General features: G+C 28.7%; 55 protein-coding genes, 1 tRNA gene, 1 other RNA gene and 2 pseudogenes (1 of these 59 running past the window's edge). 5 read left to right on the top strand and 54 right to left on the bottom strand.

What is annotated here, in order from left to right:
* From M4I33_RS09565 to glsA, 7 genes are all read right to left on the bottom strand, one after another.
* On the bottom strand, positions 1 to 1931 hold the 5' portion of the coding sequence (locus M4I33_RS09565) for a HAMP domain-containing sensor histidine kinase (protein ID WP_257916570.1). It extends 1 nt beyond the left edge of the window; 1931 of the gene's 1932 nt are visible here — the first part of the coding sequence; the start codon lies at positions 1929 to 1931; only part of the stop codon is in view: it crosses the left edge, with 2 bases visible at positions 1 to 2.
* A 142-nt stretch (positions 1932 to 2073) separates the two neighbouring features.
* Entirely contained in the window at positions 2074 to 2994 is a 921-nt protein-coding gene (locus M4I33_RS09560; protein ID WP_257916569.1) for an alpha/beta hydrolase, read from the bottom strand.
* 129 nt (positions 2995 to 3123) lie between these two features.
* Positions 3124 to 4242 (bottom strand): glycosyl hydrolase, encoded by a 1119-nt coding sequence (locus M4I33_RS09555; protein WP_257916568.1) that lies wholly within the window; start codon positions 4240 to 4242, stop codon positions 3124 to 3126.
* 25 nt (positions 4243 to 4267) lie between these two features.
* Complete coding sequence (locus M4I33_RS09550; RefSeq protein WP_257916567.1) at positions 4268 to 4810, bottom strand: lytic transglycosylase domain-containing protein; 543 nt, start codon at positions 4808 to 4810, stop codon at positions 4268 to 4270.
* A 25-nt stretch (positions 4811 to 4835) separates the two neighbouring features.
* On the bottom strand, positions 4836 to 5435 hold the full coding sequence (gene coaE, locus M4I33_RS09545; RefSeq protein ID WP_257916566.1) for a dephospho-CoA kinase: 600 nt from the start codon (positions 5433 to 5435) through the stop codon (positions 4836 to 4838).
* A gap of 15 nt (positions 5436 to 5450) precedes the next feature.
* Positions 5451 to 8042, bottom strand: coding sequence for a DNA polymerase I (polA, locus tag M4I33_RS09540; RefSeq protein WP_257916565.1), 2592 nt, complete (start codon positions 8040 to 8042; stop codon positions 5451 to 5453).
* A gap of 91 nt (positions 8043 to 8133) precedes the next feature.
* A complete protein-coding gene (glsA, locus tag M4I33_RS09535) occupies positions 8134 to 9051 on the bottom strand; it encodes a glutaminase A (RefSeq protein ID WP_257916564.1) in 918 nt (305 codons plus the stop codon).
* A gap of 167 nt (positions 9052 to 9218) precedes the next feature.
* Between glsA and M4I33_RS09530 the strand changes: the two genes are divergently transcribed.
* Positions 9219 to 10460 (top strand): aminopeptidase, encoded by a 1242-nt coding sequence (locus M4I33_RS09530; protein ID WP_257916563.1) that lies wholly within the window; start codon positions 9219 to 9221, stop codon positions 10458 to 10460.
* Positions 10461 to 10493: 33 nt separating this feature from the next.
* On the opposite strand, the gene M4I33_RS09525 is transcribed toward M4I33_RS09530, so the two are convergent.
* The 19 genes from M4I33_RS09525 to M4I33_RS09435 all read right to left on the bottom strand — a co-directional run bounded on the left by M4I33_RS09525 (position 10494) and on the right by M4I33_RS09435 (position 30755).
* On the bottom strand, positions 10494 to 10715 hold the full coding sequence (locus M4I33_RS09525) for a hypothetical protein (RefSeq protein ID WP_194189961.1): 222 nt from the start codon (positions 10713 to 10715) through the stop codon (positions 10494 to 10496).
* A 69-nt stretch (positions 10716 to 10784) separates the two neighbouring features.
* Positions 10785 to 11252 carry a DUF3284 domain-containing protein gene (locus M4I33_RS09520; RefSeq protein WP_257916562.1) on the bottom strand — a complete coding sequence of 156 codons (468 nt, stop codon included), beginning with the start codon at positions 11250 to 11252 and terminating at the stop codon, positions 10785 to 10787.
* 154 nt (positions 11253 to 11406) lie between these two features.
* Positions 11407 to 12867 (bottom strand): PTS sugar transporter subunit IIC, encoded by a 1461-nt coding sequence (locus tag M4I33_RS09515; protein WP_257916561.1) that lies wholly within the window; start codon positions 12865 to 12867, stop codon positions 11407 to 11409.
* Between the two features lie 193 nt (positions 12868 to 13060).
* Positions 13061 to 13372 (bottom strand): hypothetical protein, encoded by a 312-nt coding sequence (locus M4I33_RS09510; RefSeq protein WP_257916560.1) that lies wholly within the window; start codon positions 13370 to 13372, stop codon positions 13061 to 13063.
* Positions 13373 to 13732: 360 nt separating this feature from the next.
* Positions 13733 to 14941: an NADP-dependent isocitrate dehydrogenase gene (locus M4I33_RS09505; RefSeq protein WP_257916559.1), complete on the bottom strand. Its 1209-nt coding sequence runs from the start codon at positions 14939 to 14941 to the stop codon at positions 13733 to 13735.
* Positions 14942 to 15102: 161 nt separating this feature from the next.
* Positions 15103 to 15984, bottom strand: coding sequence for a LysR family transcriptional regulator (locus M4I33_RS09500; RefSeq protein ID WP_257916558.1), 882 nt, complete (start codon positions 15982 to 15984; stop codon positions 15103 to 15105).
* A gap of 72 nt (positions 15985 to 16056) precedes the next feature.
* Complete coding sequence (locus M4I33_RS09495) at positions 16057 to 16353, bottom strand: hypothetical protein (RefSeq protein WP_257916557.1); 297 nt, start codon at positions 16351 to 16353, stop codon at positions 16057 to 16059.
* A 224-nt stretch (positions 16354 to 16577) separates the two neighbouring features.
* Entirely contained in the window at positions 16578 to 17999 is a 1422-nt protein-coding gene (locus M4I33_RS09490) for an APC family permease (RefSeq protein WP_257916556.1), read from the bottom strand.
* Positions 18000 to 18214: 215 nt separating this feature from the next.
* Positions 18215 to 19537 (bottom strand): NCS2 family permease, encoded by a 1323-nt coding sequence (locus M4I33_RS09485; RefSeq protein ID WP_257916555.1) that lies wholly within the window; start codon positions 19535 to 19537, stop codon positions 18215 to 18217.
* Between the two features lie 164 nt (positions 19538 to 19701).
* The gene (locus M4I33_RS09480; protein ID WP_257916554.1) at positions 19702 to 20859 is read right to left on the bottom strand and encodes a MalY/PatB family protein; all 1158 of its coding nucleotides are present in this window, start codon (positions 20857 to 20859) and stop codon (positions 19702 to 19704) included.
* Positions 20860 to 20870: 11 nt separating this feature from the next.
* Positions 20871 to 21902 (bottom strand): M42 family metallopeptidase, encoded by a 1032-nt coding sequence (locus M4I33_RS09475; RefSeq protein WP_257916553.1) that lies wholly within the window; start codon positions 21900 to 21902, stop codon positions 20871 to 20873.
* 12 nt (positions 21903 to 21914) lie between these two features.
* Entirely contained in the window at positions 21915 to 22979 is a 1065-nt protein-coding gene (locus M4I33_RS09470) for an aminopeptidase P family protein (RefSeq protein WP_257916552.1), read from the bottom strand.
* An 88-nt stretch (positions 22980 to 23067) separates the two neighbouring features.
* Positions 23068 to 24417, bottom strand: coding sequence for a PTS sugar transporter subunit IIC (locus M4I33_RS09465; protein ID WP_257916551.1), 1350 nt, complete (start codon positions 24415 to 24417; stop codon positions 23068 to 23070).
* A gap of 33 nt (positions 24418 to 24450) precedes the next feature.
* Positions 24451 to 24780, bottom strand: coding sequence for a PTS sugar transporter subunit IIB (locus tag M4I33_RS09460; protein ID WP_257916550.1), 330 nt, complete (start codon positions 24778 to 24780; stop codon positions 24451 to 24453).
* Between the two features lie 21 nt (positions 24781 to 24801).
* On the bottom strand, positions 24802 to 25113 hold the full coding sequence (locus M4I33_RS09455; protein ID WP_257916549.1) for a PTS lactose/cellobiose transporter subunit IIA: 312 nt from the start codon (positions 25111 to 25113) through the stop codon (positions 24802 to 24804).
* Positions 25114 to 25126: 13 nt separating this feature from the next.
* Complete coding sequence (locus tag M4I33_RS09450) at positions 25127 to 27025, bottom strand: BglG family transcription antiterminator (protein ID WP_257916548.1); 1899 nt, start codon at positions 27023 to 27025, stop codon at positions 25127 to 25129.
* Positions 27026 to 27837: 812 nt separating this feature from the next.
* Positions 27838 to 28734, bottom strand: a complete 897-nt coding sequence (locus tag M4I33_RS09445; protein WP_257916547.1) for a DUF975 family protein — start codon at positions 28732 to 28734, stop codon at positions 27838 to 27840.
* A gap of 291 nt (positions 28735 to 29025) precedes the next feature.
* Entirely contained in the window at positions 29026 to 30030 is a 1005-nt protein-coding gene (locus M4I33_RS09440) for a GGGtGRT protein (protein WP_257916546.1), read from the bottom strand.
* A gap of 32 nt (positions 30031 to 30062) precedes the next feature.
* Positions 30063 to 30755 (bottom strand): iron-sulfur cluster assembly scaffold protein, encoded by a 693-nt coding sequence (locus M4I33_RS09435; RefSeq protein WP_194189950.1) that lies wholly within the window; start codon positions 30753 to 30755, stop codon positions 30063 to 30065.
* Between the two features lie 298 nt (positions 30756 to 31053).
* Here M4I33_RS09435 and M4I33_RS09430 point away from each other — a divergent pair.
* Positions 31054 to 31137: transfer RNA gene (locus tag M4I33_RS09430), tRNA-Leu, on the top strand.
* Positions 31138 to 31264: 127 nt separating this feature from the next.
* On the opposite strand, the pseudogene tnpA reads toward M4I33_RS09430, so the two are convergent.
* From tnpA to M4I33_RS09370, 12 genes and pseudogenes are all read right to left on the bottom strand, one after another.
* A pseudogene (gene tnpA / locus M4I33_RS09425) lies at positions 31265 to 31657 on the bottom strand (IS200/IS605 family transposase).
* A gap of 291 nt (positions 31658 to 31948) precedes the next feature.
* Positions 31949 to 32227, bottom strand: a complete 279-nt coding sequence (locus M4I33_RS09420; protein WP_257916545.1) for a hypothetical protein — start codon at positions 32225 to 32227, stop codon at positions 31949 to 31951.
* Between the two features lie 66 nt (positions 32228 to 32293).
* Complete coding sequence (locus M4I33_RS09415; RefSeq protein ID WP_257916544.1) at positions 32294 to 32959, bottom strand: M15 family metallopeptidase; 666 nt, start codon at positions 32957 to 32959, stop codon at positions 32294 to 32296.
* Positions 32960 to 33112: 153 nt separating this feature from the next.
* Entirely contained in the window at positions 33113 to 33301 is a 189-nt protein-coding gene (locus M4I33_RS09410) for a hypothetical protein (protein ID WP_257916543.1), read from the bottom strand.
* Positions 33302 to 33355: 54 nt separating this feature from the next.
* Entirely contained in the window at positions 33356 to 34060 is a 705-nt protein-coding gene (treR, locus tag M4I33_RS09405; protein WP_257916542.1) for a trehalose operon repressor, read from the bottom strand.
* A gap of 89 nt (positions 34061 to 34149) precedes the next feature.
* Positions 34150 to 35808: an alpha,alpha-phosphotrehalase gene (gene treC / locus M4I33_RS09400; protein ID WP_257916541.1), complete on the bottom strand. Its 1659-nt coding sequence runs from the start codon at positions 35806 to 35808 to the stop codon at positions 34150 to 34152.
* Positions 35809 to 35938: 130 nt separating this feature from the next.
* Positions 35939 to 37360: pseudogene (gene treP / locus M4I33_RS09395) on the bottom strand (PTS system trehalose-specific EIIBC component).
* 138 nt (positions 37361 to 37498) lie between these two features.
* Positions 37499 to 39121, bottom strand: a complete 1623-nt coding sequence (locus M4I33_RS09390) for an alpha-glucosidase (protein ID WP_257916540.1) — start codon at positions 39119 to 39121, stop codon at positions 37499 to 37501.
* Positions 39122 to 39237: 116 nt separating this feature from the next.
* Positions 39238 to 40524 carry a methyl-accepting chemotaxis protein gene (locus M4I33_RS09385; RefSeq protein WP_257916539.1) on the bottom strand — a complete coding sequence of 429 codons (1287 nt, stop codon included), beginning with the start codon at positions 40522 to 40524 and terminating at the stop codon, positions 39238 to 39240.
* A gap of 113 nt (positions 40525 to 40637) precedes the next feature.
* Positions 40638 to 40760, bottom strand: a complete 123-nt coding sequence (locus tag M4I33_RS09380) for a hypothetical protein (RefSeq protein ID WP_257916538.1) — start codon at positions 40758 to 40760, stop codon at positions 40638 to 40640.
* Positions 40747 to 41772 carry a pyruvate kinase gene (locus M4I33_RS09375; RefSeq protein WP_257916537.1) on the bottom strand — a complete coding sequence of 342 codons (1026 nt, stop codon included), beginning with the start codon at positions 41770 to 41772 and terminating at the stop codon, positions 40747 to 40749. The genes M4I33_RS09380 and M4I33_RS09375 overlap by 14 nt, the downstream gene beginning before the upstream one ends.
* 56 nt (positions 41773 to 41828) lie before the next feature.
* A complete protein-coding gene (locus M4I33_RS09370; RefSeq protein ID WP_257916536.1) occupies positions 41829 to 42266 on the bottom strand; it encodes a hypothetical protein in 438 nt (145 codons plus the stop codon).
* 117 nt (positions 42267 to 42383) lie between these two features.
* Here M4I33_RS09370 and M4I33_RS09365 point away from each other — a divergent pair, with 117 nt between their 5' ends.
* Positions 42384 to 42866, top strand: coding sequence for a DUF4883 family protein (locus M4I33_RS09365; protein WP_257916535.1), 483 nt, complete (start codon positions 42384 to 42386; stop codon positions 42864 to 42866).
* A 44-nt stretch (positions 42867 to 42910) separates the two neighbouring features.
* On the opposite strand, the gene folK is transcribed toward M4I33_RS09365, so the two are convergent.
* The 7 genes from folK to M4I33_RS09330 are packed head-to-tail and all read right to left on the bottom strand — an operon-like array spanning position 42911 to position 48282.
* Positions 42911 to 43726: a 2-amino-4-hydroxy-6-hydroxymethyldihydropteridine diphosphokinase gene (gene folK, locus M4I33_RS09360; RefSeq protein WP_257916534.1), complete on the bottom strand. Its 816-nt coding sequence runs from the start codon at positions 43724 to 43726 to the stop codon at positions 42911 to 42913.
* 10 nt (positions 43727 to 43736) lie between these two features.
* Positions 43737 to 44546, bottom strand: coding sequence for a dihydropteroate synthase (folP, locus tag M4I33_RS09355; RefSeq protein ID WP_257916533.1), 810 nt, complete (start codon positions 44544 to 44546; stop codon positions 43737 to 43739).
* A 17-nt stretch (positions 44547 to 44563) separates the two neighbouring features.
* The gene (locus M4I33_RS09350; RefSeq protein WP_257916532.1) at positions 44564 to 45040 is read right to left on the bottom strand and encodes an HD domain-containing protein; all 477 of its coding nucleotides are present in this window, start codon (positions 45038 to 45040) and stop codon (positions 44564 to 44566) included.
* A 14-nt stretch (positions 45041 to 45054) separates the two neighbouring features.
* Positions 45055 to 45612 (bottom strand): GTP cyclohydrolase I FolE, encoded by a 558-nt coding sequence (folE, locus tag M4I33_RS09345; protein ID WP_257916531.1) that lies wholly within the window; start codon positions 45610 to 45612, stop codon positions 45055 to 45057.
* The gene (locus M4I33_RS09340; RefSeq protein WP_257916530.1) at positions 45602 to 46369 is read right to left on the bottom strand and encodes an aminotransferase class IV; all 768 of its coding nucleotides are present in this window, start codon (positions 46367 to 46369) and stop codon (positions 45602 to 45604) included. The genes folE and M4I33_RS09340 overlap by 11 nt, the downstream gene beginning before the upstream one ends.
* A complete protein-coding gene (gene pabB / locus M4I33_RS09335) occupies positions 46366 to 47700 on the bottom strand; it encodes an aminodeoxychorismate synthase component I (RefSeq protein WP_257916529.1) in 1335 nt (444 codons plus the stop codon). The genes M4I33_RS09340 and pabB overlap by 4 nt, the downstream gene beginning before the upstream one ends.
* A 9-nt stretch (positions 47701 to 47709) precedes the next feature.
* The gene (locus tag M4I33_RS09330; RefSeq protein ID WP_257916528.1) at positions 47710 to 48282 is read right to left on the bottom strand and encodes an aminodeoxychorismate/anthranilate synthase component II; all 573 of its coding nucleotides are present in this window, start codon (positions 48280 to 48282) and stop codon (positions 47710 to 47712) included.
* 140 nt (positions 48283 to 48422) lie between these two features.
* Between M4I33_RS09330 and M4I33_RS09325 the strand changes: the two genes are divergently transcribed.
* Complete coding sequence (locus tag M4I33_RS09325) at positions 48423 to 49250, top strand: PHP domain-containing protein (RefSeq protein ID WP_257916527.1); 828 nt, start codon at positions 48423 to 48425, stop codon at positions 49248 to 49250.
* Positions 49251 to 49283: 33 nt separating this feature from the next.
* Here M4I33_RS09325 and M4I33_RS09320 read toward each other — a convergent pair whose 3' ends face one another.
* From M4I33_RS09320 to M4I33_RS09295, 6 genes are all read right to left on the bottom strand, one after another.
* Positions 49284 to 51080 (bottom strand): FUSC family protein, encoded by a 1797-nt coding sequence (locus tag M4I33_RS09320; protein WP_257916526.1) that lies wholly within the window; start codon positions 51078 to 51080, stop codon positions 49284 to 49286.
* A gap of 63 nt (positions 51081 to 51143) precedes the next feature.
* Complete coding sequence (locus tag M4I33_RS09315; RefSeq protein ID WP_257916525.1) at positions 51144 to 52916, bottom strand: oleate hydratase; 1773 nt, start codon at positions 52914 to 52916, stop codon at positions 51144 to 51146.
* 134 nt (positions 52917 to 53050) lie between these two features.
* A complete protein-coding gene (locus M4I33_RS09310) occupies positions 53051 to 53284 on the bottom strand; it encodes a phage holin (protein WP_257916524.1) in 234 nt (77 codons plus the stop codon).
* A gap of 124 nt (positions 53285 to 53408) precedes the next feature.
* Positions 53409 to 54794, bottom strand: a complete 1386-nt coding sequence (locus M4I33_RS09305; RefSeq protein ID WP_257916523.1) for an aminopeptidase — start codon at positions 54792 to 54794, stop codon at positions 53409 to 53411.
* Positions 54795 to 54866: 72 nt separating this feature from the next.
* Positions 54867 to 55784 carry an HPr(Ser) kinase/phosphatase gene (gene hprK / locus M4I33_RS09300; protein ID WP_257916522.1) on the bottom strand — a complete coding sequence of 306 codons (918 nt, stop codon included), beginning with the start codon at positions 55782 to 55784 and terminating at the stop codon, positions 54867 to 54869.
* Positions 55785 to 55803: 19 nt separating this feature from the next.
* Positions 55804 to 56010, bottom strand: coding sequence for a DUF896 domain-containing protein (locus tag M4I33_RS09295; protein ID WP_257916521.1), 207 nt, complete (start codon positions 56008 to 56010; stop codon positions 55804 to 55806).
* A 300-nt stretch (positions 56011 to 56310) separates the two neighbouring features.
* On the opposite strand from M4I33_RS09295, the gene M4I33_RS09290 reads away from it, so the two are divergent.
* Positions 56311 to 56517, top strand: a complete 207-nt coding sequence (locus M4I33_RS09290; RefSeq protein ID WP_257916520.1) for a hypothetical protein — start codon at positions 56311 to 56313, stop codon at positions 56515 to 56517.
* A gap of 137 nt (positions 56518 to 56654) precedes the next feature.
* Here the strand turns inward: M4I33_RS09290 and ssrS are convergent.
* From ssrS to M4I33_RS09275, 3 genes are all read right to left on the bottom strand, one after another.
* Positions 56655 to 56849: non-coding RNA, 6S RNA (ssrS, locus tag M4I33_RS09285), on the bottom strand.
* Between the two features lie 51 nt (positions 56850 to 56900).
* Positions 56901 to 57296, bottom strand: a complete 396-nt coding sequence (locus M4I33_RS09280; protein WP_257916519.1) for a hypothetical protein — start codon at positions 57294 to 57296, stop codon at positions 56901 to 56903.
* Between the two features lie 25 nt (positions 57297 to 57321).
* Complete coding sequence (locus M4I33_RS09275; protein ID WP_194189924.1) at positions 57322 to 57570, bottom strand: DUF1292 domain-containing protein; 249 nt, start codon at positions 57568 to 57570, stop codon at positions 57322 to 57324.
* Positions 57571 to 57671 lie beyond the last annotated feature (101 nt).

Raw genomic sequence — 57671 nt, 5'->3', positions numbered from 1 at the left:
TAATTATTTTTTAGCCCCCCTCTCTTAAAAAACAAACCGACTTTAGTTCCACACAACTTTTTACTTTCGATAGTTACTTCTCCCCCTTGGGCCTCAACTAATCTTTTGACGACATATAGCCCTATACCACTTCCTTTTTCCATAAGGCTTTTCCCCTTGCCTTTTGTGCTATACATATCAAAAATGTTTTTTATAAGATCTTCATCTATTCCTATTCCGTTATCTATTATTTCAATATTTACTCCTAGTAAATTATTTGTTATTTTAACTAATACTTCACCTCCCTGCTCTGTAAATTTAATAGAATTAGAAATTATATTAACTATTATCCTATTAATTGCCTTTTTATCTAAATATAAATATATTATCTCTTCATTTGTATCAAAAATTAAGTCTATATTTTTGCTTTTAGCGTAAAACACTAAGCTTTGAACTATCTCTTCAATAAACTCAACTACTTCTATCTTTTCTAAATTTACATCAATATCGTCTGAATTAATCTTTCCCACATCAATTATATTATCCGCTAAGCTTATAAGTGATGAACAATTACTTTTAGAGATATCAATATACTTTATAAGTGAATTTATGTCATTGTTTTGTACAAAAAATGATTCTAATTGAGTAGCTGAATAAATAACATTTATTGGAGTTTTTAAGTCATGACTTATATTTGATAAAAAGTTCTTTCTGATTTTTTGCCTAAATTCATTTTCTTTTATTTCATCTTTTATTTTATTTAGTTTCTCTTTTGATGTTATATCCGTAAAAGATAATATAATCTCACCATTTTCTATATTAGTATTAACTAATTGCATAGTTAAAAAAGATTCACTATTTCTTATTTTACATTTTGATATCTTTAATTTAGAATCATCATCAAACACATCTCCGTTTTCAATATCAATTATATAATTAATATTAAAATTAACTATTGACCGTAGATTATCCTCTCTTACTAGATTTAGAAAAAGTTTATTTGCATATATAATTCTTTTAGTTTCATTATTAATAATAACTAAAGGTACTGGCATACTTCTAAGTAAATCCTTAACAAGCTTCTCGCTATTTTTAAGCCTTAACCTTGTAAACTCATGTTCTCTTATTTTTTCTAGATAATCTTTATTAATATTTTTTAGTTCTTCACTTTTACTATATACTTTAGCAAACAGTATCTTATATGGGTTATTCAATAAATTATCTACTGTAAAAATTGCTAAAACATTTAATTCAGTAAAAATCAATGCATTTAGAACTCTTGAAAAATCATTTGGTACATAGAAAATTAGCATTATTAACATAAGAATGCTTACAATTAAATTTATAATTGCAAATACATAAAAATAATTTATTTCATCCTCTATAACTAAATCGAATTTACTAATATCATTAATATTAGCTACAGCTGTCTGTATAAAATATAATACCCCAATCACTACAGAAACTCTGTTCATATCTAAATTATATAAAATTAATATTATTCCAAATAGCACTATGATCCTTATTAAATGATTTTCAAGTATTATTCTTTTTGTATTTATAAAAGCAAATACAGCACGGATAGCTTCAGCATAAAGAATTAATAAGTATATCCCATACTCTTTTAAAAATATTATATTATCATTTTTTCTCATTATCTCTGTTAAATCAAGCATATAAACTACTAAATTACTAAATATAACAACAATAAATACATAAGATACTAAATCGAATAATTTACTTCTATCTAATCTTCTAGTTGACCAAGTTACAAGTATTACACAAAGATTTGTGACAAACATTATTATTTGGACTAAATAAATTCCAACTAATACGTTTTTACTAAAGGATAATATTATAAAAGAATACATTGAGAAACAAAAAATCATTGAAAGTATAACCTTTATTTTTGAACTGTATAAAAGATTTTTTAACTCACTATTTTTTGACATTTTTACCCCCTTTATACTAATTTTACTTTATTTATATCTCTCTGTGAAGGATATCGACTAAAATAGTATTAAAATGACAAATTAAATCCAAAATAAAAAAACAACTCCTTTTTAGAGTTGTTTTTTATGAAAAATTTTAATATTAATTATTTTTCTCTAACCAAGCTAATACATCAGATATAACTTCATCTTTATTTTTCTCATTTAACATTTCATGTCTACCATCTTTATAAAGCTTATATTTTACATCCTTTACTCCAAGCTTAATAAAAGAGTTATAAAGATTTAATATACCTTGCCCAGACTTACCTACAGGATCTTTATCTCCTGCAAAGATAAAAATAGGCATATTCTTATTAATACATTTTAAATTATCCTCGTTATGGATACTCCATATACCATCTATTAAATCGTGATAAAATGAAGATGTACAAACAAATCCACAGTACTTATCTTCAATATATTTATCTACTTCTTTTTCATCACCGCATAACCAATCAAAATTAGTTCTAACTGGCTTAAATTTATTATTAAAAGATCCAAATGATAGCTTGTCCATAAGCTTACTAACGTGGTCTCTTCCTTTTAAAGTCATTTCTATCTTCGCAATTAATCTTCCAAGTTTTGTTATCTTATCTGGTTTTCCGTTAGTTCCAGATAGAATAAGCTTATCTATAGTATCACCATAAATTTCAGCATACCTCTGACTTAAAAAAGATCCCATACTATGACCAAATAAAATAATTTCTTTTGATGGGTGGTTTGTTCTTATTATAGAATTTAATTTATTCATACCATCTACCATACTATTAAAGCCATGAATATCACATGCATATCCTAATTTTTCTGCACTTTTACCATGTCCCCTGTGGTCGTTTGCATAAACTACATAACCTTCTTTAACTAATCTTCTAGCAAAGTAATCATATCTTCCTGCCCACTCTGTCATCCCGTGTGCAATTTGAACGACCCCTTTAATATCAGAATCATCTACTTTTTCATCTTTCCAAACATATCCTTGAATATCTTTATTATATCTATCTTTAAAAATAAAGTTTTTCATTATATCCTCCACTCTAACCTTAAAATTACCTTACAATTATATTATATAGTTCTATCTTAAACTATACAAATAAAAAAGTTTTAAGGATTCTTAAAAAAAATAAATGTTATAGTTTTAGAACTATAACATTTATTTTACATCTCTATATGCAAGTAGCGCATTTAAATTATCGAAAGAATATACAGTAAGAGTATTCGGATCTCCGTATCCTCCGTATATCTCACTATCCTTATTTAAAATTTGAAAGCCTTCTAATTTATTTAATGCTAAGTTATATAATTCAGTATCATTTACCTTACTAGCTATTCTTAAAAGTAATGCATAGATAGAAGTAGATTCAACTTTTGATGCTTTTTCTCCAGTATTTCTGTCATAAACTGCATAAATTGCACCGTCTTTTTTAAACTTCTGTTTAATAAAGTTTACGCTTTTAGATACATCATCACCTATCTCTGCTTTATTTAATATTATTATAGATGAAAGCAGCATATCTGGGTTTTCTGTATCATATTTTTTTGTATCATTTTCATAATATTTACTATAAAGCGGAAGCTTATCACTTATAAACCCGTTATTTATAACTGTCTTAGCATTTTTTAATACAAACTTCCACTTAGAATCTATATTATTTAGATATTTTAAAGTAGGTAAATCTAAATAACAAAGAGTTGTTTTTTTGCTTTTTCCTGAAGGATCTTCAAAATCGATTAAACTATCATCAACTACTAGATTTTTATAAATAGAATTTGATATACTTATAGCTTCGATTCTATATTTAATTCCTTTAAATCTTTCATCAGCTAAAAGTAATGCCTTAACTATTCTTAAATCGTCAATAGTTGCAGAGCTTTCTGCTTTTTTATCTCCTTCAAGTCTCCAACTTATTAAGCCGTTTTTTAACTTTAAATCATCCTTTATAAATTCTAAAGTTTTATCAAAATTTGAAGTGTCTCCTCTATCTAAATAGTATTGAAGCATCATCCCTTCTGATTCAGATAATACTGCATCACCTTTAGTTATATCCCCTTCGCTTAGTTCTTTTTTAAAGTTAGTTTTTATACCACCGTTTTGGTTTGTCATATCTTTTTTTATAAAGTCAAATAGAAGCTTTTCTCTATCACTTACAGGGTTGTTATTAAAAACAACCTTTGACTCTATCGGAATAATATATGGCATTATTGCCCTAACTCCTATTAGAAGTAATAATAATGCAAATAAAACTATTCCTGTAATCTTAAATTTACTCAATCCTAATCACCAATGTTTCTATATTTTATTTATACAGCTTACTGTATATTTTATAATAAAAATTTACTTTTTCAACGTAAGAATCAGTTTCTTTAAAAGGTATCTTAGTTACATTTACCCCGTCTTTTGAATACCTTTCATCTTCTAACCATTTATTAACGTTGCCTCTTCCTGCGTTATAAGCTGAAATAACTAAATCCCAATCTTTAAATTCTTTATATAAATCCTTTAAATACCAAGTTCCCATTTTGATATTTATTTCTGGGTTATATAAGTCTTTTGTATTAAAATTATTTATTCCCATCTTTTTTGCTATATCTTTTCCTGTTTCTTCTGTTATTTGCATAAGGCCACAGGCTTTTTTGTTTGAAGTTGCATTAGGATTAAAATCGCTTTCTGCCTTTATAACTGATAAAACAAATAGTGGGTCTAAATTATTTTCTTTACTATATTTATCTACATAATCTTTGTAATTGTATGGGAAAATATATTGCTTTGCAACGTATTTAGCCCCTAGAATTACACCTACTAAAACTATTAATACTACTAATATTCTTCTTAACTTCATTTTAGATACTCCTAATCAATATCATTTATATAAATGATTTGAAAAACTCAATAACTTCATCTACTTGATTTTTAGTACTTTCTAAATCTTTATTATTATCAATAATAATATTTGCAAATTCTTTCTTCTTTTCAAGCGGCATTTGAGAGTTTATTCTATTTAATGCATCAGTGTTACTTAATTTATCCCTAAGTTTAATTCTAGAAATTTGAGTTGCATTATCTGCAAAAACTAAAACAACATAATCCATCTCTTCATGAAGATTCGTCTCAATAAGAGTTGGTGCATCAATAAATACTAACTTTTCGCCTTTGTTTTTGTACTCTTCAATTTGTGAATCGATTTCCTTTTTAATAAATGGAAGAATTAAATTTTCGAATTTTTTTCTTTGAATCGGAAACCTGAAAATATGGTTTCCAAATTCTTTTCTTCTAAATTCACCTCTCCAATCAAAAAATCCTTCACCAAAATCTATCCTTACTCTTTCTAAAATTTCAGGGTATTTTAAAAGAACTTCTTTAGATATAATATCTGCATCTATTAATTTAAATCCGTTTTTTATTATTATTGATGAAATAGTACTCTTACCAGTCCCAATACCACCTGTAAGACCTATCTTTAACATTATAAATATCCTCCTCTACTTAGTATCGTACCAAGTCTTTCCGTAGTTACCATCAACATCTAGTGGAACTTTTAATTTGATTGCGTTTTCCATCTCTTCTTTTACTAATATATTTACTTTTTCTAATTCATCCTTTTTAACGTTTAAGATAAGTTCATCGTGTACTTGAAGTATTAATTCACTTTTTAATCCTTCTTTTTTTAATCTATTATAAACGTTGTTCATAGCTATTTTTATAATATCTGCAGCACTACCTTGAATAGGTGCATTCATAGCTAATCTCTCTCCTAGTGCTTTAACTATCCTATTTGAAGATTTTATCTCTGGAATTATTCTTTTTCTGTTTAAGATAGTTTTTATATATCCATTTTCTTTAGCACTATCTATTAAAGAATCTAAATATGTTTTAATTTTAGGATATCTATCAAAATAAACTTTCATATATTCTGAAGCTTCTTTTTTAGTAACTCCTATATCTTGCGCTAGAGAAAAATCGCTTATTCCATAAACTATTCCAAAGTTAACCGCCTTTGCACTTGAACGCATAGTAGATGTAACTTCTTCTATAGGAACGTTAAATACTTCTGAAGCTGTTTTAGTGTGGATATCACTATGGTGCTTAAAAGCATCTATCATATTTACATCACCGCTCATATCTGCAAGAACCCTAAGTTCTATTTGAGAGTAATCGCTTGATAGTAATAGATCATCTTCATTTGTCGGAATAAAGATCTTTCTAATTTCTCTACCCATCTCATATCTTATAGGGATATTTTGAAGGTTTGGTTCTGTACTTGATAATCTACCTGTTGTAGTAACAGTTTGATTAAAGCTTGAATGTATTTTGCCATCTTCATCAATCAAGGCCATTAATCCTTCTACGTAAGTTGAGTTAATCTTTGTAATTTGTCTATAATAAGTTACTTTATCTATTATAGGGTGCTTATCTCTTAACTTTTCTAATACATCTGCATTAGTTGAGTATCCTGTTTTTGTCTTTTTAATTACAGGAAGGTCTAATTTTTCAAATAATATCTTTCCAAGTTGTTTTGGTGACCCTATATTAAACTCTTCTTCTGCTAAGTCATATATCTCTTTTGCAGTTACTTCTATTTCTTTTTTGAATTTATCTTTTAATTCTTTTAGAGTTTCTTCATCTATGTTAAACCCGATATTCTCCATAGAAGCTAAAGTATAAATTAAAGGATGTTCTACACTATAATATAATTCATCCATTCCTTCATCTTTTATCTTCTTAGTTAGTCTTTCTTCTAACTCTTTTAAGTAAACTACACCTTTTTTTAAGCATTCATCTTTATCGCCCTTTATTTCATCTCCTATAAATAGCATAACTATTCTATCTATGTTGTAATCACTTTGAGCTGAATCTATTAAGTATGATGCAATTGCAGTATCAAACTCGAAGCCTTTAACCTCAATACCTTTTTTATTAAGTATTTTAATTAGTGCTTTAGAGTCATGAATTACTTTTATTTTGTTTTCATCTTCGAAGAATTCTTTTAAAACTTCAAATCCATCATTATCTAGATTAGTCATATCTATAAAGTTTGAATCTTCTCCTTTAGATACTACAAATGTTTTAATGCTTCTTTTTGAATTTAAAGGAGATTCGTTTATATCGTAAGCTATATAATATTTATTATCTTCACTTAATAATATTCTTTTAAGTTCTTCACTATTACTTAATTCAGTTATATCTATAACTCTCTCTTCTTCGTCACTTGAAGAGATATATTTATTTAATACTGACTTCATATTAAGTTTAATAAGTAATTCTTTAAGCTTATCTTTATCTGTTTCTCTCTTATCTTTTATCTCTTCCATTATTCCCTCAAAAGGAACATCTACCATAATAGTTGCAAGCTTTTTACTAAATATCGCTTGTTCTTTATAGTTTTCTAAATTTTCTTTAAGCTTTTTCCCACTTATACTGTCTATATTCATTAATACATTTTCAACTGAACCGTATTCTTTTATAAGTTTAAATGCTGTTTTTTCACCAACTCCTGGAACTCCTGGAATATTATCTGATTTATCTCCCATAAGTCCTTTAACGTCTATAAATTGTGTTGGTGTAACTTCAAACTCTTTTACAAATGTGTCGTAATCGTAAGCCGCTACTTCTGAAACACCTTTTTTAGTTATAAGAACATTAATATTCTTATCTGCTAGTTGAAGGGCATCTTTATCTCCAGTTACTACGTATACTTCCATACCTTCTTTAGCTGCAGTCTTTGCAATTGTTCCTATTATATCATCAGCTTCAAATCCTTCTATTTCGTAGATGTTTACACCTAATAGCTTTAAGAATTCTTTTACAACTGGAAATTGCTCGCTAAGTTCTGGAGGCATTTTTTTTCTTCCTGCTTTATAATCACCATATTCTTTATGCCTAAAGGTTGGTGCTTTTTTATCAAAGGCAGCCACTATATAATCTGGATTTATATCGTCTTGCATCTTTAAAAGCATATTTGAAAATCCATAAATAGCGTTTGTATTAAGTCCTTCATTGTTTGTTAATGGTGGAAGTGCATAAAATGCTCTATTTAACAATGAGTTTGAATCTAAAATAAGTAATTTTTCCATTACTAACCTCCATATTTTTTAATTTTAAGTGTTTCTTTTCTAATTATAACATTTAGTATCTTTTAAAAATTTAAAATTAGCTTACAATAATTTAAAAAATACTTAAATCTAATTCTTTTGATAAATCTTGTAATAATTTAATTCCCGCTATACTGTTCCCCTGTTCGTCTAAAGCAGGTCCGTATACTCCAATTCCCATTCTCTTTGGTACAGAACTAAGTATTCCTCCGCCTACTCCACTTTTAGAAGGCACTCCAATTCTTACAGCAAATTTACCTGAAGCGTCATACATACCACAAGTTGTCATAATAGTTTTTACTATTCTACAAGTATCTTTCTCTATAAGTTTTTCACCGCTCCAAGGTATTATTCCATCGTTTGCTAAAACTGCGCCTAGTCTTGCTAAGTCTTTTGCATTTGCTTCTATTGAACATTGTCTAAAATATAAATCTAATATCTCTTCAATATTCCCTGTAAGTATACCGTTACTTTTCATAAAATAAGCTAAAGCTCTATTTCTATCCCCTGTTAATTTTTCTGAAACGTATACTTCTTCATTAATACTTATATTAGGGTTATTAGTAGCTTTTTTCATAAACGTAATAAGTTTCCCTACTTTTTCTTCTTCTGTTTCACCTTTTATAAGCGATGTAGTAAGTATCGCCCCAGCATTTATCATTGGGTTATATGGTCTTTTAGTATCCTTAACTTCTAAGTTAACTATAGAGTTAAACCCTGCGTCAGTTGGCTCTACGTTAACTTTATCAAAGACAACTTCTTTTCCGTTATCATCAATTGCAAGGATTAACCCCACTACTTTTGATATACTCTGTATAGTAAATGTTTTATCACATTCTCCTGCAAAATACTCTGTACCATCTAATTTCACAATTGCAACTCCTAAATCATTAGGATCTGCTTTTAATAAGGCTGGAATATACGATGCTAGCTTACCTTCTTTTCCGTAATCTTTATTTTTATGAACTAAATTTTCTAGTAAGTTAAACATATTTTAAGTCTCCATTCCTATTCTATTTTAATAATATTCCAAATATTTATATTATATCCTTTATCCTTTGTCCTTACAAGATTTACTTAAGTTAACTAGCTATTAACTATATTATTATTACTTATTATGGTAAAATTATATTTAAATTAATCAATGGAGGTAGAAAAATGAACAAAAATTTCGATTTACTTTTAAAAAATTATGCAAACCTTATAGTAAAAAAAGGTTTAAATATTCAAAAAGATGGATTACTTATAATTAATTCACCTATAAAATGTGATTACTTTGCAAGAAAGGTAGCTGAAGCTGCATTTAAAATCGGTGCAAAAGACGTATTTATAAATTATTCAGATGAAGATTTCTCAAAAATAAGACTTCAAAACGCTTCTTTAGAAACAGTATCAGAAATACCAGATTTTGAAGTAGAAAAATATAATTATTATATTAGCCGCGGGGCTTCTGTATTTGCAATTTCAGCTAGCAACCCAGAACTTTTAAAAGATGTTGACCCTAAAAAGATATCATCTAGCGTTCAAGCTAGAAGCAAAGCTTTAAAAGAAGTTTACTCTGATAAACTTATGAGCAATGAAAATGCTTGGTGCATAGTTTCAATTCCTACTAAAGAATGGGCTATGAAAGTATTTAATGATGTTTCTTCTAAAGAAGCTGTAGAGCTTTTATGGAATTCTATCTTTGATATTATGAGATTAAATAGCGAAGACCCTATAAAGTCTTGGGATATTCATTTAAATAACATAAAAAAACATTTAGAATTTTTTAATAAAAATAACTTTAAATATCTAAAGATGAAAAACTCACTTGGAACAGATTTAAAAGTAGAATTACCTTTAAATCATATTTGGTGTGGAGGTTCTGAATTTACTAAAGGAGGAGTTGAATTTATTGCAAATATGCCAACAGAAGAAATCTTCACAACTCCTAAAAGAGATGGAGTAAACGGAATAGTATATGCATCAAAACCTTTAAATTACAATGGAACTTTAATTAATGACTTTAATATTACTTTTAAAGATGGAGAAATAGTTAATTTCGACGCAAAAGAAGGTTTAGAAGCTTTAAGAGAATTAATAAATACTGACGAAGGTTCTAAGTACTTAGGAGAAGTTGCTTTAGTTCCTTATAACTCACCTATTTCTAATTCAAACATATTATTTTACAATACTTTATATGATGAAAATGCCTCTTGTCACTTAGCTATAGGAGAAGCTTACCCATCATGTATTAAAGACGGAGAAAACCTTTCTAAAGAAGAGCTTTTAAAGATCGGTTCAAACGTATCTTTAACTCACGTTGACTTTATGTTTGGAACTTCAGACTTAGAAATAATAGGTGTAACTTACGACGATACTACTATAGAAATATTTAAAGATGGAAATTATGCATTTTAAATAAAAAAAGAAGGAAACTTATTTCCTTCTTTTTTAGCTTTTATTATATTTTTCATAAACTCTTTTAAGTATATCCTTTAAGCTATTCGATTCTAGAAAAATTTCCTTTCCTTTTGGAAGTTTTCCGCCTTCGATTTTAACGTTATATAACTTACTTGTATCTTTTTCTCCATTAACTTTAAAAACTAATGAACCTTTGTCCTTTTTAAGTTCTTCTAACATCTTATAATACTTGTAATAACTTTTTATATCCATTTTAGATATCCTTTTTAATTATTTACAATATATTATATTTTAAAGCTTTTATATTATTCTTAAAATTTTCTATTCTGAAACAGCCTTTGGCTTCGCTTTTTCTACCTTTTCTCTATAAGTTAATATCTCATTTTCTAAACCTTGTACTAAATAAGAAAATCTATTTTTAATTCTCTTTTTAAAAACGAAGTTTTGAATCATACCGTTCATAGCTTTAAAAAATCCTTCTGTACAGTCAGATTCTTCTAAAGTGAACCTAGTTTTTGAATCACCTAAATCTTCAAACCTATATGTAGAAACAAACATTAATTTATCTCTAACTGTAGTTATTTGATATAGTTCATTTAACTTATAATCTGTTATCTCAACCCTTACTTTTGCTTGCTTCATTCCATAATTTCCAGCAGTTTTTGTAGTATATGTCCCTATAGGATCTTTCGGATTAAAATTTGCAAAATCTCTTTTTGCTGTTCTAATAATTACTTTAAATACCTCATCTACTGGATAATCTAATTCTACGCTATTTATAAATGCCATAATTAAGTCCCTCCCTTAAAATCTAAATTTATATTAGCCCCTACACTAATTCTAATATAAATTTAAATTTTAATACAGTATTTTCCTAAATTTAAAAGAAGGCATAAGCTATATTTATAGCTTATGCACTTCAAAATTAATATTATTCTTCTAATTATTCAGCATCTTCTGCCATCTTGTTAGAAGCTATAACAAATGGTGTCCAGATAATTAGAGCTACTACGAATAGTAATGCTGCTAATATAGCTGCTTTGAAATCTCCATTTGTAGCTAAGAAAGCTGATAATACTGGTGGAGTTGTCCAAGGAATGAACGCTTGGATTTTTTCAACCATACCTGCTTCAGTTGCGAAGTATGCTAAAGTTAATAATATTCCTGGAGTTAATACGAATGGTATAAAGTAAATTGGGTTTAATACGATTGGTAAACCGAATATTACTGGCTCGTTGATTTGGAATAATCCTGGAGCGAATGCTAATTTAGCAAGTTCTTTTTGCTCTTGTCTCTTAGAGAAGATCATTATTGAAATGATAAGAGCGAAAGTAGCTCCTGATCCACCTGGCATTGCGTATACGTCTACGAAGTTTCTAGTGAATGTGTGGATTGCTTCTTTACCTTGAGCAACTAACTCAATATTTTCGTTTAATGTTGGTAAGTACATAGTGTTAAGAGCAGGCTCTACCATGTTCATACCGTGTAATCCGAAGAACCATAATAATTGAGAGAAAGTGATTAATCCAATGTAAGTAAATGGAGATTGTCCTAATCTCTCTAATGGTTTTTGAATAGTAGTATCTATCCAAGATTTGTAGTCAGTTCCTACAACTTTTAAGAATAGCATTGAAATTATTGCAAATACCATAACTGTTAAGATACCAGGTATAACTGCAGCGAATGATCTTGAAACTGCTGGTGGTACTTGATCTGGTAACTTGATAACAAGACCTTTTTTAACTATAAAGCAGAAGAATTGAGCTGAGAATAATGCAACTAAGATACCAGCGAACATTGCAGTTGAGTTAAATGATCCCCAAGAGATTTGTCCCCAAGTTCCTGTTGTAGTTATAAAGTCAGCGCCAACTAAACTTTCTTTTAAAGCGTCAGGTGCAACACCTAATGTTCCAGCGATTTTGTTTAGAGTTTCAGGAACTTTTTCTACTAAAGTTACATCTTTAATAGTTGAAGTTAATCCATCTAAAACTTGTGAATCTGGAATCATAGCTAAGTATGCTCCTAAAGCAACGATTGCTGTAGCAAGTGGATCTACTTCTTGAGATCTACCGTAAGCGTAAGCTATAGTGATTACTAAGTAAATAGTAGTCATTGCTAATGTTGCCCACCACATTTGGTTAAACACTGGGTTAACATATTTTTCTAAGAATGGGAATACAGAAGTTTTGTATGCCTCAATCTTCATTAATTCTCTACCTACTAATGAGTCCGGTTTTAATAAAACGTTTAGCATCATAGTACCAACGGCACCGATTAATGATATAGGTAGGTAAGCTATAAATCCATCTCTTAGCGCAGCTAAGTGTTTTTGGCTACCAAGCTTTGATGCGATAGGCATCATAACCTTTTCAAGCCAAGCAGCAAATTTGTCCATAAATTTCATTTTGGTTTCCCCCCTGAATTGATTTATTTATATGAAACTTTCTTTTTTGATTTACTAGGGTGCCGCCCTGTAAATCTCGAAAGTACCCATAACTTAGTATCATATAATTTGCAATTCTTTTAAACTACAAACCCTTTTAAATTATATTTAATTATATTAACTTAAGTAAATTTATATAACTTATATTCTAAATTTATTTTAAGTACTCTTCTATTGTTGGTAGAATTTTTTCAATTCTCTTTAATCCAAAGTCAGCTGGTTTAATACTAGAATATGGAATGTTAGCTCCTTCTAATTCCTGCTGTATTTTCTTTTCTACAAGTAACATCTCTGGTGAGATAAGAGCTACATTAACATCTCCATTTTCAATGATTTCTCCCATACCTGAATCATTTGAAAATATCCACTCGATATTTAAAGAGTTCTTTTCTGTGTAGTCGTTAACAAATCTTTCAAACGCTTTTGATTGCCCTGTTCCTTTAGACAATACTAATACTTTGTTCATAATCTGCATCTCCTTCTATTCCCTAATTATTAGTACAATTTCCTTTTTCTTCTTCTGTTATCATTTACATAATAACATTTATTTTACGGTTTGTACATAGTTTTTGAATATTTTGTAAGTTATTTTTGTAATCTTAAAACCTACTTTAATATTATAGGATTTAGTCAAGAGAAATATTACTTAAAATAATGAATTTTTTATAACTCTTAGCATTATTTCCCTTCCTTAAATCCTATTTTATATAATTTTTCACATAATGTAAACATTTTTATGGATTATTTTTGTAATTTTTTCTGATTTTCTCAGTTTAATTAATTATATTAATTTTTTATTACTAATTTTATTTTTAATACATAATTTTTATAATATTTTGTCTAAAAGGGTATTTTTTACATCTTCTAAAAACTCAAAACTATTTCTAACTTTAATATTTTCAAAATTGCTAATTAAAGCTAAATCTTTAGTCATAAATCCTTTTTCTATAGTCTCTATAACTGCTTCTTCTAAACTATTTGAAAAATTTATAAGTTCCTTATTAGAATCTAATTCCCCTCTTTTTCTAAGGGCACCAGTCCAAGCGAAAATAGTAGCAACAGAATTAGTAGAAGTCTCTTCTCCTTTAAGGTGTTTATAATAATGCCTTTGAACTGTTCCATGTGCAGCTTCATATTCAAAGTTTCCATCTGGAGATACTAAAACTGAAGTCATCATAGCTAAAGAACCAAAAGCCGTTGCTATCATATCACTCATAACATCACCATCATAGTTTTTACAAGCCCAAATCATCCCGCCTTCTGACTTAATAACTCTAGCTACTGCATCATCTATAAGAGTATAAAAATACTCAATATTTTCTTTTTCAAACTTTGCTTTATATTCTTTTTCAAATATATCGTTAAATATATCTTTAAATGTATGATCGTATAACTTTGATATAGTATCTTTACTTGAAAACCATAAATCTTGCTTTGTATCTAACGCATAATTAAATGAGCTTCTAGCAAAACTTTCGATAGAATTATTTAAGTTATGCATTCCAAGCACAACCCCATCTCCATCAAAGTTATGGATAAGTTTTCTTTCTTCATTTCCATTTTCATCTGTAAATAAAAGCTCACACTTTCCTTTAGATACTTTCATTTCCACATCTTTATAGATATCTCCATAAGCATGCCTTGCTATAGTTATAGGTTTCTTCCATGTTTTTATGTAAGCTTCAACAACCTTTGTAATTATTGGTGCTCTAAAAACAGTTCCATCTAAAATAGCTCTTATAGTTCCGTTTGGACTTTTATACATATCTTTTAAGTTATATTCCTTAACTCTATCTTTATTTGGAGTAATAGTTGCACACTTAACTCCAACCCCATATTTTTTTATTGCAAGTGCTGCTTCCTTTGTTACTTCATCATTCGTAATATCTCTCTTTAAAAGTCCTAAATCATAATATTTCGTATTTAGTTCTATAAAAGGCTCTAATAATATACTTTTTATTTCCTTCCACAAAACCCTTGTCATTTCATCTCCATCCATTTCAACTAATGGAGTTTTCATCTTTATCTTTTCCATAATATAGCCCCCTTTTTTTGCATGAAATGTAAAAAACATTTATTTTCAATTATATCTCACGCTACCTTTTTTTACAAATTTGAATATAAAAAAAAGACACGCTACCCTAGCATGTCTTTATGTAAACAATTTTATTAAATTAATTTTAGAAAAGAAGATTTTTATTTTATTTTAAAGGCTTCTTCTATAAAAGCTTCCATATTGCTACTTATAAATTTATCTTTGTGATGTAAAAATAATAGATCCCTTTTAATTTTTTCGCCATTAAACCCTTTAATAAGTAATTTATTATTTTCTACTTCTTCTTTAACGCAAAGATTTGATATACAACCTATCCCAAGACCAGCCTCAACACTCTTTTTAATAGCTTCTCCGCTTCCAAGTTCCATATAAACTCTATAGTTTATTTCATTTTTATTTAGGTAGTTTTCAACTATCTCTCTAGTACCACTACCGTATTCTCTCATTATAAATTTTTCTTTAGTTAATATGTCCCCTTTTAAAAAGTCTACTTTTTCCCACTCTTCATTTTGAGGTGTAATAAATACAATTTCATCTTCTAAAAACTTTTTGTATGTAATTTCTTCTGAATGAATAGCACCTTCTGTAAAGGCAAAGTCTATCTTATTTTCTAAAATCAACTTCTCTATATTCTCTGTATTTTCTATTATTAGTGATATCTCAATTTTCTTGTTAAGCTTTGTAAACTCTTTTATTATATCTGGAAGAATATAAATACCGATAGTTGTACTTGCACCTATATTAATTTTTCCAAACTCTCTATTCCCCATTTTCCTGATTGTATCAACGCCTTCATCATAAAGGTTTAAAATTCTTCTTGCATAATTAAAATAAACTTCACCTTCATGAGTTAAAGATATCTTTCTACCAATTCTATCAAAAAGTTTTACTCCTAAGTCTTCTTCTAGTTCTCCAATCGCTTGGCTTACCGACGGTTGACTGATATATAAACTTTTAGCAACCTTTGTCATATTTAAATGTATAGCTGTTTCATAAAAAATTCTAAGTCTTCTGAAATTCATATTTTCTCTCCTTACTTTCTAATATACCTAAACTAGAGCTAAGTAAAATAAATTACTTAGCTCTATTATACACTATTTATCATCAATATTTTCATAATCTACGTCGATTGCTTTTGATGTGTCGAAGTCATCATCATCTGAATCAGACATCTTTTCATTACTATAATATGTCTCTCTTTCTTCATACACATTTTCATTCTTTTTGAATTCTTTTTCTACCTTTTTACCTTTTAATTTGAAATATCCCCAAAGGACAAGCATCGCAACTAATATGAAAGGTAAAAGATAAATAAATAAATTAATGACAGCCCCTATAATAACAACGCCTATTATTATATAAAGTATAGCTTTCCAATTCACTCTATTCATATCCTCATTCCTCTTCTTCCTGGTTTACTTCATTATACAATTTAATTCTTAAGTATAAAAGCATATATTCCTTAAATTTTCTTAACATAATCACTTAAGAGTTATTGTATAACCTATTATATAGTATTTAATTTATTTTTCAAGTATTTACTTTATATTTAATCTTTTCTTAACTTTTAAAGAGAATAAAAAAAAGTGCTAAATTAAATTTAGCACTTAAAATTTTATCTTTTTTTCTTTTTAGCTATAATAGGTAATATAAATCCTAGACCTATTAATATAAATGGCGTTAAAACATTTAAACTAATTTGGAACCACCAAGGGCTACTAAATGTTTCTACTCCTTGAGGGAACATTCCTAAAACACAAGCGAATGCTGTAAAGATAAAGCACCAAACACCTACTCCAAATGCAATCTTGTCATTTTTTAGGAATTTGTAATCTGATTTAAACTTATCTTTAGCTTTTTTAAGTAGCATAAACGCTAAGAACACCCAAAGATATCTAAGTGGCATTACAACTGCATTTAATCTTAAAAGCCAGCTGTATAATTCGTTCATGTTTCCTATTCCTAAAGCAGGAACTATTATTAATATTCCAACTAAAACAGAAGTCATTATATAACCATTAACCGGAGCTCCATTTTTGTTTGTTTTTGTTAAACCTTTAGGAACAAAATTATCATCAGTATCTGCAAGTAATACTTTTAAAGGAGCATCTATTGAAAATACTAAAGCAGAAATTTGAGCTGCTGTATTTGCAATTGCGTAAATAATTAAAAGTATATTTCCAAGACCATAATAATCTCCAAGTTTTTGGAATGCATAATATTGACCATTCATCATTAGATCGTTTGGAATATTATTTGCATCAAACATCATTCCCATAGCAACTGAACCTAATATAGCTGATACACCAACCATAATAGCAAGTACTATCATGCCTATTGGGAATTCTTTTGAAGCATTCTTAGTATTATTTACATAAGGTGATATCTTTTCTGCACCACCAACTGAGAATACTAACATAGATATTGTTGTTAGGTATGCAAAGTTAAAATTAGGAATTACACTATGTAACGAAATATCTGTAGTTGCAATTTGAACACCTCTTAAAGCCGGTGCTGCAATCATCATTAATATGTAAAGTATAGACATAATAAATGTAGCTGTACCTGCTACTGTACCTATTATTTTAAGTGAGTTCATTCCTTTTAATGAAACCCAAACGAAAAATAAGAAAATACCTAAAGTTATTAACTGTGCCGTCATAGGAGATAAAGTCTTTATTAAATCTCCATTCCCTTTAAATATCCACCCAAGTCCAACTAAAACGTTTTGTGGCTTTTGAGCAAGATATGGAATATGTACTACCCAGTAAGTCCACCCTGCAAAGTATGCTAGAGTTGGTGTACTAGTTTCTCTAATCCAAGTACTAACTCCCCCTTTACCTTCTTTAAATACAGAGCCAAGTTCTCCTACCATAAGGGCATAAGGAACAAAGTATAATCCAATAATAAGCACCCAAGAAACTACTACTTGAAGCCCTTGGTTTGCGAAGTTATTTACTACGTTACCAAATCCCCAAACCATTACAAATGCCATCAAAGAAAGATTATACCATCTAAGCTTTTTATCTTCTGCCATCTAATCTCCTACTTTCTTTTGTAAAATAATATAATAAAAAGATTATACCAGTTTTCAGATAATTCGACAATTTTTTTACGATTATTTTTGTATTTTTTAGATAAATAGTTCGATTTTTTATAATTAATTATCTAATATTTTAAATTCTTAAGTTTTATGAATCATTTATATTAGTGTATAAAAAAAAGCACCTAAAAATTAGGTGCTTTAAACTTCTAATGTACTACAAACTTTAAAATAAAGATTATTGCAATTACAACTGTTGCTACACTTATATCTTTGAATTTTCCAGTGAAAACTTTTAATACAATATAAGATACAACTCCAAATATGATACCGTCAGATATACTATATGAGAAAGGCATCATTATTATAGTTAAAAATGCAGGTATAGCTTCTGTAAAATCTTCTAAGTTTATTTCTTTTATAGGTTCAATCATAAATAAACCTACTAATATTAAAGCTGAAGCTGTTACAGCTGGAGTGATTACTGCAAATATCGGTGCAAAGAATAATGCAAGACCAAACATTATAGCTGTAGTTACAGCTGTAAGTCCTGTTCTTCCGCCTTCTGCAACTCCTGATGCACTTTCAACAAATGTTGATACAGTGCTTGTTCCAACGCACGCTCCGAAAGTAGTTCCTATAGCGTCTGATAATAATGCTTTTTTGATATTTGGAACTTTTCCATCTTTATCAAGCATTTTTGCTTTAGTTGCAACTCCAACTAAAGTACCTATAGTATCAAATAAATCCATAAATAATAAAGTAAATAATACTATTACCATATCAAAACTAAATATGTTATGCCATTCAAAAGCAAATAACACACCTTTAATTGAAGGTGGTGCACTCATTAAAGTGTGAGGCATAGGTGTTAAACCAAAAGGTATACCTATTATTGCTGTAACAAGCATTCCAATAAATAAAGCTCCCTTGATTCTTCTAGCTATTAAAACTGATGTTATTAATAAACCAACGATAGCTAAAAGACCAGGTCCTTTTACTATATTCCCAAGTTGTACAATTGTTCCTCCATCTTGGTGAACAACTATTCCAGCTCCTTCAAGTCCAATTAAAGCTATTAAAAGCCCGATTCCAACAGCTATACCTTTTTTAATACAATCTGGTATAGAGTCTACGATAGCTTCTCTAACATTAAATAAAGTTAATAATATAAATATAATACCTTCTAAGAATACTGCAGTAAGTGCAAATTGGTAAGAATAACCCATTTGTAGAACTACTGTGAAAGCGAAGAATGCGTTTAATCCCATTCCTGGTGCTTGTGCAAAAGGTAATTTAGCGTATAATCCAGTAAGCATAGTTGCAACAAATGCCGAAAGTGCTGTTGCAGTAAATACTGCTCCTTGATCCATTCCAGCTGCTGATAAAATTGATGGGTTAACAATTAGTATGTATGCCATCGTCATAAATGTTGTAATACCAGCTAAAACTTCTGTTTTAGGTGTAGAACCAGCCTTAGTAATATCGAAATAATTATCTAATAGACCGTCTTTTTTAAAAAGGTTTTTCATCTTATCACTCTTTCATGTAAATTTCGTCCGCATTCTATAATACCTTATTTTTTTACATTTTTCTACCCTAACTCCGAATATTTTTTTCAGTTTTAGCTATTTTTTTAATAAATATATCGATTTTACGTATATTAACTTATTAATTCGCCATTAATCGTACGTGTTTATTCTAGTGCAGCCCTTATTCTTTCTAAGCCTTTAAAAACCTTTTCTCTAGAACAACCAACATTAAGCCTTATGAAATATTCTCCAACTTTCCCATAAGTATTTCCTGGCATTATAGCAACCTTCCCTTTTTGGATTAATAATATTTGAAATTCTTTACTACTAAGCTTTAAATCCTTAAAGTTGATCCAAGCAAAATAACAACCATCTGGATTTATTAATTTCAAACTTTTTAGATCCTGTTCTAGAATATTTTTAACTAAGTTTATATTTTCTTTTGTATGATTTACTAATTCATCAACCCAATATTCGCATTTGTTATATGCAACAATAGTTGCAATAACAGCAAAGATAGAAGGAGATGATACCGCTTCTTTATCTTTAATTATTTTTATAAATTCATTTCTTAAATTCTTATCTGGAATTATAACGTAAGATCCTGTAAGTGCTGGAATATTAAATGTTTTAGAAGGAGATGAACAAATAATATTTTCTAAACTACCTTCTAATTTAAATATAGGTGTAGTTTTCCTCTCATATGTTATATCCATATGAATATCATCTGAAATAATTTTAACTTTATTATTGTTACATATTTTCACTATCCTTTTTAATTCCTCATAAGTCCAAACTCTACCAGTAGGATTGTGAGGGTTACATAATAAAAACACTTTAGCTTCTTTGCATTTTAATTCAAAATCATCAAAATCTATTAAATATTTATCTTCTTTTAAAACTAAAGAAGATTCTATTACTTTCCTATTATTAGCTGCGATTGTTTTATAAAAGGCATCGTAAGCTGGCGTAAGTATCAAAACACCATCTTCTTCCTCACTAAATAAATTTATAAACTTAGCTACAGAATACATTACACTTGGACTATACACTATCCATTCACTATTAATTTCTGCACCAAACCTCTTTTTGTACCACATTCTTATTGCATCTTTATAATCACTATGATTCCATCTACTATATCCAAAAACACCATGTTCCACTCTTTTTTTCAATGCTTCTATTATTTCTTTAGGTGATTCTAAATCCATATCTGAAATTGTAAATGGCAACAAATCCTTTTCAGAAAATCTATCTTCTATATAATCCCACTGAGTACAATAAGTTCCTCTTCTATCTATTTCCTTATTAAAATCAACCATATATATCACCTCTAATATTTTTTAAATTCATTATAAATATCTCTATTTAATTCCTCTAAAATCTTCTTTATTAATTTTTTAACTTCTATAAAATCATTAATATCAAAAACAGAAACACTTGTATGTGCATTTCTAATTGGAATTATTAATTCTATAGTTATTACACCTTCCTTATGTAAATGAACAGGTCCGCTATCTGTTCCTCCATTCATAATATCAAACTGGAATTTAATATCATTTTCTTTACATATTTCCTTTACAAAGTTATATACTTTTTTATTTGAGATAAACAACTTATTAGCATATACAAGAGCTGGGCCCCCACCTATACGCCTTCCGTTTTTTTGATTTGGTGTATCTTTAGATGATGCAATATCTATAACTATTGCTATATCTGGATTTATAAGATCAACAGAAGTTTCACCACCTCTAGTTCCAGCCTCCTCTTGTACTGTTCCTACACAAAATAAAGTATTCTTACTATCTAAATAATCCTTAAATGTTTCTACGGCTAATACGCAACCTAATCTATCATCTAAGGCTTTTGCTAAAACTTTTTCTTCTCCCATATACTGAAACTTTCTATAAGGAGTAATCATATTTCCCTCTTCTATATTTCTTTTTCTTAATTCTTCACTTGAATTAAATCCTAAATCCACATAAAAATCATCAAAACTTCTAATTTCACCGCTTTTATCCGTAGTTAAAACACCTATAAACTTTTCTCCTAAGCTATTTGTAACTCTTACTTCCATACTTGTAGTCATCATAATATTCCAAGCGCCTATTGGAAATACTTTTATAAATCCGTTGTCATCTATGCTTTTAATGATAAACCCCACCTCATCCATATGTGCAAATAGTCCTATTTTCAATCCATCTTCTTCACCTTTTTTTATTCCTATAATACTTCCTAGATTATCAAACTTTATCTCATCTGAGCATAACTTTATTTCATTTTTAATAATGTCTCGAACTTCATCCTCATTTCCTGAAATACCATCAGCCATACATAACTTCTCAAGTAATTTAATACTTTCCATTATAAATCCCTCCTATAACATAATTAATTCTCTTTTACTTTTTGTTAATCTTTCCCCTATACCATCTATAGCTAAGACAGTATCTTCTATTCTAACTCCACCGACTCCTTCAATATAAATACCAGGTTCAATTGTAAATACAGAATTATTTAAAATACTCTTATTTATTCCACTTTTGATTTCAAAACACTCATGCCCCTCAAGCCCAATACCATGTCCTGTTCCATGTACAAAATATTTATCATATCCTTTATTTCTAATATAATCTCTACAAACTAAGTCTAACTTCTCTATAAGAATCCCGTTAAACACAGCATTAACCCCTTTTTCTTGTGCTTTATAGACAGTATCATAGATTTTTAAAAGTTCTTGATTTCTTATTTCCCCTAAAGCGAAGGTACGAGTTATATCTGATCTATAGCCCTCATATACAACTCCAAAATCAATAGTAACTAATTCACCTTTTTTAAGTCTTTTTTCAGTAGGTCTTCCATGTGGTTTAGCTCCATTTATACCACTTGCAACAATTATTCTAAAGGAATTCTCCACATTTCTTTTTAACATTTCTTTTTCTATAAAGTTTTTAACATCAACCTCTTTAAGATTTTGATTAGCTTTTATAAACTTTAATACCTCTTCATATATTTCATCAGTAATCATACAGGCTTTACGTATTTTATTAATTTCATTTGAGTCTTTAACACTTCTTATATCTTTAATTAAGTTTTCACAAAATAATATATTAGTTTTAGATTTTAATTTAAGGTATTCGCTTACTAAAAACTCATCACTATTTAAGCTCACTTCATTGATTCCTAATGATTTTAATATTTCAGATATTTTACTTATAGGCTCTTTATCATCATCAACTATATCTATGTTTAGACATTGTTTTTTTGCATCTAGTGTATACTTTTTATTTAAGATATAAAAACATTTATCTAAAGTAAGCAGTATATATCCAGAACTAGATTTAAACCCTAAAAGATATTCCCTATCAAATTTATTTTTTATAAGTACTGCCTTTATAGATTTCTCACTTAACTTTTCTCTTAGCTTCTTTAATCTTTCATTCATCTTAACACCCCTTTTATTTATAAGAAATTGGCTTTTAACACTTCTAACAATACTTAAAAAGATGTCACAAATTATGTGACATCTTTTATTAAAAGTCTAAATCTAAATCATCTAAAATTTCTTTATCTTCATTATTAAAGACATCAACACCATTTTCTTTTTCGAATTTCGCTTTAGCTTCTCTTTCTAACTCTTGCTTTTCTAAAATCTTAAAGAATGGATAATATAACCCAAAAGACATAGCTATTTGTAATATTTGAACAAATGGAGTCTTCCAATCGAAGTTAGTTAAATATCCTTCGCAAAATAGTGGTAAATATGGCGGATCAAAAAATGGTCTATCTAAAATACCGAATTTCATAAGAACTAATGGGAAAATCCCAACTAATGTACCCCCTAATATAAAAGGTATTATTAAAACAGGATTCAAAATTACAGGAACCCCAAATAAAACTGGTTCGTTTATTCCAAACAGTGATGGTACAAGTGCAACTCTACCAACTTTTTTATATCTTTGAGATTTAGAAATTAACATTGCAATAACTAATCCAATAGTTACCCCAGACCCTGTAAAGTTAACAAATGCAGAGAACGTTCCTCCTGTAACAAAATGTGGAAGTGCTTGTCCTGCTTCTTTTGCAGCAATATTTTCTGCAAGGTATTGAACAAATATTGGAGATAGTATAGGGCTTAATACAGCTGAGTGTATTCCAAAGAACCAGAATAATAATCTAAGTGCTATTACCCCTGCAACTACCCATAAATTATCTAAAGACCCTATAGCTGGTGCTAAAATTTTCATAATAACTTCCGGAACTAACAATCCGTTTGCTGCTGTTGCAACAACATATCTTAAAGTTAAAAATATGATTGCAACTGCTGCTGTAGGTGTAATAAGTTCAAAAGATTTTGATACGAAATCAGGTACCCCTTCTGGCATTTTAATTACTAATTTATGTACTGTAAAATACCTATAAATTTCAACAACTATAATAGCTACAAAGATACCTGTAAATAATCCTTTTGAATCTAAATATGCAGCATTCATCATGCCATTTTTATCATAAGACACAGTAAGTAGCATATATGCAAATGCAGCTAATGAAACAGAACCTATTGTGTAGATCTTATAATGTTCACTTAAGAAATATGCTATTGCAATAACTCCATATAAACCTATCATCCCTAATGAAAGTTTTATCATTAAATCTATTAAATAAACATTATTTTCAAACCAGCTTTGAACAGCTGCTGAATCTTCAAAAATATTTTTTATTGTTTTTAATGGATATGCTAATGATCCTAATAATAATATTGGAGTTAATACAACCATCCCTTTTTTTACAGCACTTAGATGCTGTTGTTTATCTATCTTATTTGCTATTGGCATTAAAACCTTTTTTATAATAGATTCGAATTTTCCAAATAAAGTTCCCATCTTTCTCCCCCTCTTTTTAGTAGTTTCTTATTACTATCCTCTATGTTTCCTATGTGCTATTAGGGCTTGCTTTAAAACTGTCGCACCATCCATAGCTCCATAAATATCAGAAGTTAATAATACTGTTGGTTTATCATTTTCTAAAGCTATTTCCTTTATATAATCATATTTATGACTTAGTTGTGGACCAACTAAAACTATATCGTAATTTTCAATTTTTTCTGTTAAACTATCAACCGGTATAGCCTCCATAGGTGTAAAGTCTTTTATATCAAGTTTTTGGCTCCCTTTTATAACTTCTTTTATTGAATCCATCATCATTGTAGTTGAAAAACCACCTGCACATACTAATAATATTTTCATAACCTTCTCCTCCTAATTTAACTATATATTTTTATTTGCACACATCTCTACTATTTCTTCTATAAGGTCATATGCCATAAGAGATGTCATTAAATGATCTTGAGCGTGAATCATAAGTAGACTTAACTCAGTTTTTTCTCCCTTTGATTCATTCATAATAAGCTTAGTTTGTACCTCATGTCCCTTTCTAGCTTTTTCTTTTGATATTTTAAGGCTTTCTCTCGCCTTATCTATATTCCCACTTCTTGCAAACCTTAATGCTTTAAAAGCTTCTCCTCTACTATCGCCTGAAGCCCCAATTATCTCTAATGCGTTTTTTTCTAATTCTGTCATTCCCTTTCTCCTCCTATTTATCCATAAAAATTTTTATAAATTCTTTTTTATCATTACATTTTAAAATGCTATCTCTTAAATCTTTGCTATTTATAACTTTAAATAAATTGCTTCCTATCATTTTATGGAGATTCAAGCTACCTTTTTTCATACATATTAAACATATGATATTTATATCTTTGCCTCCCCAATCTATGCTTTCCTCAAATACTGTTATACTTAAGCAATTTCTAAGTGCATTCATTTCCATAGCATGCGGTCCTGCAACACCATTTTTATATGCAGTGCTTAAACTTTTTTCTCTTTTTATTACTAATTCAAAGAAATCTTCATTTACACTGTTAGTATTAAGTAACATGTCAGCTTCTTCTTTTAAAAATTTCTTATAATCTAAATTTTTCCCACCACTTAATCTTTTAAAGAAAACCTCATCTAACATATCTTTATTATTTTCATTTTTTACATCATCTCTTTTAATATCTTTACAAATATCTTCAATTTCTAATTCTGAAAATAAATTATTTATTCTATAGACCTTACCATTTAACACCTCTTCAATTTCAGTGCTTGTAATTATATAACTATAGTTATCTTTTTTCATCTCATCTATTTGAATACTCGTAAATGTACTTATTATAGACTCATTAAGCTCTCTCTCTAGTTTAAGTTTTAACAGATAAGCTAGTCCACCTTCTGTTGGACATATAATAGCAATCTTTTTTCTATCGTTTGATTTAAGCTGTCTTGCTTTTTCAAAGTGAGCTACAAAATGTATTGCAATAAAAGCAATCTCATCTTTTTCAATATTCATATCCCATCTTTTTGAGAAATCATCAGTAAAATTTACTGCTATAGAAACTACAGCTGAGTATCTTGTATTTACTTCATCAAAGTAAGGATTCTTAAGTTGCGTATCTGTTCTTGCCCTACTTATCAACGCACTTAAATGCATAAGTAAATTATTTATAAGTTCATAATCACTTGAAAAAGTTGTATATGCTTTTTTATCAATCTCTTTTAGAATCTCTTCTATATCTTTTTTGACTTTAGTTTTTACAATATCACTTTGTAAAAACATCTTAGACTTATATAGTATCTGAGCTGCTAAATAATCTACTTCAATTCTAGGAATATTAATATTTAGCTCATTTTCTATTAAATCAAATATTCTTTTTGATATAGACCTAAGCTTGTTATATACATCAATCTCACCTATTATATCCTTATTGCTTGTATCCTCTTTAATAAAGTTTTCACTTTCAAGCCTTAAAATAAGAATTTGCAAGTGATTAAAAATATTTTCTATAGCTAAGTTACTTATATCAATTTTTTCTTTAATAACTTCTTTTAAAAATATTTCCTTTACCTTAAAAAACACACCCTTATACTTATTTTTAGAAATACTTATACTACTATTGTGCCTATAAAGGTAATTAGAAAATGCTTTTCTAATTCCGATTTCACTTCCTTTAACAAGAATTCCAAAGCTTGACTTAGATTCTAATTTTAAATTAAGTTCTTCGATTATTCTTTTGACTTCTTCTAAATCTTTAATTATAGTGCTCCTGCTATAATCTAATCTCTCACTGATTTCATCTATTGTAATATATCCATTGTTCGTTAAAAGTATCTCTATGATTCTATTAATTCTTTCCCCCTTTATAAGATAGCTTGAATTAATTTCATTTATTGATTCCTTATAACTTTTGTATTTATCACTATCTGTAATTTTAAGTATATAACCCTTACCCCTAATATTTTCTATTAAAAATCCATTTTTTAAAGTTTCTAAGTTGATATCCTTAATTTCATTTCTAATAGTTCTATCAGAAACTTTAACCTTATCTACTAATTCTTTTAAGCTAACTGGATTGCTTTCAGTTAGATTTTGAATTATCAATTTTTTCCTCATATTTTTCACCCTCTGTTAAGATTTCATTTGATTTAAACCGTTTATGTAATCTATGATTTTATTATAAATTACCTTTTATTAGTCGAACAGTTTTAATATTTCCATATTTTTATGAAAAAAGCAAATCAACGCAAAAAAGCCATGTCTTATTAGACATAGCTTTTTTGCTAACATATTTCTCACTATATGTTTTTTTGTTAATTATCCGCTAATTAACCTTTCCGCTTTTTACCACATTCCCCTAACGGTTAAAATACCCTTACTATTTTAACCATGTTTTAAACCCTCTTTTTAATTCCGTTCACTCCAACTTGAATAACAAAGCCCATATGCTATTCTATATATAATAAAGAGCCCCCTCCTTATTAATCTAAATTAAAATTAACCCTCCCCGAAAATTCAGTTAATTTTAATTTTAAGTAGTTGTTGTACATTTATTATTTCATAAGGATTTTTTAGTGATGTGTTATTTTAGAAAATAAATTATTCCAACTAATAATTCCTTTCCGCCTTCCCCTAATGGTATTCTAACTTGAATTATAGTTTTTTTCATCATTCTTTTATATTGTTAATCATTTGTTATTTTAGTTCATTTTATGTTCAATATTTTCTCATTTATTATTTTATATATTTATAATTTAGATAATATTTCAGAAATATTATTGAATAATTAGCGTTTGTATACATTTTTTCTATTTCTAATATTATTAGTTAATTTTTATTAGTAAATGCTTCTTTATCCTGTTTTTTAGTTATAGAATCAAAAAAAGAGAGAATAACCTTTGTTATTCTCTCTTAATAAAAACTAAATTTTACTTTTCAGTATCATCTTCTATTGTCTCTTCTATTACTTCTTCTTTAGGCTTTGAAGCAGATTCTATAACACCTACTGTTTCAGTTTCTCCTTCGTTAGTTCCAGAGAAAACTGTGTTTTCAACTATTATTTCTTCATCTACTGAATCTGTGCTTTCTTCTAAGTCTTCTTTAGCTTCATTTTTTCCGTTTAATTCTCTCTTTAATTCAAGATAGAATTGAGCCATAGAAGCATTGTAGTAAGGGATAAACCAAACTGAATAAATTCCGCAAGTTATAATAACTATTAAGAACCAACCTATAAATGAAAGTTGAGTTAAGAATAATTTTCCTTTGTAACCTTTCATCATTTCGATTGACTTTCCGAAACTATCTTTAACAGAGTTTCCTTCTACTATTAAAAACTTAGTACAGAAGAAGAATAAATTAAATATTATTCCTGCAACTATTGCGATAATAACAAGGATAATAATTTCTCCAACTAAACCGCCTAAATCTCCAATACCTATTCCATAATATAATAATAAATCAATATTACGTATATAATCTAATAGTTTAAATATTATTGGAATACAAAGTATTAAGCTAACAATTAAACTAAATAAACCTACAAAGATTGTATATCCAACATATCTAAAATAAGTTTTAGGACTAACTTTTAAACTAGCTAACTTACCTCTACCTGTTTTTACGATATTTAAGAAGAAAGCTGTCATAGCAACTCCTATGAAGGCTTCAACCATACAAGCTAGTAATGTAAATCCTACTCCTAAGTACATATTAACTTCAGCAATGCAAAGCGCTAATACTATTGAACTTAATGAAACACCTAAGATAACCGCTTTATCTTCTTTCATTTTTTCTCTTGCTCTAAATTTTATAATTCCTATATCCATAATAATTCCTCCTATCCTCTCTTTAATTATACGGCAATAGCATCCTATTAACCATCTAATATAGGTTAAATTCACCACATTTTAACATAATATAACTACAGTTCAAATAAACTATAATTTATTAATAAACTAGATAAAAAATTTTATGTCCACCTTACTATTAGTATTACCTTAATGTAGATTTGAACACTATTTTTTTAAAATATAATTATATTTTTATAATTCCTCTAAATACAAAAAGTACCACAACCTAAGTTGTGGTACTAAAAAATTTAAAATATTAATTTTAAATTATTTGTTTTTCATTCCTTCTTCTACAGCAACAGCAACTGCAACAGTAGCTCCTACCATTGGGTTGTTACCCATTCCGATAAGACCCATCATTTCAACGTGAGCTGGAACTGATGATGATCCTGCGAATTGTGCATCTGAGTGCATTCTTCCCATAGTATCAGTCATACCGTATGAAGCTGGACCTGCAGCCATGTTATCTGGGTGAAGAGTTCTTCCTGTACCACCACCTGATGCTACTGAGAAGTATTTTTTACCTTGCTCTACACACTCTTTTTTGTAAGTTCCAGCAACTGGGTGTTGGAATCTTGTAGGGTTAGTTGAGTTACCAGTGATTGAAACGTCAACTCCTTCGTGATGCATTATAGCAACACCTTCTCTAACGTCGTCTGAACCGTAGCATTTAACTTTAGCTCTGTCTCCGTTTGAGTAAGCAGTTTCTTTAACTATGTTTAATTTTCCTGTAGCATAGTCAAATTTAGTTTCAACATAAGTAAATCCGTTGATTCTTGAGATGATCATAGCAGCGTCTTTTCCAAGACCGTTTAAGATAACTCTTAAATCTTCTTTTCTTACTTTGTTAGCTTTTTCAGCTATTTTGATAGCTCCTTCAGCAGCAGCGAATGATTCGTGTCCTGCTAAGAAAGCGAAACATTTAGTTTCTTCTCTTAAAAGCATAGCTCCTAAGTTTCCGTGTCCTAAACCAACTTTTCTGTCGTCAGCAACTGAACCAGGGATACAGAAAGCTTGTAATCCTTCTCCGATAGCTTCAGCAGCTTCAGCAGCAGTTGTACATCCTTTTTTGATTGCTATAGCAGCACCTAAAGTGTATGCCCATTTAGCATTTTCGAATGCGATTGGTTGAGTTTCTTCAGTGATTTTGTATGGATCGATTCCGATTTCATCACAAACTACTTTCGCATCTTCTATTGTTTTCATTCCGTATTTGTTTAATACAGGAACGATTTGATCTATTCTTCTTTCATAACTTTCAAATAATGCCATGATTAAAAATCCTCCTTACAACTTTTAATAAATTATTCGTGTCTTGGGTCTACTAATTTAACAGCGTCTGCAACTCTTCCGTATTGTCCGCTTGCTTTTTCCATAGCTTCGTTAGCTGTCATTCCTTTACCAACGAACTCCATCATTCTTCCAAGGTGAACGAATTTGTAACCGATAATTTGGTTGTCTGCATCTAAAGCAACTTTAGTTACGTAACCTTCAGCCATTTCTAAGTATCTAGGTCCTTTAGCAACTGTACCGTACATAGTACCAACTTGTGATCTAAGACCTTTTCCTAAATCTTCAAGTCCAGCTCCTATTGGAAGTCCGCCTTCTGAGAATGCAGTTTGAGATCTTCCGTATACGATTTGTAAGAATAATTCTCTCATTGCAGTGTTTATAGCATCACAAACTAAGTCTGTGTTTAATGCTTCTAATATAGTTTTTCCTGGTAATATTTCTGAAGCCATTGCTGCAGAGTGAGTCATACCTGAACATCCTATAGTTTCTATTAATGCTTCCTCTATTATTCCATCTTTAACGTTTAAAGTAAGCTTACAAGCTCCTTGTTGAGGTGCACACCAACCTATACCGTGAGTAAGACCTGAAATATCACTTACTTCTTTTGCTGCTACCCATCTTCCTTCTACAGGGATTGGTGCTGGTCCGTGGTTAGGTCCTTTTGCGATTACACACATTTCTTCAACTTCTTTTGAATACATCATATTCTAATTACTCCTCCCTAATTATTAGATTCTAAACTACGAGTTTTATCTCTAGTTTATTTTCTAGCTAGGTCAAAAACTGTCCCTGTGGGATAGTTTTATCCTAAATATATTTTAGCAAATCTACCACAATCAAACAACCTTATTCTTTCATTTTTTTTTAATATTTTTCTATATCCTTTATTTTTCCCCATTTTTAAGGGGTTATTAAACTTTTTTTATTTCTCTCTTTGTTAATTTAATTGCAATCTTTTACTTTCCTATGCTATAATATTTTATACAAGTTGCAAATTTTTATGCCACCATGGCGGAACTGGCAGACGCACATGACTCAAAATCATGCGGTTTTACCGTGTGGGTTCGATTCCCACTGGTGGCACCAAATAAATTATTAAAACCTATAAAACGTTGATTTCACTTGTTCTCAACATTTTATAGGTTTTCTTTTTTGAAAAAGTAGTGCAAATATTGCACTACTTAATTTTCTACAAAATACAAAATCACCCTCTTTATTTTTTTTGGTTTCTTATATATTCTTCTATTGCTTTTTTATTTCTTCCTACTGTATCCACATAAAATCCTCTACACCAAAAATGTCTATTCCAATATTTATATTTTAAATTTGAAAATCTTTCGAAAATCATTAATCTACTTTTACATTTTAGAAATCCTACAAAGCTAGAAACACTGATTTTAGGTGGAATTTATACTAACATGTGAATGTGATCTATACAAGCATGCGTTTTGAGAATTTCAATACCTTTCCACTCACATAATTACCTTAATATTTTCCCTATTTCTTCTTTCTTTTCTCCGTAGATTTTTTTCCTTCTATATTTTGGAGCAAATACTATGTGATATTTACAATTCCATTTTGTGTGTCATAAACTATTAATATCCATTACTGATGCCTCCTTTTACTATTTAAATTTGGCTGCGAACCTAATTTAATTTTAGCAAAATAAGGTTTTTTACATATTACAACAGCAAAATTTTTCTGAACACACTCGCATAGCAGGTGTTTTATAAAGACAATAAAAATATCGCAAATTCACCACTGAATAATGCGATATCTATAGTATATTTTAGTACCTAATTCAAGATTTAAACCGAATATTTTTATTAGTTTTACTAAGTAGCTCGAAACTTTTCCTATATTGATACCTATATACTACCTATATTAACAATTTCTATTATGTATAGTCATGTCTTCGATTTGCTACTACAATAAAAGAAAATATTAATGAAATTAGAGGAAAAATAATATTCCAAGAACTTAAAGTAATTTCTGATTTAGGGTAATAGTGCATAATATATAAAATTTCATATAAAATATTTAAAAACAAAGTTGTTAAAGGTCCAATAAATGTTTTTTTTGCAACATAAGCTACTAAAACACCTAATCCAATAACTATCATTGGGACAATTACTAATTGCATTAAAAATGGATCCATTAAATCAATAAACTTCATAACATTTCTCCTTTCACCTTAACCCTAAGGTATCCCTGTAAGTATAACAAATTTAACTAATTTAATCTAAGCTTTATCCCTTAGATATTCCTCTAAAGTAATATTTTGATTGTGAATTATCTTCGCAGCCTCTTTACCAACATATCTTACGTGCCAAGGCTCGTATGATATACCTGTTACTGATTCCTTCCCTTCTGGGTATCTTATAATAAATCCATACTTATAGCAGTTATCATTTAACCAGTCCGCTTCCTTTGTTCCTTTAGCAAAATATTTTCCTTCGTTTCTTATATCTATGCAAAGCCCTGTTTGGTGTTCGCTAAAACCTGGTTTTGCAACGTACGCATCAGCCATTTTCTTTCCTTCTGATTGAACTCTATTATTATAAGTTTGTACCTGTGATTTATATGATCTATATCCTGAATTACCTAAAAGGATTATCCCTTCGTTTTTAGCATCCTTAAACATCTCTTCTAGGCTTTTAGCTATTCTTTTAGATACATGCTTTTCTTCATTACTAGAGCTATTATTAAACCTTATATTTGGTATTACAAGCTTATCGTCTTGATAATCTTTATCTACACCATTTTCTTTATTTACTAAAACTAGTTCATTATCTTTTATATTTTTATGAATAATTGGGCTCTTATAACTTTCCTTATGTAGCATTTCTCCTAAAAAAATATAACCGCCGCAACATAATAAAATAATTAATATAATAACTTTTTTCATCCTCTACACCTCTTTTTATAATATATTTTCATTATAAAAAGTAGGTTTTAAAATAATTATAAGAAAACCTTACGAAACCTTACGTTTAAATCTATAAAAAGAAAAATACCGTATATTTAATTTAAAATATACGGCATTTTATAAATTCACTCTCTATTTTAATAAAAAATCTAACTCTTCCTTTGATTCAAACCAAACCTCACTATACCCGCAATCTAAGCAGATATAATAGTTAGGGTTTAAAAGTTTTGTTTTGAATCCTTCTCTAGCCTTTACTGGTAGTGCTTTTACTTTTTTAACTTTAGTAGAATCACATTTAAAACATTTCATTTTATTTTTCATAAATTCTCCCCTAAAATTTAAAGCACAAGGTTTATCCTTATGCTTTTTAAAACTTTATCTTCTTGCAAAATCTACAAATTTGAATTTATCAGGTCTGTGCCTTGATTCAGTGTATTGAAAAAGAGTAGTATCGTTTAGATAAGTGTAGCTTTTAACTACAACTACCATATCATAATGCTCTAAATCTAAAAGTCTTTTATCTTCTGTAGATGCCTTTTGAACTGTTATTTCTTTTTTTGCGTAAGAAATTTTAAGCCCGAGCTCTCCTTCTATATATTCATAAAGAGATCTTTTACAAACATCTAAAGTTAAAGTTTGAATTATACTTCCGTTTAAGTAGTCTTTATCTAAAATTATATTTTCTCCATCTATATTCCTAACTCTTACTACTTTCCAGATATGGTCTCCTTCACTTAGCTCTAATTTTACTTTCATTTTTTCGTCAGCTGCTTTTAAGCTAAATTCTTCAACTTGAGTTTTAATCTCTTTACCCATCTTTTTTGTAAGCTCGTAGAAACTAGTTATACCTGAAACAGGAAAATCAAATTTATTTCTATCTAAAACGAAAGAACCTTTACCTTTTAATTTTTGAATATAACCATTTTGCTCTAAAAGGTTTAATGATTTTCTTATAGTATCTCTTGATACATCATACTGCTTCATTAAATCTGATTCAGATTTTAACTTTTCTCCATTTTTTAATATACCGTTTTCTATATCTCCTACAAACTCATTGTATATACTTACGTATTTACTCATGTTGCACCTCTTAACTTTAAAATCTTTACATATATTATACTATATTAAAATAAGCTTAGGCTACCTTATTTGTAGCCTAAGCTTAACCTTTAACTTAATTTATATATTATAGATTCGTAAGGTCTTAATTTTAATCTTTTTAAATCTAAACTACTATCATCATAGTTTGATAAAAGAATTTTTATATCCTTGTCTTTAAAGTATTTTTCTTCTATAGAGATTTCAGTTTCTACATCATAAAAGTTATTTATAACTATTAATGATTCTCCTTTATACTCTCTCTTATAAGCATAAACTTTCTCGTGGTCCTCATTTAATATTTTATAATCACCTAAAGAAACTATTTCCTCTTCTTTTCTTATCTCTATAAGCTTTTTATAATGATAAAATACTGAAGTTTTATCTTCTAATGCATTTTTAGCGTTTATATTTATATAGTTTTTCGAAGTGTTAATCCAAGGTGTTCCTTTCGTAAATCCAGCATTTTTAGAATCATCCCATTGAACTGGAGTTCTAGAGTTATCCCTTGATTTTGAGTTAAGTATTTTTATTATATCTTTTTCTAAAGCACCTGATTCTTTTAAAATATTATAATAATTAATAGATTCTACGTCTTTGTATTCATCTATACTTTCAAAATCTGGGTTAGTCATCCCAAACTCTTCCCCTTGGAAGATATAAGGAGTTCCACTCATCATATGAATTGAAGTCGCTAGCATCTTTGAAGATTCTTTGTGATATTTTTCTGTGTTTCCAAACCTTGAATTTACTCTAGGTTGATCGTGGTTACACCAAAAAAGTGCATTAAACCCTCCGCCTTTTATCATTTCTTCTTGCCAAGTGCTAAATAACTCTTTAAGCTTTTTAAAATCAAAATCCATTAAAGACCACTTTTCACCGTCTTTGTAATCTACCTTTAAATGGTGGAAATTAAATACCATGCTTAATTCCTTTTCTTTAGGGTTTGAGTATTTTATGCAATTATCTATTGAAGTTGATGACATCTCACCTACCGTTATTACGTCGTCATATTTTCCAAAGGTATTTTCGTTTAGTTCTTTTAAGTATTTGTGGATATTAGGTCCGTCAGTATAAAACCTTCTTCCATCCCCTAAAAGGTCATCTTCATATACCTTTGGTTTTGAAATTAAATTTATTACATCTAGTCTAAAACCTTTAACTCCCTTTTGAAGCCAAAAGTTTACTACTTTATAAATCTCTTTTCTTAGTTCTTCATTATCCCAATTTAAATCAGCTTGAGTTACATCAAATAAATGAAGATAATATTCATCTAAACTTTCAACGTACTCCCAAGCGTTTCCTCCAAACTTTGAAATCCAGTTTGTAGGCTCCTTTTTATCTTTACCTTTTTTAAATATATAAAAATCTTTATATTTCTTTTCACCTTTTAATGCCCTCTTAAACCAAACGTGTTCAGTTGATGTGTGATTAAACACCATATCTAGCATTATTTTAATATCTCTCTTTTTTGCTTCACTAACTAAAGTTTCGAAATCTTCCATAGTTCCAAACTTTGGATCTACTTTATAATAATCAGCTACGTCGTAGCCGTTATCTTTTTGTGGTGACACATAAAACGGAGTCAGCCATATATAATCTATTCCTAAAGTTTTTAAATAATCTAATTTTTCTACTATTCCTTTTAAATCTCCAAGTCCATCTCCATTTGAATCCTTAAATGATTTAGGATAAATTTGATAAACTACACTGTTTTTTAAGTCACTCATTTTAAACCTCCAACTTATACGTACAAGTATAAGATAATGTTTTTTCTTTATTCTGTCAAGTTAATTTCTTTAAATGCATAAAAGGAGTTATAAAATAACCCCTTTCATTTATTTTTTTATATTAAAGAACTTATTTTGTTCCATACTTAGCTAGCTTTGTTTTTGAAAATACTAATGTAAGTACAAATGGTACTACTATCGCAACTGCCATACATAAAGCGTATGGTAACATGCTAGAACCTCTGATTGATAGGATTGCAGGAAGTCCTCCAACTCAAACTGAGTTTGCAACGACTCCAGTAACCATAGATATAATACCTGCTATTCCTGAACCTGTAAGTCCAGCTATGAATGGGTAGAAGTATTTTAAGTTTATACCAAATATTGCAGGTTCTGTTACCCCAAGGTATGCTGATATGCAAGCTGGTACTGCAACTTGTTTCTCTTCATCATTTTTTCTCTTTAAGTAAATGTATCCTAAAACTGCTGAACCTTGTGCTATATTTGCAAGTGCAACGATTGGCCACATATAAGTTCCCCCAGTTGACGCTATAAGCTGCAAATCTACTGGTAAAAGAGTGTGGTGTAATCCTGTGATTACTAAGATTGGATAGATAAATCCATATATTCCTCCAAATAACCATCCTATTGATGAGTTAAATCCAAATGATACTCCTTGTGCTATAAGGTCTCCTATTTTCCAACCTATAGGCCCTAATACTGTGTGTGCTAATAATACAGCTGGTACTAATGATAAAAATGGTACTATTATCATTTCTATAGATGCTGGTGATACTTTTTTCCAAAATCTTTCTAAGTAAACATATGCAAATCCTACCAAAATAGCTGGAATAACTTGCGCTTGGTAACCTATCATTTCTATTTTAAAGAATCCGAAATCCCAGTATGGAATTTTATCTGCCCCTGCTACTGCATAAGCATTAAGTAATTGTGGTGAAACTAATGTTATACCAAGAACTATACCTAGCATTTGGTTTGCACCCATCTTTTTAGTAACAGACCAAGTGATTCCAACCGGTAAGAAGTGGAATATAGCTTCGCAAATTAACCAAAGAAAACTATTTACCCCATTCCAAAATACTGAAATCTCTGTTAAAGTCATCGTTCCATTTTCAAATAACTTCATCTCACCTATAATATTTCTAAAACCTAAAAGCAAACCACCAACTATAATAGCTGGAATGATTGGTGCAAAGATTTCAGCTAAATTTGCAACTGCTCTTTGAAGAAGGCTCATATTTTTTTTTGAAGCTTCTTTTACAGCTTCTTTGCTTTCTCCCTCTATACCTGTTTGTCCTATAAATTCATTATAAAAAGTTGATACTTCTGGACCTATAATAACTTGAAATTGACCAGCTTGAGTAAACGTACCCTTAACAGATTTTAATTCTTCTATCTTTGAAGCGTCTGCTTTGCTTGGATCTTTTAATACGAATCTCATTCTAGTTACACAATGTGTTAATGTAGCTATATTGTCTCTTCCTCCAATATATTCTACTAAAAGGTTTACATCTTCTTTAAACTTACCCACCTTAAAATACCTCCTCTTAAAAAGTTGTACGTATATCTTATGTTTTAAATATACACTATACGTACAAGTTCTGTCAATCGTTTTCATAAAACTTTTAAAAAAATATTTTTATATAAAAATTAAGGGCATTTCTGCCCTCTACTTTAATCTAAACATAATAGCCTCAAAAGGTCTAAGCTTAAGGGATTTTAATTCCTTGCTAGAATCTTTATAATTACTAATTAGTATTTCTAAATCCCTATACTCTATTCCTTTTAAGTTAAACTCTGTTTCTTCTTCATAAAAGTTTGAAACTACAAGTATCCTATCTCCATTTAATTCTCTTAAATAAGAAAATGTGTTTTTAGACTCTAAATCTAAAGGAGTATAATCACCGTAAATAATAGTTTCGTTTTCTTTTCTTAGTTTTATTAATTTTTTATAGTGATAGAATATAGAATCCTTATCTTCTAAAGCATTTTTAACGTTTATAGTTTTGTAGTTTTCATTAACTTTAAGCCAAGGTTTGTTTTTTGTAAAACCAGCATTTAAAGAATCATCCCACTGCATAGGAGTCCTAGCGTTATCTCTCCCCTTTGCATAGATTGATTCCATTATATCTTCGTGACTATAACCTAAAGCTATTCTCTCTTTATACATATTCTTTATTTCAATATCATCATAATCTTCTATGTCTTTAAATCTTATATTAGTCATCCCGATTTCTTCACCTTGATAAATGTAAGGAGTCCCCCTCATTCCGTGAAGAATAGTTCCAAGCATCTTACTACTTAATACTCGATTTTTTTCAGAATCATCTTTTCCCCACCTTGAAACTATCCTCGGAAGGTCGTGATTATTCCAAAAAAGACTATTCCAACCATTACTCTTTAGTTCTATTTGCCACTTACTTAATACTCTTTTTAAGTCTCTTAAATCTAGCTTTTTAAGGTCCCACTTTCTTTTTCCAGGTATCTTATCTAAACTTATATGTTCAAATTGAAATACCATACTAAGTTCTTTTTCTTCTTCGCTTGAATAAAGCTTTGCTATTTCAGGAGTCGCACCCCAAGTTTCTCCGACTGTTAATAAGTCTTTATCTCCAAAGGTTTCTTTATTCATTTCTTTTAGATACTCATGAAGCTTAGGTCCGTTTTCCTTTATTTCTTTATCTGGAACCTTCCCTATTAAATCTATAACATCTAACCTAAATCCACCTACACCTTTATCTATCCAAAAGTTAATCATATCGTAGATTTCTTTTCTTAGATCTTTATTTTCAAAATTCAAATCAGGTTGTTTTTTACTAAATAGATGAAGATAATACTCGCCACTTTCTTTATGATATTCAAAAGCACTTCCCCCAAAGGTTGACTTTAAACCGTTTGGCTCTTTTCTCCATATATAATAATCTCTATACTTATTATCTTTTGACTTTTTAGCCTCAATAAACCACTTATGCTCATCAGAAGTATGATTTAATACTAAATCCATAAGGATTTTTATTCCTCTTTTTTTACTTTCTAAGATAAGTTCTTCCATATCACCCATACTTCCAAACTCGTCCATTATATCTCTGTAATCACTAATATCATATCCGTTATCATCATTAGGTGATTTATAAACTGGACTTAACCAAACTACATCTATCCCTAATTCTTTTAAGTAATCAAGTTTATCTATAATACCTCTAATATCACCTATTCCATCATTATTAGAATCATTAAAGCTTCTTGGATAAATTTGATATACTACTGAGTTATGCCACCATCTCTTTTTCATAACTTCCCCTCCTTCTTATAAACATATACGTATATGTTTATAAGAGAATGATAACTTTTACAAAAGACTTTGTCAATAAAATGGTAATAAAAAAAAGTGGAAATTACTTTCCACTTTTATTCTTCGATTAATTCTTCCATATCTTTTATTTTAAATACATCTAAGCTTCCGCTCATATCTGATGTAAGAGCTTTTAAGCATTCTGCTGCTCCTGCAACTTCTTGACTTGAAGAATTTAATTCTTCTGAAGATGCTGTAACTTCTTCTGAAGTTGCTGATATTTCTTCTGATATAGCAGAGATATTATCAACTCTTTCTAAGATGCTAGTTTTTTGCTCATTTATCTTATTAAAAGCTTTTACCATAGTTTCGATTTTCGGAATAATATTTCCTATCGAAATAGAAATAGCTTTAAATACTTCGATTGTATTTTGAATAACTACAGTTTGAGAACTTAGTTCTTTATCCATAGAAGCAGTTCTATTTACAAGCCTATCTGTATTAGATAAAATTTCTTTTACAGTTACGCAAATATTTCCTGTAGATTCTTTACTCATCTCTGCAAGTTTTCTTATTTCTTCTGCAACTACAGCAAAGCCTCTTCCAGCGTCTCCAGCTCTTGCAGCTTCTATAGCTGCGTTTAGTGCTAAAAGGTTAGTTTGCTCTGAGATATTATTTATTAAATCTGTCATCCCATTAATCTTTTTGATTTGGTCTGTAGTGTTCCAAATATCATCATTAAATTTATCGAATTCTTTTTTAAAACTATCTAAATTAGAAGTTAAAGCTCCTAGTTCAGTGTTGCTATTTTGAGCTTCTTTATTTATATCTGTTGCCATCTCTTCAACAACTGATATATCTGATTTAACAGTATCTAAATTACTACTAAAGTTAACCATAGATGCTGAAATTTCAGAAAGGTCTGTCGCTTGACTAGTAGTTCCGTTTGCTACATCACCTATTGCAAGAACTATTCCTTCTGTAAGCCTTGAAAGTTCTCCTGCTATGTTTGCAAGTGCTTGAGCATTCATATCTATAGCTTCTGCGTTGAATTTTACGTTGTTCATCATTTTACCTATTGAAACTTGAGTTTCCTTAACTGATGTAAGCATACTTCCAATCTCGCTCTTTTCTTCTAACTTTTTAGAATCAAGTTCGTTTTTGAAATTTCCTTCAGCAAATTTGTGAATCTCATCACCAACTTCTTTAATATCATTTGATACACTATCTGAAACTTTAGAGATTATAAAACACACTATAACAGAGCTTACTATAACCGCTATAAAAAATTCAAGATTCAGATCCCCTACAATTAGCGCTGTTACTACCATAGCGATAATAAAAACAGGCATAAGCGTCTTAATCATTTTACCTTTTAAGGTTTTTAATTTAATTTCATCCATTCAAAGTTCCCCCACTTGTCTTTAATTAAACTTATAGTATAATTATACTTTAAATTTTACTTTTCATCAATAAATTAGCATACCTTTTTAAATTTTGAAGGTATGCTATAATTTTACATTATTACTTTTATTGCATTATAGATAAGTAATATAGTTGATGCCCCTAAAATACTCCAAATAACTCCGTAATAAAGCATCTTCTTATCTTCTAAATTAACTTTACTATCTTCTTTCATAAAATTCCACAAGCTCCTTTAAATATTTTACTGTATTAACTGGCGCTTTACCTATAGATGTCTCTCCTGATAATAAAAAGCCTGATACTCCTTTTTCTATTAGATTGTAAATACCATCAACTTCTGAAAAATCAGGGAGACTTCCTTTTTTCATACTATTTAATATATGAGTTCCTATATATATATCTTTATCTTTATCATATTTTTTAACTTCTTTAATTATTTCGTCTTGATAAATAGGTGCATATTTTATATCACTTTCAGGAACTAAATCTCCTCTTCCAACTACTACTGAATCTATCTTACCTATAAATTCTTTTATATTTTTTGCTCCCTTTGGAGTTTCAACCTTTCCAAAAATCCTTGGATTATAAGAACTGCTATTATTTTTTATATAATCTAAAACTAAATCTATATCATAGCTAGATTCTACAAAGGACTGACAGATTATTTCTATATTATTTTTTATAGCAAAGTTTAACCCTTCTATATCTTTTTCACTAAATGACTTGTCCTCTCTTTTAAACCCTTTAATATTACACCCCTTACCTGCTCTAACTATTCCACCTTTTTGAACCTTTGCAATAACTCCCTTTTTAAAAGAACTTATAACTTGAAATTTCATAGTATCATCTTTCATAGACATCTCATTAAAAGCATTTTCTAAAAGTTCTTTATTGCTTACGTTTAAAGGTATTATTTTTCTTTCACTATTTCTAGCTGCATATCCTTTGTTTTTATAAATATCTTCTCCACAAAATATAACTTCTTCGCCGTTATAAATTTTATATATATACGGAAGTTTATCAGAAACCCTTATCTTACTACCAGATAGATCTATCATGATATGTACATCAGATTTCTCTTCTTTTATCCATTTATATAAATTATCAAATTCTTTAATATTTCCATGTGATGTATTAAATCTAAATATATCTACGCCTAAAGATACTAAATCTTTAACTACCCAATTTTCTTTAGTACTAGGCCCTGTCGTAACTATAAGTTTCATACTCCACCTCCAAATCACAAAAAATTCAATAAAGGCTTCAAAAGGCGAAGCCCTCATTAAATCTTTAAAATACTCTCTATAATCTTTTCATTTAATAATTTTTTATCAAGTCTTGAGTTTTCTGAAACGTAGACTTTAATTATAGAAACTGGGATATTTATATTTTTTATAAGATAATAATTCTCTCCATTTTCTAAACTTATATTTTCTACATTTAATTCTTTTAAATTATCTTTTAAGAATTTTGAAAAATTTTTAGATTCTTCTTTTTCCCCACTATATATCTTTATGCTATCATTTCCTTTTCTTACTTCTACTTTTAAATAAAAATCTAAACTTGAAGTATTTGCAATTATCACTTTTTCAAAAACTTCGTTTCCTATACTCTTTCTAGTTTGCAGATCCATATCTACGATGAATATTCCCTTAGATTTTAAATCTTTTTTAAATGTCTTTAGGATATAATCATCATTTGTGTCTAATCCTATCTTCATTTAATGCCTCCAAGGATTTTTTATTAATACATTATATTCTAAGAGCTAAAAATTGTTCTAAAGGAATTATTTTAAGAATAGTAATTATTGTAGACTAATGTTTTGGAGGTAGTTATTTTGAAAAAAATAACATTATTTTTAATCTGTTTATTAAGCCTTTCTTTTGTAGGTTGTATAAATATCAATCCTAAATATCTAGAATTTAAATCTCAACCTGAAGTTGGATTGTATTCAAATGAGATTATTGAAAAAATAAAAAATAAAGAAGAGTTTTCCTTAGAAGTTTTCGACACAAACTTTTATAAAACTTTCCCTGTAGGTAAAGATGATAACATAATTCTTTATAATTTTTTCAATTCTATAAATAACAAAGATTATGTAGAAGATACAAGAGAGACTAAAAAAGATTTAAGTAATAAAGAAGAGTTTAGACTTATAGTTAAATTCAAAGAAGCTAAATACATAATAAATGTTTTTGATTCTGAATTAATAACTATCCACCCTTGGGATGGAAACTACTCTCCTGATATTATAAATATGAAAAACGTTCCTTTAGGATATAATTTATATGATTTTTGCGATTATATTAGAAAAGATTAAAAAAAAGCGTCACATTAAACTACTTAATGTGACGCTTTAAAATACTATTTTTTAAGGTCTTCTAAAATTCTAAATACACGTTTCTTTAAAAGTGGGTGGATTACATCCCCCCCTATTTGATTTAGAGGAACTAAAACGAATTCGCGCTCTTCCATCCTAGGATGAGGTAAAACTAGATCCTCAAAATCTGTAACTAAGTCATCAAAGAATATTATATCTAAATCAATAATTCTAGGACCCCACTTAATTATTCTTTCTCTTTTCATCTTTTCTTCTATTTTTAAAAGTTCTTTCATAAAATCTCTAGGGTTTAATCTAGTTTTAACTTTTAAAGCACCATTTAAAAACTCTTCTTGGTTCTCGTATCCCCAAGGCTCAGTTTTAATAAAATCAGAGATTTTTAAAACCTTTGTCCCTTCTATAGAATTAATATAATCTATAGCTAAACTTAAATTTTCTTCTTTATTTCCAATATTACTTCCTATTGATAAATACGCTTCGTGCCAGCCTCTATAAATTTCTATTGCAGCATATTTTAAATGCCTATTTATAGGAGCCCAAGGCTTTTTAACCTTTACCTTGCAAGACTTTACTAATTCGTAAGTATCTAATATAAAATTCGCTACTTTTTCTCCAACAGTCTCTATTAAATCTATGCTTTCTAAAGTTACTACTTTTTCAATTCCAAGGCAAAGCTCACCATAATGGACTGACTCTTGTAAGTCTCCGTATCTTCCGGCTTTACTTAAATCAAGACTTAATTCAATATCAAAAATAAACTTTTGACCAAGTACTTTTTCTTCTTTAAACACACCGTGATTTGCAAATATCTCTACGTCTTTTAAATATATTTTATCCATCTTTCTCCCTCTATTTTACTCTTAAAATAGCATCTGTCATAAGACATGCTCTCTTATTTTCTAAAACATCATGAACTCTTACAAATTCACAACCCTTTTGTATTCCGATTACTGTAGTTGCTATAGTTCCTTCTACTCTTTCATCTGTAGGAAGGTCTAGTGCTAGACCTATCATAGACTTTCTTGAAGTTCCAAGTAAAACTGGGTAACCTAAAGCTTTTATTTCTTCTAAATTATTCATTACCTTTAAGTTTTCTTCGTAAGTCTTTTTAAAACCTATTCCTGGGTCTAAGATTATATCTTCTTTTAAAACTCCATTTTCAAGGGCTATATTTATACTTTCAATTAAATCAAACTTTACATCTTTCATAAGGTTTTTATAACCTTCTTCTTTTCTGTTATGCATAAGGATACATTTAGCTTTAAACTTTTTACAAACTTTTGCCATATCTTTATCGTATTTAAAGCCCCATACATCATTTACTATATCAGCACCAGCTTTTAATGCCGCTTCTGCTGTTTTACTTTTATAAGTATCAATAGAAACTGGGATATCAAAATTTTCTTTAATAGCTTTAATAATAGGAACTACTCTCTTTATTTCTTCTTCTTCACTAACATACTCTGCGTTTGGTCTAGTTGACTCACCGCCTACGTCTATAATATCTGCACCTTCTTTAATCATTTCTGAAACTCTTTTTATAGCTTCATCTACTTCGTTGTAATTTCCCCCATCTGAAAAGGAATCTGGCGTAGCATTTAAAATACCCATAACGTATGTTCTCTTATTTAAATCAAACTCTTTATTTCCTATTTTCATATTTTTCCCTCATTTCATTAATATTTAATTATATTATTTTTCTTTTGTGCGCTCCAATAGCATTTTTCATAAGCCTTACAGTTAAAGCAATTTCTAGACTCTTTATCGCTTGTCTTTATAAGCTTTTCTAAACTATTTAGATCTTCTTTTTTTCTGTGACTATCTATAAGATTTAAAATTAATTCCTTTTCTTTTTCTGTATATTCTGTTTCTTTTAAAATATCACTTGCAATAATCACACTTGCCTTTTGGTGTTCAATTCCTTTTGTGTATTCTAAAACTCGTCCTATATCATGAAGAAGTCCAAAAGCATATATTACATCTTTAGATATATCTAAGCCTTTTTCTAAAGCTTTTATATAAGTTATTCTAGACACACTTAAAAAATGCTCTAAATCGTGTTTGCAAAACTCTCTATTTTCTTCTAATTTTTCAAGTAGTTTTAAATTTTCTATATATTTTTCATTTTTTAAGATACTATTTATTTTATCCAAAATCAAATTCACCTCTATTTAATTAAAGATAATGTTTCAAGTCTTAGATCTTTATCTTCTTTAAATGCTCCTCTAAAGGTTGTAGTTATTGTTTTAGTTCCAGGCTTTTTAACGCCTCTCATAGTCATACACATATGCTCACCTTCAACTAAAACTAAAACTCCTTTTGCATCTAAGTATTCATATATAGCATCAGCTATTTCAGCTGTTAGTTTCTCTTGTAATTGTGGCTTTTTTGAATAAGTTTCAACGCATCTTGCAAGCTTTGATAAACCTACAACTCTTCCGTTTGGGATGTATGCTATATGTACTTTACCGTAAAAAGGTACAAAATGATGCTCGCACATAGAATAAAAAGTAATATCCTTTTCTATAACTACATCATCGCTTCCATAAGCCTCAAATGTTTTACTTAATTCTTCTTTAGCATCTTTATTTATCCCACTAAATATTTCTTCATACATTCTAGCTATTCTGTCTGGTGTTTCTAATAGCCCTTCACGGTTTGGATCTTCTCCAATCCCTTCAATTATTAATTTTACACCTTCTAAAATCTTTTCTCTATCTATCATAATTTAAATCCCCTCCGCTTAGCATAATACTACTATTATAAAATTCTTTTATTTTACTTGTAGCTACGCTTTTAAACTCTTTATCACTTATCTTTTTAACTTTCATTATCCCCATTAAGCTGTTAGTTAAGAATACTTCATCCATTTCTAGTAAGTCTTCTTTAGTTATACTCTTTTCTATAATATTATAATTTCTAATTAAAAACTCTCGGACAGTTCCATCTAAAAGTCCGTCACTTATCTTTGGTGTATATATTTTAGAGTCTTTAATACAAAAAATATTAGAAACTGTAGTTTCTGTTACAAATCCTTTTTCATTTAAGAAAATAAAATCATCTAAATCTAAGCTTTTAGCCCGTATCTTTTCTAAGATATTTATAGCATAGTTTGTAGATTTTATATAAGTTAAATATGAGGTTGAATTTCTTAAAACATCTGAAAAATCTAATTTAAAACCTTTTTTAAATGCTTTTTCACCGTAGATATTTTCTCTAGTACTTATTATAATATTTTTTTCTGTAACTAGTATCTTTAGGGCATGATTTTTAAGGTGAATTTTATTTATAAACTCTAAAATTTCTTCCTCTTCTAATTCCTTAAGATTAAGTACTTTAAGCCCATTTTTAAGTCTTCCTAAATGATAGTTTAAAAATATTGGCTTATTTTCTAAAAAATATATAGTTTCAAAAACTCCAATTCCAAAGTTAACTGAAGAATCTACAAAACACTTATCCTCATTAAAAATTATTTTTCTCATTTTAATACTTTCATTAAAGCTACTGCCTTATCTAATGTTTCGATATATTCATCTTCCTCATTAGACTCGTAGGTAACTCCCCCTCCTACTCCAAAATATGCTTTATTATCTCTTTTTAAAATAGTTCTAATTGCTATATTGAAATCGCTGTTTCCTCTAAGGTCAAAGTATCCAATGCATCCTGTATATAGGTTTCTTTTAACACCTTCTAATTCTTCTATAATTTCCATAGCTCTTATTTTAGGAGCGCCAGTTATAGAACCTCCTGGGAAACACTCTCTCATACAATCAACGGCTGTATTTTCTTTTTTTAGTTTACCTTCTATAGTTGAAACTAAATGAAATACTGTTTGGTATTCCTCTATCTTAAATAGTTCTGTTACCTTAACAGAGTTATTTTCGCAAACTTTACTTAAATCGTTTCTCTCTAAATCTACTATCATTAAAAGCTCTGATTTATCTTTTTCACTATTTATAAGCTCTAATTTATTTTTAGCATCTTCTTTTTCATTCTTTCCTCTAGGTCTTGTACCTTTTATAGGTCTTGTAGAAACTAAATTATCTTTTATTTTAATAAATCTCTCTGGAGAAGAACTTATAATTTGAAAATCTTCGTAATTTATAAATGCTGAAAAAGGAGCTTTATTTATTTCTCTTAAATCTTCATATAGGGCAAATGAATCTTTATTTGAAGTGCAATAATATCTTTGAGTCATATTTGCAATATAAATATCTCCGTTTTCTATGTAATTTCTCATTTTCTTTACAGCTTTAATATATTCCTCTTTAGAAAAGTTTGAAATAAATTCAGTGTTTTTATTTCTTATAGTTTTTTCCCTTAAAGTTTTTAAGGGTTTAAAAAGATTTATTTTCTTTATAATTTCTTCTATATTACTATCTTTTTCGGTTTCATACAAATCTGTTATATAAACTTTATTTAATTTTAAATCGAAAATAATAATGTTTTTGTATAGATTAAACCTCATAAGTGGAATTTTAAAATCTTCTTTTGAAGTATCTTTAATAACTTCTAATTTTCTTCCCATATCATATGAAATATATCCTATAAATCCACCTACAAAAGGAATATCACTTTTTATATCTAATTTATATTCTTTTATTTTTTTATTTAAAAGATCAAATCCATCTTCTTTAGAGTCTTCTAAAATCTCTATCTTTTCTATAGGATTAATTCCTATAAAAGAATATTTAGATAGTTTTTTATCTTCCTTAGAACTATCTAAAAAAACTGCATCTTTAGTATCTTTAAAAATACTAAAGATTTCAAAAGGATATAATTTAGTATCTATCTCTTTTATCTTTAAATTCATAACGTCCCCCTATAAATTGCATATATCTATAAAATTCTTTAAAACATCATACCCAAACTCTGTAAGTTCTGCTTCTGGGTGATATTGCACTCCGTAAATAGGTAAAGTCTTATGTTTAACTCCCATAATAGCGCCGTCTTCACTTTTTGCAGTTATTTTTAATTCTTTACTTATTGTGCTTTCATCTATAACTAGGGAGTGATATCTAGTTACCTTAAATTCTTTTTTAATTCCTTTAAAGATACCATCTTCATCTGTTGTTATTTTAGTTATTTTACCGTGCATAGGTCTAACCCCTTTTACTATATCGCATTTAAAATATTCTCCAATACTTTGGTGACCTAAACAAATCCCTAAAATAGGCATTTTTTCTTTGAATTTATCTATAATTTCTAACACATTCCCGGCTTCCTTTGGACTTTTTGGTCCTGGAGAAATTATTATTCCCTTAGGGTTTAATGCGTTTATAGTATTTTCATCTATTACATCGTTTCTAAAAACTTTAATTTCTTCTCCTAATTCCTCAAAATATCTTACTAAATTATATACAAATGAATCATAATTATCGATCATTATTAACATTTTCTACATCATTCCTTATTTTTCTATAATTTTTTTAATCTTTATGCTAAAATACAAGTGTACATATAATATGTAAATTATATCATAGCTTATAATTTTATTCTTAAAAAATTATCTAAGCTTGAAGGGAGATTTAAGCATTGCATAAAGTAGATTTTCATCTTCATACAACTGCATCTGACGGATTACTTACTCCTTCAGAAGTTGTAAAAAGAGCTGTTAAAAATAATGTATCACATATTGCTATAACTGACCACGACACAGTGTTTGGAATAGAGGAAGCTTTAAATGAAGCTAAAAAACATAATATAGTAGTTATACCTGGAATAGAGTTTTCAACTTATCATAATAACGAAAATATCCACGTACTTGGATATTTTAAAGATGATAGTTATAAAGCTAAAGAGGTTGTATCTTATATAAATAATCTTAAAGAAATGAGATTTAATAGAGCTTTAGAGATGGTAAAAAGATTAAAAGAACATTTTAACATCGAAATAAGCGTTGATAATTTAATCAAAAGAAGTAAAGGGGTTGTAGGTAGACCTCATATAGCACAAGAGATAATAGATTCAGGCTATGATTACTCTTGGGAATACATCTTTGATAACTTTATAGGAAACGATAGCCCTGCATTTATTCCTGCAAACAGAATTTCAACAGAAGATGGAGTAAAACTTTTAAAGAGCTTTAACTGCGTTGTATCTTTAGCACACCCAGTTTTAATTAAAAAGTCTCCTCTTTCAGATTTTTCTAATATGGGATTTGATGCTATAGAAGCTATTTATTTCTTAAACACTAAAGAAGAAGAAGAGTCACTTAAAGCTTTTGCAAAAGAAAATAACTTACTAACATCTTGCGGTTCAGACTGCCATGGTAAGTTTGAAACTGATAAAAAGCACGGTGATATCGGTGATAAAGAAATGACAGATGAAGAATTTAATAGTTTTATTTCTTTATTTAAATAAAAGCTATGGGAGAAAACTTTTCTCCCATAGCTTTTAAATTTCTTCTACTTTTAATTTTGCAATTTTGTATATATCTTCTTCTATCTCTTTATATAATATATTTTTAAAATAATCATCCTTATCTATAGTTTTAATTCTATTTAATCTAAAGATAAATGCTTCATTTACAGATATTCTAGTATGACAAAGCTTAAATACTTTATATTTTCTGCTTCCCTTTGTTATATTATTTAAATAATCTATCATTAAAGTATTATCTAGCATAATATCTCTTATCTCTTTACTTTCTTTTAAATCCCCTTTCTTTAAAAGATTAAATAATAACTCGTCATTTCTTCTAATTTTTTCTAAAACCTTTTTAAACTCATTACTAAACTTATAAGGTTTAATAATAACTGTAGAAAGAAGTCCAAGTAATACACCAATAACTATATAAAATATTTTATTATATATAACAGAAATTGATGGGTCACTAAGTTCGCTAATCCCAATTGAGATTATAGTTGCAAATGACATCATCTTATCGTAATTTTTCATTAAAGTTAATAAGTATATAGCTAAAATTATAATCAAAAGCTTACCTTCTTTAACTTCTAAAAATTTATATAAAACTACATATAATAAAGCACCAAAAACAGTTCCTTTTATTTTCATAAAAGATTTGAATAAAGTATTCTTTGAATCAACTTGTATAACAGCAAAAGCTGATAATACCAAACATACTGTAGAACTATTATCTAATATAGTTCCTAAAAAGTATGTAAAAGTTATTGCAAGAGTCATCCTTAAATTAAAATAAAAGCTCTCATTTTTTTCTTTATAAAAATTATTAACTCTATTTCTGATCTTTTCAAAATTAAAAATATCAGAAATTGCCATTTTAAATGAAGTTCTCTTGCTATCAGTTATAAAAATATATCTATCTATAGTTATCTTTATAAACTCAATAATTCCACTTAGAATCTTTTTATCATATACATCAGTATCCTTTAGTTCGTCATTTATATTATTTAATTCGTGAATACATTCTTCTATGCTAAGTTTTTTATTTAAATACTTAGATAAAACTTCTAGTACATCATTTACGTTTCCCATAAACTTATCTACACTTATGCAAACCTTTTTATCGTAATTTATTTTTTGTAGCATCATATTTATCTTTTCAATAACTGTTATAAAGTCCATAATGCATTTATCTTTTTGAGTTAAGGAATTTTCACGTGCTCTTGTATTATTTATTAAATTATTTAAATGAACTATTTTATTATCTAGCTTTTCATTTAAATCTTTAATATCTCCATCTGTTTTAATATCCTCTATCTTTTTAATAATTATATTTATAATATCTTTTAAAAGATTAAGCTTAATATCCTTATAGCTTGTCTTAAATACATATAACTTTGTAAATATAATAAATCCTACACAAAATACTACTCCAAGAAGTCTAATTGGAAATCCATTTATACTTGTTTTAAATACTAACATATAGACATAAATTAAGACAAATGTATTATAATATCCTTTATCTAAAGTACATAAATTTAAAGCCCCAATAAAGAAAATAGTTATTAAATTTATAAAAATACTTAAATAAACATTTATACTTGCAATTTCAGCCATAACCGTAATTATTAAAAATCCAGACATAAGTTTAATTAACTCACTTTTGGGCGAAATTGTAAAATCATCTTTTGATAACTTTGAAATTGAAAGAATTGCAACTATGGAAAGTGCCACGTTTTGCATTCCAAACAAAAGATACGTAAGTCCTATCACTAAAATATACACGATTGTTAAAAATGCACTTCTTAAATACTTATTATTTTTCATCTCTCTCCTTCTTTCTTAAGGCTTTAATAAAGGCCGCATAAAAAAACATGCGACCTTTAATCCTTATTTTCTATAAGCTGTTAAAAGAGCTTTTTTAAGAACCTTTGGATCCTTTTTATATTCAGTCACAGGACAAATATCTTTTAAATCTAATCCTAATAGTTTATAAACAGCAGTTCTAGCTGCACGAACTGAATACTCTTCTGTAAATACCATATCTTCTGGAATTTCTACAAATTGGCTAACTAAAGCAAAGTTTGTAGAACCATCAGGCACAACTTTAGGTCTATCACTGTATTTACGAGGTTCAAATTGTGAGTCTATATATGGCATCATACAAGGTATAACATTTATAACACTATCCATTATTTCATCCATATGTTCTTCAAGATGTAAATGATAGATTAATTCTTCAAGCATTTCTCTACCTGTACAGTTTCTCATAGGTTTTTTAACGTAATCACCTAATTTATCTGTATATAAACCATATCCCCAGAATATTGTAGTATCCATAGGTTGGTTTACAAAGTGTGGTTGAGCCGCTACAACTATACTCATTAGCCAGTTAGAATCTTTAAATGTCATTAAAGCTCCACTTCCTGGAATGTTACCTGAGAACTTTTCTATAAGTTTTAGCATCTTATCACCTTTCATAGTGACAGTAAAGCTTTCCCAGTTAGTTTCTTCTGGGTGATTGAAAAAGGGCTCTGGATTACCTAAACCTTTTTTCTTTTTACTTATCTTTCTCCAAAGTTCAGCTGAAATAGGGTTATCTGGATTAAAGCTAGCTTTAGTATCTAAATCTCCAAGTGTAGCTGAATCTGTCATACAACCATTTGTAACTATACAGATATCTCTATCCTTTAAATCTATAACTTTTTCTTCTCCATCTTCTTTAACGTGAATTCTAGATACTGTAATTCCATCTCCTTCTTTAAAATCAATATCAGTTACTACTGTATTTGTTCTAAAGTCTACTGAGAAAGTATCTAAATGTGCTTTAAGTGGTCTTATTAATGAATCGTATTGATTATAAGGTGACCTTGTTACCCCTTCTAAAGTTTCTATTCTAGAGAACTCTAAAATCATACGCCCCATATATCTTCTAAATTCAAAAAGGCTAGACCATTTTTGGAATGCAAATGTTGTTTGCCACATATACCAAAAATTAGTTTGGAAGAAATGAGGCATATCTTTAAAATAATCTTCTATTGTTAAGCCATCTAATTTCTTTTCATCCATCATCATTAATTTTCCAAGGGCTAATCTTTCTTTATTATTAAATCCCATAGATCTAACGTTTAGTATGTTTCCGTCTTTATCAACTAAACGTGCTTGTGCGTGAGTTGGGTGAAGGTGATCAAAATTTAATATTTCTTCTGTAACGCTCATACCTGGCATATCTAATGAAGGTATGCTTTTAAATAGTTCCCAGAAGTTTTCATAAGTTTCTTCGTTTAGCATTCTTCCGCCTCTGCAAACAAAGCCAGCTTCAGGAACTCCTATTCCGTCATTACTACCTCCTAAAATATCCATCCCTTCTAGTATATGAATATTCTCACCCTTAAAATTACAATCTCTTATTAAATAAGTGGCACCAGCTAAAGAACCAAGTCCACCTCCTACAAAATACGCGTGTCTATCATCATTTCTTATAGTTTCATAACTTTTTACTTTTGATTTTTCTTCCTTTTCTTTAATCTTCTTTCTTGTAAGTGCTACAGCAACTGCACAAGTTCCTACAGCCCCTGCAGCTATTAAAGCTTTTTTCTTCTTATTATTTCCTTTTCCTTTTTTACTATTAAAAACTAATTTCTTTCTATTACATTTTTTCATAGAATTCACTACCTTTCAAACTTAATAGTTTATATAGTTTTATTATAACCATCCTTTTTGAAATATTTGTTAATAAATAAGGGGTAAATATGTAAATTTTAAAGCCTGCAAAAAATATTTGCAGGCTAAAAAGATTATTCTTTATCTTTTGGTTCTTCTAAAGCTTTAACTTCTCCGTCACCATACCATTTACTTTCAGTTGTTGGGTTATTTAAAATACCTGCCATTACTAAAATAGATAGTATTGCATTTATTATTTCTTGATAGTTTTCTGGTAAAACTTTTAATCCAAAGCCTTGTAAAACCATTGGAATTAAAGCTGCTATAGAAACCCATAAACCATAATTTTTAAAACGACTCATATCCATAAGGAGTTCCTCCTAATTTTTTATACTATAATATATGAGTTTGCCTTTAAAATTTCTATAGTTTATTTATTATATATAAAATAAAAAACTATCACACAAAATTAATTATGCGATAGTTTAAATCTTATGCTTCTTTTAAGAAAGCTACATATCCTTTTTTAGTTTCAAATATATCAGCTTTTGAAGTTATTTCCCAAGGAGAGTGCATATTTAATACTGCAACTCCGCAGTCTATAACTTCCATATTGTATTGAGCTAAGATGTATGCGATAGTTCCACCGCCCCCTTGGTCAACTTTACCAAGTTCTGCAGTTTGGTAAGATACATCATGCTTTTCCATATGGTTTCTAAGTTCAGCTATATATTCAGCATTTGCATCATTGCAACCTGATTTTCCTCTAGCACCTGTGTATTTATTAAATACTATACCTTTTCCAAAGTAGGCTGAATTTTTCTTTTCCATAACTGAAGGATAGTTAGGGTCAAATGCAGCACTTACATCTGATGATAACATTTTTGAGTTTGTTAAACATCTTCTAAGTTTTAAATCATTATAACCTTCTTTAAGTTCTATAACTTCTGCTACTATGTTTTCAAAGAATTTTGATTCCATACCAGTAGCACCGATACTTCCAACTTCTTCTTTATCTACTAGAAGGCAACAACAAGTTTTATCTATATTTTCTATTTCAAACATTGCCATTAATGAAGCGTATGAACAAACTCTATCGTCTTGTCCGTAAGCCATAACCATACTTCTATCTAATCCGTAATCTCTAGCACGACCAGCTGGTACTACTTCTATTTCAGCAGATAAGAAATCTTCTTCTTCAAAATCATATTTATCTTTTAATAATTTTAAGATATTTTCTTTAACTGCATCTTTTTCTTTTCCTTTAAGAGGCATACGTCCAATTAAAACATTAAGGTCTTCACCTTCGATTACTTTAGCGCCTTTTTTATCCATTTGATCTGCTGCTAAGTGAATTAAAAGATCTGAAATACCAACTACAGGGTCCTCTTCGTCTTCTCCGATTACTATATCTATCTTAGTTCCATCTTTTTTAACTACGATACCGTGAAGTGCTAAAGGCAGAGTAACCCATTGATACTTTTTAACTCCACCGTAATAATGAGTATCTAAAAATGCTAGTTCTGTATCTTCGTATAGAGGATTTTGTTTTAAATCTAATCTAGGTGAATCTACGTGTGCACCTAATATTTTTAAACCTTTTTCTATATCTTCTTTTCCAATGATAAATAAAGCTAAAGCTTTACCCATATTATTTGCATAAACCTTATCTCCGGCTTGTAATTTTTCACCTTTATTTATCATTTCATTTAAATCTTTATACCCATTTTTTTCAGCTATTTTAATAGCTTCAATTACACACTCTCTTTCAGTTTTGCATTTAGACATAAAATCTTTATATCCATTACAAAAATCAAAAACTTCTTTCATCTCTTTTTCATCATATTTGTTCCAAGCATTATCAGTAAATCTTGCCATATTAATGACCTCCCTTTTAAGTTTTATGTTATTTTAAAATATAGATGAAGCAAAAAGCCTCATCTATATAAATTAAAGTCTACTATCACTAACTTCCTTTATTCTGCTTTCAATAATATCTACTGGTGTTTCATTTGACATTAAAGAATATCTATAGTTTACAGCTGCAGCTTCAACTATAACAGCTATATTTCTACCTGGTCTGATTGGTACAGTTAATTTTCTAACAGGAACTCCTAAAATATCCATACATTCGATATTTGTTCCTAATCTATCGTAGTCCCCATCATTTTTCCAGTGTTCAAAATGCATTACTAATTTAATATTCTTTCTTTGAAGAACTGAACTTAAACCGTATAGAGCAGATACATCTATAATACCTATTCCTCTAACTTCAAGCATACCTATAGTTATTCTAGGAGATGAACCTATTAAATCACCATCTATTTCTCTAATATCAACAGCGTCGTCTGTTACAAGTCTATGTCCTCTTTTTATAAGTTCTAGTGCAACTTCGCTTTTACCGATTCCACTTTCACCTGTAATTAAGATACCTATCCCGTAAACGTCTACTAAAACTCCATGTAATCTAGTTTCAGGTGCTAATTTATCAGACATATAGATAGTCATCTTACTTATGAATTTAGTAGTAACTAAATTACTTCTAAGTACCCAAATATTTTTTTGAGTTGCGTATTTTATAAGTTCTTCGTGAGGTTCTAATCCTCTAGTAATTATTAAACATTTCATATCAAAACTGAAATATTTTTTTAATCTCTTTTCTCTAAGTTCCTTTTGCATATCATCTAGGAAGCTCCACTCAGCTTTACCTATTACTTGAAGTCTTTCTGGTGCAAAATAGTTATAAAACCCTGATAACTGTAATCCTGGTCTATTAATATCACTTACATTTATCACTTCTTCGTCTTTTCCAGAAACTAATACTTCAAGTTCGAAATCTTTTATAAGCTTTTTGACACTTACCGCCATACCAATCACCCTTTATATATTAATCTTTTTTTATTTCAACTTGTTCTAATTGAGCTCTTAAATTTTTCTTTACGTTATCTAAATATCTTCTTCTTAATCCATCTCTAAATTTAATTTCTTCTTCTGTTAATTCTCTTTGTTTTTTTAAGGCAGAAAACTCGTTTATCTTTTCTGTTACTTCTTCTATTGTCATATTTTTTATATTATTAACATCTAAATTATTCATCACTTTAATCTCCTTAACTTTAGTTATATAATATATTTTACCTTTATTTCTTTAAGTTATCAACTAATAGAGTGATAGAGTGATTCAAAGTTAATTTATTATTTATTTTTTATATTTTTTGACAACCTAAACATTTATCTTTTCCTTTTCGACAGAAAATTTTTGTTATTATGTTTTTTATAGTTTTTTATGATATATATTTGTCATATCTTGGAAAACGATATTAATTTACAATAAGCTATATTATGTTATAAAATGACTATACAAGGTGAGAGAAATGTAGAATGTGAGGTGCGTTTGATGACAATTAAGAAATTAAAAAGAAAAATCAGTTTTCGTAAAAAACTACTAAACCTTTTAACAAGATGCTTATCCCCAACAAATAAGTTTGTTGTATATGTTTCACAAGATTTAGACAAATTTATTTCAATGCATCAAAAATTTATCTATAATAGACACAGCAGAAGAAAAGGACTAGTTACAGCTGCTAGAAGAATCGCAGCTTAATCTTTAGTTTATATAAAAAATCTAGGTGTAGCAAACTATCCCACTAGTAACTGCTACACCTTTTTTAACTTTAGAACATAAATTATATCTAAAAATAACAAACCCCTCTTAATAAATTAAGAGGGGTTAAAGTCATTTAAGATCCCAACATGCCGTTAGCTTATATATTCAAAACCTGCTCCTCGCAGGTGGGTCAAACTCATAATATACTTCTGCCTTCCCTTGTCAAAACTGAAGCTAAGCTTAGGGCCTGACATGAATATTACTTTTGCTAGTCCCGAATATACTATGTAGGTTGAATATGATAAGCCTTGCGCACATCTCAGGATTTCTATGCCTTTATTATAACACTTCTCTATTAGAATGCAAGGACATTTTTAAAACTAAAGGTAATCGTTTAAAAGTTCTCCTAAATCTCCTATATATTCTTCTTTAGCACAAGCTAACACAAATCTAATATATTTGTTTTCGTTAGAGTCTATTGAAGATTCTTCTATTTTCCATTCTAATTCAAACTCCTCCATAGCTTCTTCAACTATAGCTTCGCTGTTATCTTTAGCTATATCTAGAAGGTAGGGAATATACCACTCTCTTTTCCACTCAATCGAATCTTCTTCTGCATCACTTTCTTCGTTTGCATAAGCTCTTGCAGCTTTTAATTCATCAATATCAAAATCATAAAAGAATTCTATCACAGAGTGATCGCTCTCAGATAATATTTCTGATACTTCTGTAAGTCCGTTTTCTTCAAGCATTATAACTATTCCTGATATATTCATTATTAACCATCCCCTCTTTTTATTATTAGTAAATTAAATTTTTATATTCTTTTTTTACAGCTAAAAATTCTTTATCGTCTTCAACTATATTATACTCTTCTAAATCATTAACTTTGTCTATTCTAAATATTAAAATTTCTTCTGTATTTCCTTCTACAGGAGATAATAGTAAGTATTCTTTATCCTTTTCTTCTAAGTAAACTTTAGCTATAGCCTCAAAGTCTATTTTATTTCCTTCTTCATCTCTAAAAGACATTATTTCTTTTTCTTCCATTTTAAATTCTCCTTTTTTTAAATATATCTAATAAAACAAGAGCCGATTCCTTATGTTCGCCTATTTTACTTTTTAGTTCCTCCTCACTTCCTAGGGGAACT

Origin of the sequence: Clostridium sp. LY3-2 (assembly GCF_024705715.1) — a bacterium.
GTDB lineage: Bacteria > Bacillota > Clostridia > Clostridiales > Clostridiaceae > Clostridium.
The sequence above is the reverse complement of the archived record's forward strand: the minus strand, read 5'-3'. Positions and strand labels throughout refer to the sequence as shown.

Bases quoted from the DNA above. Each gene is read 5' to 3' on its own strand.
- M4I33_RS09470 (WP_257916552.1), bottom strand. From the start codon at position 22,979: ATGAATGAAAGATTAAAGAAGCTAAGAGAAAAGTTAAGTGAGAAATCT.
- M4I33_RS09370 (WP_257916536.1), bottom strand. From the start codon at position 42,266: ATGAAGATAGGATTAGACACAAATGATGATTATATCCTAAAGACATTT.
- M4I33_RS09320 (WP_257916526.1), bottom strand. From the start codon at position 51,080: ATGAAAAATAATAAGTATTTAAGAAGTGCATTTTTAACAATCGTGTAT.
- M4I33_RS09435 (WP_194189950.1), bottom strand. From the start codon at position 30,755: ATGATGTATTCAAAAGAAGTTGAAGAAATGTGTGTAATCGCAAAAGGA.
- M4I33_RS09500 (WP_257916558.1), bottom strand. From the start codon at position 15,984: ATGAATTTCAGAAGACTTAGAATTTTTTATGAAACAGCTATACATTTA.
- folE (WP_257916531.1), bottom strand. From the start codon at position 45,612: ATGATAGATAGAGAAAAGATTTTAGAAGGTGTAAAATTAATAATTGAA.
- M4I33_RS09550 (WP_257916567.1), bottom strand. From the start codon at position 4,810: ATGAAGTTAAGAAGAATATTAGTAGTATTAATAGTTTTAGTAGGTGTA.
- treC (WP_257916541.1), bottom strand. From the start codon at position 35,808: ATGAGTGACTTAAAAAACAGTGTAGTTTATCAAATTTATCCTAAATCA.
- pabB (WP_257916529.1), bottom strand. From the start codon at position 47,700: ATGAATTTAAAGATAAAAGAGATAGATACTAAATTATATCCTTTTGAA.
- M4I33_RS09275 (WP_194189924.1), bottom strand. From the start codon at position 57,570: ATGGAAGAAAAAGAAATAATGTCTTTTAGAGATGAAGAAGGAAATAAA.
- M4I33_RS09280 (WP_257916519.1), bottom strand. From the start codon at position 57,296: ATGAATATATCAGGAATAGTTATAATGCTTGAAGAAAACGGACTTACA.
- M4I33_RS09390 (WP_257916540.1), bottom strand. From the start codon at position 39,121: ATGAAAAAGAGATGGTGGCATAACTCAGTAGTATATCAAATTTATCCA.
- M4I33_RS09330 (WP_257916528.1), bottom strand. From the start codon at position 48,282: ATGTTAATAATGATCGATAATTATGATTCATTTGTATATAATTTAGTA.
- M4I33_RS09495 (WP_257916557.1), bottom strand. From the start codon at position 16,353: ATGAATAGAGTGAATTGGAAAGCTATACTTTATATAATAATAGGCGTT.
- M4I33_RS09560 (WP_257916569.1), bottom strand. From the start codon at position 2,994: ATGAAAAACTTTATTTTTAAAGATAGATATAATAAAGATATTCAAGGA.
- coaE (WP_257916566.1), bottom strand. From the start codon at position 5,435: ATGTTAAAGATAGGTCTTACAGGTGGTATTGGGACTGGTAAGAGTACT.
- M4I33_RS09525 (WP_194189961.1), bottom strand. From the start codon at position 10,715: ATGGATATAAAAAGTTATTACAAGTATTATAAGATGTTAGAAGAACTT.
- M4I33_RS09460 (WP_257916550.1), bottom strand. From the start codon at position 24,780: ATGAAAATATTATTAGTATGTGCAGGTGGTTTTTCAACTACAATGATG.
- M4I33_RS09450 (WP_257916548.1), bottom strand. From the start codon at position 27,025: ATGAGGAAAAAATTGATAATTCAAAATCTAACTGAAAGCAATCCAGTT.
- M4I33_RS09485 (WP_257916555.1), bottom strand. From the start codon at position 19,537: ATGAAAAACCTTTTTAAAAAAGACGGTCTATTAGATAATTATTTCGAT.
- M4I33_RS09310 (WP_257916524.1), bottom strand. From the start codon at position 53,284: ATGGATATGAGTCGTTTTAAAAATTATGGTTTATGGGTTTCTATAGCA.
- M4I33_RS09415 (WP_257916544.1), bottom strand. From the start codon at position 32,959: ATGAAAAAAGTTATTATATTAATTATTTTATTATGTTGCGGCGGTTAT.
- M4I33_RS09440 (WP_257916546.1), bottom strand. From the start codon at position 30,030: ATGGCATTATTTGAAAGTTATGAAAGAAGAATAGATCAAATCGTTCCT.
- folK (WP_257916534.1), bottom strand. From the start codon at position 43,726: ATGGATAAAATATATTTAAAAGACGTAGAGATATTTGCAAATCACGGT.
- M4I33_RS09520 (WP_257916562.1), bottom strand. From the start codon at position 11,252: ATGGCATTTATAAATAGCGTAGAATTAGATTATCCAGTAGATGAGGTA.
- M4I33_RS09290 (WP_257916520.1), top strand. From the start codon at position 56,311: ATGACAATTAAGAAATTAAAAAGAAAAATCAGTTTTCGTAAAAAACTA.
- polA (WP_257916565.1), bottom strand. From the start codon at position 8,042: ATGGAAAAATTACTTATTTTAGATTCAAACTCATTGTTAAATAGAGCA.
- M4I33_RS09480 (WP_257916554.1), bottom strand. From the start codon at position 20,859: ATGGTTGATTTTAATAAGGAAATAGATAGAAGAGGAACTTATTGTACT.
- M4I33_RS09340 (WP_257916530.1), bottom strand. From the start codon at position 46,369: ATGAGAAAAATAATTTTTAATGAGGATAAGTGTTTTGTAGATTCTTCA.
- M4I33_RS09515 (WP_257916561.1), bottom strand. From the start codon at position 12,867: ATGAAATTTATGGACAAATTTGCTGCTTGGCTTGAAAAGGTTATGATG.
- folP (WP_257916533.1), bottom strand. From the start codon at position 44,546: ATGAAAATAGGAAATAAAGAGTTTGATTTAAATAAGAGAACATACGTT.
- M4I33_RS09305 (WP_257916523.1), bottom strand. From the start codon at position 54,794: ATGGCAAGATTTACTGATAATGCTTGGAACAAATATGATGAAAAAGAG.
- M4I33_RS09410 (WP_257916543.1), bottom strand. From the start codon at position 33,301: ATGAAAAATAAAATGAAATGTTTTAAATGTGATTCTACTAAAGTTAAA.
- M4I33_RS09510 (WP_257916560.1), bottom strand. From the start codon at position 13,372: ATGAACAAAGTATTAGTATTGTCTAAAGGAACAGGGCAATCAAAAGCG.
- treR (WP_257916542.1), bottom strand. From the start codon at position 34,060: ATGAGTAAATACGTAAGTATATACAATGAGTTTGTAGGAGATATAGAA.
- M4I33_RS09465 (WP_257916551.1), bottom strand. From the start codon at position 24,417: ATGGGAACTTTATTTGGAAAATTCGAATCTATTATAAAAAAGGTTTTA.
- glsA (WP_257916564.1), bottom strand. From the start codon at position 9,051: ATGTTTAACTTACTAGAAAATTTAGTTCATAAAAATAAAGATTACGGA.
- M4I33_RS09315 (WP_257916525.1), bottom strand. From the start codon at position 52,916: ATGAAAAAATGTAATAGAAAGAAATTAGTTTTTAATAGTAAAAAAGGA.
- M4I33_RS09490 (WP_257916556.1), bottom strand. From the start codon at position 17,999: ATGGCAGAAGATAAAAAGCTTAGATGGTATAATCTTTCTTTGATGGCA.
- M4I33_RS09505 (WP_257916559.1), bottom strand. From the start codon at position 14,941: ATGGAAAAGATAAAGATGAAAACTCCATTAGTTGAAATGGATGGAGAT.
- M4I33_RS09385 (WP_257916539.1), bottom strand. From the start codon at position 40,524: ATGGATGAAATTAAATTAAAAACCTTAAAAGGTAAAATGATTAAGACG.
- M4I33_RS09295 (WP_257916521.1), bottom strand. From the start codon at position 56,010: ATGAATAATTTAGATGTTAATAATATAAAAAATATGACAATAGAAGAA.
- M4I33_RS09475 (WP_257916553.1), bottom strand. From the start codon at position 21,902: ATGGAAAGTATTAAATTACTTGAGAAGTTATGTATGGCTGATGGTATT.
- M4I33_RS09530 (WP_257916563.1), top strand. From the start codon at position 9,219: ATGAACAAAAATTTCGATTTACTTTTAAAAAATTATGCAAACCTTATA.
- M4I33_RS09375 (WP_257916537.1), bottom strand. From the start codon at position 41,772: ATGAAACTTATAGTTACGACAGGGCCTAGTACTAAAGAAAATTGGGTA.
- M4I33_RS09445 (WP_257916547.1), bottom strand. From the start codon at position 28,734: ATGGATATAGGAATTATAAAATTTAGAGCAAGAGAAAAAATGAAAGAA.
- M4I33_RS09380 (WP_257916538.1), bottom strand. From the start codon at position 40,760: ATGAAAGAAGATAGTAAAGTTAATTTAGAAGATAAGAAGATGCTTTAT.
- hprK (WP_257916522.1), bottom strand. From the start codon at position 55,784: ATGGCGGTAAGTGTCAAAAAGCTTATAAAAGATTTCGAACTTGAAGTA.
- M4I33_RS09420 (WP_257916545.1), bottom strand. From the start codon at position 32,227: ATGAAGTTTATTGATTTAATGGATCCATTTTTAATGCAATTAGTAATT.
- M4I33_RS09455 (WP_257916549.1), bottom strand. From the start codon at position 25,113: ATGACAGAATTAGAAAAAAACGCATTAGAGATAATTGGGGCTTCAGGC.